This window comes from Streptomyces sp. NPDC044063, assembly GCF_056434285.1.
Genome location: NZ_JBWKFM010000016.1, coordinates 1 through 56,680 on the forward strand (window position 1 = coordinate 1; position 56,680 = coordinate 56,680).

Here is a 56,680-nt window from a genome sequence, read left to right on the forward strand (position 1 = left end):
TTCACCAACGGCCACAAACCGCCAGGAACAATCCAGCCCCACCGCCCGCTCCCCATGCCCACACCAACGGACAACAGCCATATAGGACACGGTCTTAGATTTGCGGGAGCAGGAAGCGGGCGAAGACCACGGTCAGCTCGAACGCGTCGCGCGTGGCGGGTGTGTCCGGCTGATAGATGCTGATGATCTCGGGAGCGGCCCGGGTAGTCAGTGCGGCGCCGACCCCGAGAACGCACAGCACGAGGGTGACCAAGCGCTGCTCGAACGCGGCACCGCCGTCGGGGTCCTCGGCTCGGGCCCGGACCAGCTGCGGGACCAGGACGGAGTTCAGCGCGCCGCCGATCAACAGGAAGTACAAGCTGGTCGGCACCGTGTTGGCCTGGTTGTAGGTGGTGGCCAGCAGCCCGGTGCCCAAGGCGGCGGCCTGCAGCACCTGCCGGATCAGTCCGGTGGCACGCGAGACCACCGTTCCGGCTGCCATCAGCGCGGACGACCGTAGTACCCCGCCAGCCTTGGCGTGCTTGGGAGCAGCATGCTTCCCACATCTCGTGCTTGACGGCTCTAACTTCTCGGGCGACGCTTCCTCGATCATGGGCACAATCTACGGTTCACCGCGCGGCGCTGGAACTCGCGGGCGAGGTAGCTGATCAGGGCCGGGCGGACCGACCCGCCCGGTGTCGTTCTGGCGTAGAGCCCGATCCGCTCGATGTGTTCTGACCACGTGTTATCCGGTAGCTCGGAGGGCTGCGAGGTAGCCTGCCCCGCTGTCCTGGGCCGATGCCGCCCGCTGCGTCGCGGTGTTCCGGAGGATGCCGAAGGTCGCCGAGGACGGTTGGCGGTAGCTCGCCGGCAGCGCAGCGGCGCCGCCCGTTCCGGGGCGGTTGGGGGGGCTACTCGGTGCGCTCGCGGCGGAGTTGGGCCGTGAGGTGGTGTTGGAGCGGTTGGTCGACCGCCGCGAGGTCGTGGATGAAGGCGAGGGTGTCCTCGTCGATCAGGGTGTAGCGACGGCGGGTGGCAATGACCTTCTTGGCGGTGGGGGCGAGGGCCACCTGGTCGGTGGCGAGGTCGATCACGCCTTCGGCCGCGTTGCCGACCGAGATCTCCGCGATGCCGGTGGGCTGGGTGATCAGGGCCTCGACGCGCCCGTCGGGTTGGATACGCCACCATCCGCTCTCCCGGGCCGATGGCCGCAGCGGGGTGCCGTTCGCGTCGATCAGCCAGGCGCGCGCCTCGTAGTGGAGGAAGGGCCGCCCGTCATGGCTGAAGGTGACCTCCTGCGCGTACATGAACTCCTCGCCGATCGTCGGATACCCGCCGCGGCCTCGGCCGGTCCAGGTCCCCAGCAGCCCGCTCACCGGGGCGAGCAGTGGATGTGGTGCAGGCGCTTCGTCCAGTCCCAGGGCATCGGGGAACGGGTACTTCCGGGCGGGGTCGAACATGGTGTGCCCTCCTGGGTGGGTCGAGGCCGATGCCGGTCGGCACCGGCCTACCCCATAATGCTTCGCTGGGTCTGCTGATCTTGCCTGTTCAGGGCATGGTGTCGGAATGAGGCTGGGAGGCGGAACGGTTCCGGGGCCGAATCGCTGACGTCGGGCTCGTCCGAGGCCGGGACGGATTCGGCCGTGACCAGGACCCAGCCGTTGCCGTAACGTTCATCGCAGTACGGCCTCGCTGGAGACGGCGACCTCGCCACCGCCCGAGTCCTACTGCCGCGGGAACAGCCGCGCTCTCTCTGAAAGGCTTCTCCACCACCTGTGCGTATGACCATCCCCGAACACCCGCTCCTGGCGGCCGTCCGCAACAGCGACACCAAGGCAGTGGCCGCCCTGCTCCAGGAGGAATACGGCACCACGCACGCGCGCGGCCCGCACGTGGCAGCCGCCCTGCGCCTGGCCGCGGACGCCCTCGATCACCAGGTCCTCGATGTCCTGCTGAAGCTGGCCGACCTCGACTCGCTGGACCTGGACGGCGTCGACACCGACGGCCGCACGCCCCTGCTGCGTGCCGTCGAGCGCGGGGCCCATGACATCGCCACTGCCCTGCACTTCGCCGGGGCCGACCCCCGGATCACGGACCGCGAGGGGCGCGACGCGCTCGCACTGGCCCGCCACTGGCACACCACCGGCACCGGAGCGGGAAGCCACCGGCGAACCCTGCGCGACGGCAACGGCGAAGTCTGCCGCGAGCTGGTAGTGGACGGGCAGATAGTCCGCGACGGCCACACCGCGATTCTCACCCACCTCGAATGGTGCTGCGAAATCCCCACGCCCTTCACCGAACTGCTGGACCGCGCCATGGCCGAGCCCGAGGTCGACCACCCCGTGTGGGGAGCGGCCATCGTCGCAGCCGCCGGACGCAAAGCCCCGGCACGGCCAGCCATCTGGGACGCCGCCACCGCTCTACGCCACCACCCCGATCCGCTGGCGCGCTACTTCGGCGCGGACGTGCTGCGCTGCATCAACCTCTACGACGAAAGCGGTGAGGACGAGGAATCCCCCTTCGACGGCCCGCTCGTCGACCTCTTCCTTCCCTGGGCGGAGCGGGAGGAGGACCCGCGCGTGATGCGGCCTCTCACCACCGGACTGGCCGAAGCCATGGACCCACGCGCACAGAAGCCGCTGCCCGCCCTGACCCGTCACTCCGACGCACGGGTCCGGGCCCGGGCGGTCGGCGGGCTGCACTGGCAGATGCAGCAAGCGAACGCCGACGTGCTGGCCGCCGTCCTCGCCTGCACCCGGGACACCGACGCCCAGGTCCGGGAAATCGCCTGCCGGGCCCTCCTGCGGGCCCCGGCCGACGACCCCGAGCCCTGCGACGCCCTGGCCGCCTGCCTTTCCGATTCCGAGGAGGCCGTACGGGTCACAGCCGCGGTGCAGTTGGCTCTTCGCGACGACCCCCGTGGTGACGCGTTGCTGGAAGCCCTCGACGCCACCATCGACCAGACGTCGCCGTACTACTGGCCCCTGGACGACGTGCGGCGACACCGCCGGAACCGCTGAGGAGCCGTCAACAGGCACGAACGGATCCGCCACCGTTCTCAGGGGCGCAGCAATCCGGGGCCTTGCCGGTGTTTCTCCAGGATGTACGTAAGGACTCGGGCCTGGTCAGGTGCCTTCAGTCACTGCGGCCGTCCGCTCGTCGTGGTCACGGAGCATGCGCATGCCGGCTGCGAGCCGCATCCATGCGATGTCCTGAGCGTGATCGGGTTAGGACCGCTCGAGGCCCCGACGGTCCCTGGGCGTCCGGTCCGCCGCGAACGGCCGCAGCCAAGCCGGTATCGACGCGCGACGCGAGCGGATCGGCTACCAGTCGACGACCAGCTTTGACAGACCGCGCGTCGCGAGGCCCTCCCGCCACACCAGGGATCCGTCCCCGGGGGCGAGTCGCAGGCCGGGAAAACGCTGCCATAAGCGGGTCAGCGCGATCTTCATCTGCAGAAGGACCAGCGGCGCGCCCATGCATCGGTGGGCGCCGTGTCCGAACGTGAGGTGGGTCGGTTGGCGGGCGCCGCTCTTCACGCCCGATGTGCGAAATACTTCGGCATCGTGGTTGCAGTGCAGCAACGAGACAATGACGGCTTCTCCTCGACGCACCATCGTCTCGCCCAGGACGAGATCCTCGACGGCCACTCGCGGAAAACTGATGGGTGTGGACGGCGTCTTGCGGAGCAAGTCATCGACCAGCGCCTCCACAGATCCCCGATCGGGCACGTCACCGGTGAGCAGTTCGAGTATCGCGAGGCTCAGTTGATGGGCGGTGGTCTCGTAACCGGCCATGAGAAGTGCCAGTCCGAGATTGATCAACTCGGTGCGGGAGATATCGCCCGACTGCTCGACCTGCACCAGCGCGCTCAGGAGATCCTGCCCAGGCGCATCTCGCTTTCTGTCGATCAGTGAGGACATGTACTCGATGAGCGTCACGACGTGACGGCCCCTTCTGCGGACTCCCCGAGGCGTCATGTCGAACAGGGCGGTCACGGCGACGTCGAAAACGGGCCGGTCCGCGACGGGCACGCCGAGCAGGGAGCTCAACGCGACCATCGGAAGCGGCGAGGCATAACCGCTCACCAGGTCGGCGCCCGGCCCCCTGGCCTGTAACTGATCGAGCAGTGCCTCAGCGGCCTCCTCGACGACTGCTGCCTGTGCGGCGACCCGCGTGCTGGTGAACGCCGCTCCGGCGACCCGGCGCAGCCGGGCGTGGTCCGGGCCCTCCAGACTCATGATCGAGTTGGGTGAGAGGTCGACGGAACCCCATTTCGGGGCATCGGGGTGGGTGGCCGCGGCTCTGCTGAGACGTGTGTCGGCCAGTGCGGCGCGCCCCACGGCGTAATCGGTGACCAGCCACATGTGGTCCCCTGTGGGCATCTGCACCCGCTCGACGGCCTCACGTGGTGGCGCTGCCAGAAAGGACGGCAGGGGGCCGAGCGTGTGGTGATCGAAAGCGCCGGACATGGTCAATGACTCCTGTTCGGAAGGGCAGCCGCTCCGGCGCCCTCGGTCAGTCGTTCGCCACTTCGCGCGCGCACGACGCGTTCCCACCTCCTCTCAGCGGCTCCAGCCGCGCGTGGGCACCGAACTGCGTCGGCCCGCTGACCTGGGCTCCGCGGGACAGGACAAGGTCCTGCAGGCGCTGCGGCAGGGTGTCGTCGAAGCGGAGGTGGTCCGGCACCGTGACACCGGCGGTACGCAGCGGCCACTCGATCTCGCGGCAGGTGGTGCTGAGCCAGTCGAGAACCGCGGAATCGCCGGAGCCCCCCACCGGCACCCAGGTGGCCACCTCCGGGCGCTGAAGGCCGGCGTCGAGGAACGTCCGGGTGAGGCGGGGGCCGAAGTCGGGGACGGCGCCGACGGCCAGGAAGGGCTTGGGCCACAGCGCGTAGTACTGGTCCCACTCCGGCAGCGGCGGATGGGACGGCGACGTATTGGTGAAGTCCATCTCGTGCATGACGACGATCCCGTCCGGTTTCAGCAGGGAAGCCAGGTGGCGGAGCGTCGAAGCGGGATCGGGCAGATACATCAGGATGTATCTGCCGACCACGACATCGAATTTCTCCGGCCACGTGAAGCTGTCGATGTCCGCGACCTCGAACCGCACCGAGCTCGCGAGACCCGCGTCCCGCGCCCGGATGCGCGCCTTGTGGACGCTTTCGGGGTCACGCTCGATTCCCACGACGTGCCCAGCGGGCCCGACCAGATCGGCTGCCAGCAGGGAGACGTCGCCCAGTCCGGCGCCGATGTCCAGGACGTTCATCCCCGGACGTACTCCGGCCGACCGCAGAATGCGCTCGGTGAACGGCGTGACCGCCTTGCTCTGCAGTGACAGCCTTTGGTGCTCACTGTCGGAATGACCGAGCAGATATGCGCTGTGATGCGCCATGAGAGGCCTCCAGGGCGGGGTCGTACGGGGTGTGGTTCCCCGGCAGGTGGCCAGGGGACTCCGGGACGCGCGGTGTGGTCCGTTGTTCCGGGCGCGTCATGCGCCGGAGCGGGACGTGCGCGGGTCAGAGGCTGGCGGGCGGCGGCGCAGCGCTTTGCCGCTGGAGGTACGGGCGATTCCACCCCGGCGCACGAACACGATCTCGTCGGGCGTGATGCCCAGCTCGGCCACGAGGCGCGCGCGGATGTGTTGCGTCGTTGCACGACGGTCCGCTTCGTCCTGCTGCGTCGTCTCGACGACGAGGCCGAGCCGGCCTCCCTCGTCGCTCCAGATCTGCTCGGCCAGGACGCCATGGACAGGGACGTCGGGAGTGTCCCGCACCACTGCCTCGATGTCGCTCGCCCAGTGGTTCGCACCGAAGACGATGATCACCTCTTTCGTGCGGCCCACGATGTACAGCTCGCCGTCGTGCCACAGGCCCAGGTCACCGGTCGCCACCCAGCCGCCCGGCAGGAGGATGCGACGGCTCTCCTCCGGGTGGTGGTCGTACCCGGTGCTCGAGACGGAGGCACCCCGGACCTCGATGGCACCGACCGTGCCGTTCGCGGCCGGCTCGCCGCTCGCGGTGGTCAGACGCACTTCGGTACGCCGCACCGGCGTTCCCACGCTGACCAGTTCGCGATACGGCCCGGCGCCGGGGGACACCGGTACATACCGGCCCCGGTTCAGTTCGTCCCGGTCGGCGCGCACCACCTTGGTCGGCCGGCCGAGCGGGGGGAAGGCGACCGCCAGGGTCGCCTCCGCCAGTCCGTAGGCCGGCAGGAAGACGTTCTTCGCCAGGCCGGCGGGTGCGAAGCGCTCGACGAAGGCATCCTGAAGCCGCCGGTCGACCGGCTCGGCACCGTTGACCGCGATGCGCCAGCGGGAAAGGTCCAGCCCGGTCAGCGGCCCCGCGTCGCGTCGCAGGACGTATCGGTAGCCGGAATCCGGAGCCATGGTGTAGGTGGCACCCAGCCGCCCCATGGCCTCAATCCATCCCCTGGGGTTACGCAGGTAGTCCTCGGGCGTCATCAGATGAGTGTCGACATCGTGCAGTACCGGTGTCAGGAAGGAACCGATCAGACCCATGTCGTGGAAAAGGGGCAGCCAGGTGCAGCCGACGTCGGATGCGGTGAGCCGAGTGCCGCGGGCGATGGCCTCCACCCCGGCCGCCACGTTGCCGTGGCTGAGCACGACGCCCCGTGGCTCACTGCTGGTTCCCGACGTGTACTGGACCACGGCCTGGTCCGACGCCGTCCGTGCGACGTGGGCCGTTCCCGGCTCGGCCACCTCCGACACCAGCAGGACGTCGACCGGGCGGGCGCCGGTGGACAGTCCCGGACCGAGCAGCGGGAGCATGGCGGGAGCCGTGAGCACGGTCCGTACCCGTGAGCGGTGCAGTGCGGCGGCGGTGCGCCGAAGGTAGGCGTCGGACGACCCGAAGGGAGCGGGTCCGGGCAGTGGCACCGCGACCGCGCCGGCCGCCAGCACGCCGAAGAAGGCGCGTGCGAAGTCCACCGACGTCGGCAGGACGAGGGCAATCCGTTCGCCGGGCTCCACTCCGCGGGACAGCAGCCCCACCGCCACCCGCCCGGCTTCGGTGAAGAGGTCGGTGTAGGACAGGGCGTCGCCGTCCCGGCCCCGGTGCAGTACGCGTATGCCCCGCCCGGACCTCCGCTCGGCGACGCGGCCGAGCGCTGCGAAAAGTGTCACGACACCGGCTCCGAGCCCGCCTCCGAGCCCGCCTCCGCGATCACCCCGGCGACCGCGGCCGCGAACTCCCGTACGGTACTCGTCTCGAAGACGATGTGGTCCTCCACCTCGATGTCGTAGTGCTGCTCGATCTCGAGCACGATCTGGAGCGCGTGTATCGAGTCGAAACGCGGCAGGGCGCGCAGATCGGCGTCCACGTCCACCTCCTCGGCCGTGACGCGCAGTTGCTCGGCGACGATGTGGCGGATTGTTCGCTCGATGTCAGTGACACGTATCTGTGACATGGCGTGCTGTTGTCCTGTTTCTGTGAGGCCGACGCGTCGGGGCGCGGTCGGAAGAGGGACGCTTGGAGCGCCGGTCAGCGAGCGCCGGGCCGGTGGGCCAGAGCGCGCAGCTTGGCCTTGATGTCCCGCGGGGTCTCCAGGGAGTCGTCGTCCGCCAGGAGCCGGACGATCGACATCACCTTGGCGTCCGCGGCGTCCACCGAGTCCTGCTGGAGGGCCTCGATCCGGCGGATACCGGCCGAGGACGTGGAGTGCGGATAGAACATGCCCGCCGGGTGCTTGACGCCGTTGCGCCGGTCCGCGAGCCAGATGTAGGCCATGCGCAGCGCGGCGGCACGATGGGCCGGGTCGCTGTCGCACAGTTCCCGCATGAAGACCGAGAACGCACGGCAGTGCCGGGCCTCGTCCCGAGCCAGGAGCCGCCAGATCTTGCGGATCACCGGCTCCGACACATGGGCCGCGAGCGACTTGTAGAGGGCGGACGCGCGTGACTCCGAGATCACGTTCATCATCAGGGTGGCGGAGCGCACGTCGCCCTGCGGGTACGGCTCACGTTTGTAGAGCGCGTGTTTCGAACGGAGTTTGACCCCGATGCGGTCCAGGTAGCGGGCCTGGATCAGCGAGTGACGGGATTCCTCCGCGCCCCATTGCAGGGCCCAGGAGGAGAAGCTGGCCTCGCCCTGCCACTCCCGCAGGAAGTTGTGGGCACCGGGCAGGGTGCCGAACTCGATCACGGCTGCCTCGGTGAGGAAGTCCACGGTGCGTTCGTCCAGCATGCCGTGCTCGATGTGGTCCAGGTCCACCTCGGTCCAGTCCCAGCGCGTCGTCTCGAACCAGTCGAAGATCTTGTTGAACGTCATGTCGAGGTAGTAGTCGGTGTAGAGGTCGTCCGTCATCAACGCGCGGTGTGCCCGCAGGGCCAGTTCGACCGAGGTGGTGAACCCTCCGGGCGCCACCGCGGCGGGCCGCACGATGTCCTCGACGTCCAGTGCTTCCGCCCAGGCGGGGACCGGGCCGGCCGTACCGGGCCCGACGACGTACACCCGGGTCCGATCGAACCTCGTGTGGGACCGCAGCGCCCGGACGGCGGGCAGTGGCTCGGCGTCCGCGTCGATCCACACCGCCGCGAGATCGGCTGACGGGTCGAACTCGTGCAGGTAGCGCTGCCAGTCCGCGTGTGCCGGCCGGTCCACGGCGACGTCACCGAAGGCGGGGACGGTGAGCTGTTCGGCGGGGGAGACGGCGGTGGTGGGTGCCAGCAGGGCGATTCTTGGCGTGGTCACGAGGGGCGTCCTCTCTGTTGGTCCGTGCGGGCCGCCGGCGAGCCCTCTGCCGTGCGGTGCGTGTCGCCGGGCGCCGCGACCGTGCGTGCGTTCGGCGTCAGCGTGTCCTGATTCCCGCGGCAGGGCCGAGGAGCACGGGGAGTTCCTCGATGCTGTTGCTGACGAACGAGGGCACTGGCCGCACGGTCCATGTGTCGGGCGGCGCCGGCCGCACCTCGGGGAAACGGGTGAAGAATTTGGCCAGTGCCGTCTCGAGCTGGAGACGTGCCAGGTGTATCCCGATACAGAAGTGCGGGCCGTGCCCGAAGCCGAGGTGGCCGGCCTGTCGGCGGTGGACGTCGAAGCGTTCCGCGTCCACCCCGTGGTGCTTCGGGTCCCGGCCCGCCGAGCCGAAGGACGCGAGGATGGCTTCTCCCCGGTGGATCGTCTCGTCTCCTATGACGATGTCCTCGAGCGGATAGCGCATCGGGAACTGGTTCACCGCACCGTTCCAGCGCATCGTCTCCTCCACCACGGCACTCCACGAGACCTCCCCGGCGCGGACGGACGCGAGCTGTTCGGGGTGGGTGAGCAGCGCGTGGCAGGCATTGACGAGTACGTTGATGACGCTCTGGTGGCCGGCGAAGAACATCAGCAGGATCATGCCGTGCAGTTCGCTGTCGCTGAGCCTGTCGTCTCCGGCTCGGCGTGCCATGAGCAGCGCGCTGATGAGGTCGTCCCCGGGGGCGTCGCGACGTTCCGCCACGATCTCCCGCAGTAGCGCTTCGATCCGCCCGTCGATCTCCAGGACCTGTTCGGGGGTGTTGTTCGTCCGGGTCTGCATGCCGGTGAGCACGTGCAGCAGACGTCGCTTGCGCTGCGGGACGCCCAACAGGTCCGAGATGACGGCGGTGGGGATGGGATAGGCGAATGCCTTGCGGAAGTCCACCGGTCGGTCCCTTGGCCGTGCGGCGAGCCGGTCGAGGAGCGCGTCGACGAGGTGTTCCACCCCAGGGCGCATGGCCTCCACCCGTGCCGGGGTGAGCGCCTGGTCGACCAGTCCGCGCAACCGCCGGTGATCCGCGCCGTGAGAGTTGATGACGCTGTCGGTCGCGACGAAGCCGATCAATGGCCACCCGTCCGGCACTTCGCCGCGGGCCGCTGCGCCCCAGTGGGCGATCCCCTTGGCGATCCTGGGATCCGTCAGCACCCGGCGCAGGTCTTCATGGTGCGGAATCGCCCAGGCCCGCACACCGCCAGGGAGTTGGACCGGTACGGCTCTGCCGGCCGCCCGTAGGCGGGTGTTCTCCGCGTGCTGATCGGAACCGTTGACGTCCAGCTCGAACGGGCATCGGGGCGCCTGTCCGGCGCCTTGCTCAGTCGACTCCACTTCATCTCCACCTAGGAAAGAACGGCGTGCTGGGACGACTCATCCACCAGAAAGCGCACCACGTCGGCACCGAATTCTTCGTGCGCCTGGAACAGGAATCCGTGCCCGGTGTCGGGATATATCTTGAGTACGGAATGTGGCACATGTGACGCCAAAATGATGCTCTTTTCCGCAGCGACCATGATGTCGAGTTCTCCGTGTGCGACGAGGGTCGGTTGCGTGATCGCCTCGAGCTCCCGGACGGCCAGCGGATCACGTGCTCCCCAGGCCGTCGCGGCTTCCAGCTGAGCTCGCCAGGAGGTTTCGGTGACGCCGCCGCCAGGGCCGACCCGGTATCGGGACAGGCGGCGGATGTACTCGATGCCGTGTGCCCGGCCGGCTGCGGTCGGAGGGAAGAACAGGTGGATGATGTCTTTGGGGCTGATCAGCTTTTTGCTGATGATCGACTGTACTCGGCCTCCTGCGGCGACTTCCTCACCGAATCCGCGCGGCGCGGTGCCGGCGAGTACCAGGCGGCGCACCAGGTTCGGCCGGATGCGCGCCAATTCTTGGGCCACATAACCGCCCAGTGAGAACCCGAGTGCATCGATGCCGATCAGTCCCAGTGACGCCGCGAATTCGGCGATTCCCTCCGCCATGGCCGTGACCGTGGTCGGGGTCGCTCCGTCCGACAGGCCGATACCGCGGTTGTCCACGACGATGACCGCGCGGTCCACCGCCAGCCTCTCGAGCAGGGCCGGATCCCACATGTCGATGCTGGCACGGAAATGCGACAGGAGTAGCAGGGGCGGCGTCGTTCCCTCGTCGCTGCCGAGTCGGATGTAGGCGTAACGACAGCCATCGGGGGAACAGGTGAAGAGCTTTTCCATGAAAACCTTCGTTCGAGCCCGGGCGGTGCCCAGCCGGTCGCTGCGGTTCGAGCGCAGCGACCATGGCACGGCGAGGCGCGCGATGGGTCAGAGCATCTCGCGGAACGGTGGCGGGCAGAGGGATGTCGAAAGGCTCTCGCTACTTCCTCACTGACCGGTTCGGGGATGCGGTTACCGCAAACAGCGGTCCACGCCGAGATATTCTGCTGTGCCGCGCTTGTTGCAGAAGTCGGTATTGGATATCCGTTGCCATGATGTGAGCAGTTCTTGAGTGAGCAGAACGTAGCTCTGTTCGTCCACCCATGTCAACGATCAGTCTCGGACATGGACTCGACTCCTCCGTAGGCGCTTTTCCTGCCTGGTTCGTGAGGCGGGGGACCGGATGGAAAAAGAACGGGCCGTATCCGAGCGACTACCAGTAGTTCGTGAAAACCGTCGGCAGAGGTCAATGCCGTGTCCAGTGGTGGTTCGCCACCATCGGTTGAGGGCGACGGCGGGGGTGAGTCAGGAACAGATAGCACGTAAGTCATTGGGCCGGCAAGGCTGGTGGGGTTCGGCCGGGCCGCTTCTCCAGCCCCTCGCCGGGCACAGGTCCGGCGCGGAGGCATCCAGGGAGAGATCGCAGTGGCATCCGGGAGGAGACGAGATACCTAGACGAGCGCGCGCGCTCGACAGTCACCTGACCGATGCCGCGCACGCCCCCGGTCGGGAACAGTGACATCGATGGCAGGAACACCCCACGCGACCGGGGAATCGTCGCCGGCTGCAACGCTCACGACCCACCACTGGGCCGCCCGGCCTCGCCCCCACATTCCCCGGTCGCATTGGCCGTCCACCCCCGTGACCGCTCTCCCCTGAGGACACCCATGCATTCCATCCTGGCCAAGTCGCGGCTACTCGCGGTCACGATGACGACCGCGTTCGCCGTCCTGCTGTTCTCGAACTCCCCAGCGTCCGCCCTGGAGCCCGGCGAGAGCACCAGATGGGCCAACGAGATCGAGGGCAACACTCCCGTGCAGGCGAACGGCATCATGGGCGAGGCCCGGGCCGCCAATGGAGACCTCTTCCAGGTGTGGCACGGCCACGACAACGGCAACATGTACCTGTCGCTCAACCACAGCCAGCCGCTGACCCTCCCCGGCCAGACCCAGGCGAGCCCCCAGATCGTCTTCGTGGGCGGGCAGGCCCAGTTCCTGCTTTTCCACACCGGCTCGAACGGGTTCATCTACTACACGACCCTCTCGGTCGCGGTGGGCGACAACGGTCACCGGTACGCGCGGTTCGACAACTGGAGGCAGGTCCCGAACGGCGCCCGGACGCTCGACGGCCTCTCCGTGGCCGTCACCGCCACCCCCAACAACGGCGCCTACCTGGCCTTCCGCGGTTACAACAGCGACGAGATCTGGGGCATGTACTACAACTCCCAGAACGGCCACTGGGACCTTCCGACCCGCACCTTCGGCGCGACCAGCGACTCCGCCCCGGCGCTGGCCTACAGCACCAACAACAACCACATCCTGCTGGCCTACCGGGGCACGGACAACCAGGTGAACGTCATCCGCCTGCCCTACGGGTCGGGCAACTGGTACGGCCGGACGATCCTCGGGGGCGTCCTCACCGACTCGCACCCGGCCATCGGCGTCGCGCCCAGCGGCACCGGCCAGGTCGCCATCCGGCAGCAGGGGACCGGGGTGCTGCACGTGCAGACCATCACGGACAGCGGCGCACACATCAACTGGGTGCGCGAATCCCAGAGCCAGACCTCTCCCTGGGGCCCGCGGATCGTGATGGACGCCTACCGGGCCTACCTGGTGGCGACCGCCTGGGGCGGATACGTTCTGTGGAAGCAGTCCCGGCAGTTCTGACCCCCGGCACGTCCCCATCCGGATACACCGCCGGACCGGTAACCCGTGGTACCGGCGCCTGACGCCGAACGGCCGCGCCCCCGCTCCCCTCCAGGAGATCGGGGGCGCTTCGCCGTACCCACCGACGGAGCCGCCCGAGACCGGGCTCCTCCCGGCCGTCACCGCCCGCGCGTCCGGCATACTGGACGCGGCCAGGAGCGTTCTCGGCGGTGCGGAGGGACTCTCCTCGACGAAGGACGGCTCCCGGTACGCGAGTGACAGGGGCGGTCTGGGGGAGGGGAACCCGGTGGCGGACGGTGGTGTGTCCGGCGCGCTCGGCGCCATGGACGCGCTGATCGGCCGGGACGCCGACCTGCGCCTGCTCCGCGCGCGGCTGCGCGTCGGGGCCGGCGGCGGTGCGGCGCTGGTGGCCGGAGAAGCGGGTGTGGGGAAGAGCGCCGTACTGGACGAGCTCGCCGGGTCGGCGCTCGCGGACGGCGTCCGGGTGCTCAGGGCCGCCGGCGTGGAGTTCGAGTCCGGCTGCGGTTATTCGTGCCTCAACCAGATCCTCTTCCCGTTCCTCGGCGGCCTGGAGCACCTGGAGGCCACGTTGCGCGACGCCCTGCGCACGGCGCTGGGTTTCGACGACGGACGGCCGCCGGAGCCGCTGCTTGTCTCCAACGCCGTACTGCGGCTCCTCCAGACGGTCGCCGGCGGGGAACCGCTGCTGATCGTCGTCGACGACCTCCACTGGGTCGACCCCGCCAGCGCCATGGTGCTCGGCTTCGTCGCCCGCCGGGTGACCGGACTGGGCATCAGTTTCGTGGCGGCGGCGCGCTCCGGCGAGCTGCGCCCCCACGACTGCGGCGCCGTCCCCCCGTACGAACTCCCGCCCCTCGACGACGAGTCGGCGACCCGGCTGCTCGGCAGCAGGTTCCCCGGGCTCGCGCGCGGTGCGCGCCGCCGCCTGCTGACCGAAGCGGGCGGCAACCCGTTGGCGCTCCTGGAACTGCCGACCGCCCTGCCGCCCGACGCCGCGGATTCCCCTGCCGTCCTGCCCCTGCCCCTGAGCAGCCGGCTGGAGACGCTGTTCGGTGCGCGGGTCGCCGGTCTGCCCGCCCCCTCCCGGAACCTGCTCCTGATCGCGGCGCTGGAGGGCACCGGCGACCTGCCGGTCTTGCGGGCGGCCGCACGCCATCTGGCGCGGGGGTGCGACCTGGAGGACCTCGCACCGGCCGAGCGCTCCCGGTTGGCGTACATAGAGGAGGGGACGCGCCGACTGACGTTCCGCCACCCACTCATCCGCTCCGCCGTGGTGGGACAGGCCCTCAGCGACGAACGACGCACGGTGCACGCGGCGCTGGCCCAGGTGCTGACCGACCGGCCCGAGCGCCGCGCCTGGCACCTGGGCGAGGCCACGCTGGAGCCGGACGAGGAGGTCGCCGCACTGCTGGAGCACGCCGCGGGCCTCGCCCTGCGCCGTGGCGACGCCGCCGGGGCGATGCGGACGCTGATCCGTTCGGCGTCCCTCTCCCCCGAAGGGCCGCACCGCGGCCGTCGCCTCGCGGAAGCGGCGTATCTGGGGGCCGAGTCCACCGGAGCGCTGTCCAGCGCCCGTCGGCTCCTGGACGACGCGCGCCGAGCCGCGCCGGAGGGGGCGGAATCGCTCCACTCCGCCACGGCGTCGGCGCTGCTCGCCCTCAACGGGGACGGTGGCGTGGCCACGGCCCACCGCCTGCTGCACTCCGCCGTCGAGTCCACGGCGGCTGCCCACGGGTACCGGGCGGAGGACAAGGCGCTCGTCGACGCGCTGCACGTGCTGGCCGTGATCTGCTTCTTCGGCGCCCGGCCCGACCTGTGGCGGGCCTACCACCTGGTCGTGGAGCGCCTCACCCCCGAACCCCCCGCCATCCTGGCCGTGCTGGGACGGACGTTCTCCGATCCCGCGCGCACCGGGGCGGCGGCGCACGCGCAACTCGGCGTCCTGCTGGCCTCCCTGGACGGCGAGGCCGACCCCATGCTGGTCACCCGCGTGGGCACGGGAGCCCTCTACCTCGACCGCCTCGGCGAGGTCCGCGAAGCGGCGTGGCAGGTGGTGCGGGCGGGGCGGGACGGCGGCCCCGCCCGGCGGTACCTCTCCGCGCTCATCCACCTGTGCCTGGACGACTACCTCACCGGCGGCTGGGACGAGGCGCTGGAGCTGGCCCGGGAAGGGCTCCAGGCCTGCGAGGAGCACGGGTACCGTGCTTTCGCCTGGTACTTCCTGTACATCAGGTCCATCGTCCTCGGCGCCCGCGGGCAGGCGGACGAGAGCCTCGCGACGGCCGAGACCGTCATCGGCTGGGCCGCGCGCCACGGCGCGCCCTGCGCCGCGCACTACGCGCACCACGCCGCGGCCGTGGCGGCCCTGGGCCGCGGGGACTTCGCTCTCGCCTACGAGCACGCCACCGCGGTCAGCCCGGCCGGTACGCTCGCGTCCCACGTCCCCCACGCGTTGTGGGTGGCCGCGCACCTCGTGGAAGCCGGCGTCCGCAGCGGCCGGCACGCGGAGGCCGCCGCGCACGTCCGCGCCCTGCGCGTCGCCGGCGTCGCCGCCGTGTCCTCCCGGCACGCGATGCTGGTGGAGGCGTCGGCCGCCCTGTGCGCCGAGGACGACGAGGAAGCCCGGCGGCTCTTCGCCCAGGCGCTGGCCACTCCCGGGAGCGAACGGTGGCGCTTCGACCGGGCCCGGGTCCAGCTCGCGTACGGCGAGCGCATGCGCAGGGCCCGGGCGACGGCGGAGTCCAGGGCCCCGCTGCGCGCCGCGCTGGCGACCTTCGAGGACCTGGGCGCCCGGCCGTGGGCCGAGCGGGCGCAGAAGGAGTTGCGAGCGGCGGGCTGGAGCAGGCGAAGACCCGGCTCCTCGAACGCGGCCGAACTGAGCGCCCAGGAGTGGGAGGTCGCCCGCCTGGCCGCGTCCGGACTGACCAACAAACAGATAGCCGAGCGCCTCTTCCTTTCCCACCGCACCGTCGGGGCGCACCTGTACCAGGTCTATCCGAAACTGGGCATCACCTCCCGCGCCATGCTGCGCGACGCACTCGACGCGCGGGACGACGTCCCGCCACCCCGGGGGGAGCCCGAGCAGCGGTGACCGTCGTCCGCCCGGCCGGGCGGAGCGGGCCCAGGAGTCTCGGCAGCGCCGAGTTTCGCGAAGAGACCAGTAATGATCACCGTCCGGGCGGCCGTCGATCGGTACGCGACCTGGGAGCTCGGGCTGGGCTTGAAGCTGCCGCAGCGGAAGCCTCTATCGTCCTGAGAAGAGCCGGAAAATCCGGCTCGGTGAAGCACGTGCGGGGGAGGCGGCGATGGCCTGGCCGATCGCGGAGGTCGCCCGGATGTCGGGTGTGACGGCCCGGGCACTGCGACACTACGACGACATCGGCCTGCTGCCGCCGGCCTGGATCGGGGCCAACGGCCACCGCTACTACGAGGAGCGCCATCTGCTGCGGCTGCAGCAGATCCTCGTCCTGCGGGCGCTGGGCCTGGGGCTGCCTGAAATCGGCCGGATCCTGGCCGCGCAGGTTGATGAGCTGGAAGCCCTGCGGGGCCACCACCGTCGGCTGCTGGCCGAGCGCGACCGGCTCGATGCTCTCGCCGGCATCGTGGCCCGCACGGTCACCGAACTGGAGCAGTCCAGGAAGGATGGCACAGACGTGATCAGCATCAGCCGGCCGGAGAATCTGTTCGAGGGCGTCCGGCCCGCCCACTGCATGAAGGTCCTGAGCGGCTTCCCGGAGCTGGTCGGGGCCGTCGAACGGCACACCTCGGCGTGGAGCGAGGCGGAGAGCGAGGCCGACGAGCGCGAACGCACGGCGCAGATGATCCGGCTGGCCGAGCTGCTGGCCGCCGGCCTGCCCACTGACGCCGATGCGGTGCAGGCCGAGATCGACGCCCAGTACCGGACGCTGGCCCGGATCCGGGCAGCCACCGCTGAGGAGTACCGCGCGATCGGGCGTACCTGCGTGGAGAACGAGCACTGGCACGCGGTGTACGAGTCGATCGCGCCGGGCCTGGCCGCCTACCAGCGGGCCGCCATCGAGGCATACGCCGCAACCCGGCTGTGCTGATCCGGGAGGGGGCCGCCGCCACGGGGGTGCGGCGGCCCCTGCCGGGTCGGGCCACTTGCCGGTCCCGTCGACATGAGGCCAGCAGCTGTCGAGAATCGCGTTTCCGCCCAGCGACGGTGTCGCCGGCGGCGCGGGAGGACCTCGCGCGATGACAACGGCCCGTCTGTCGTGCAACTGCACGACAGACGGGCCGTTCCGGGTCCTGGGCGGCACATGGGCGGGCGGCCGCGAGGACGGCTGCGAGGACGGCGGTGTCAGGCATTGATCAGCTCGTTGATCCCGTCGGCACCCCGGCCATCCCCGCGCGCGGAGGTGACGTTGCCGGTGGTGGGCGCGGCGCGAAGCGGACCGCGGCCCCGGACGGGCACTGGGAGCACAAAATCGTCGTGGGCAGATCAAGTATTGATCGTTTACAGTGCCATGGATCATCAACTCCCTCAGGGAACAGGGCGTTTCATGGCCATCACGCGTAGGTCCGTACTCAAGGGCTCGTCGGCCGCGGCCGCCGTCCCATTCGTCACCGGTGCCGCCGGGGAAGCCGCCGCCTCCCCTTCGCCGACGGCACCGGCGCCCGGGCCGCTGCTGCAAAGCCGGCCGCACCGGCTGGGCGCGCCCGGAGTGCTGGGCGTCCACCTGCAGTTCGGCTCGGACCCGTCCTCGGAGATGACCGTCTCCTGGATCACCCCGCAGTCGGTCCGCAGGCCGCAGGTGCGGCTCGGTTCGCCCGAGGGCGGGCACGGCGGCCGCCTCGTCGAGGCCGAGACGCGCACCTACCGGGACGGGCTGTCGAAGGAGGAGGTGTACGTCCACCACGCCCGGATCACCGGCCTGCACCCCTCGACCACATACCTGTACACGGCCGGGCACGACGGCGCGACCCCGGAAACCGGTTCGTTCACCACGGCGCCGCGCGGCCGCGCCGCCTTCACCTTCACCAGCTTCGGTGACCAGGCGACACCCAACCTGCGCCGGGTCATCCACCTTCCCGACGGTGTCCCTTCCCCCGTCAACCGCTTCCCGCTGCACACCAGCAGCCAGGTCGGCTCGCCCGCCTCGGCGGACATCGTCTCCGCCGTCGAGAGGGTCGCCCCACTGTTCAACTTCGTCAACGGCGACCTGTGCTACGCCGCGATCGCCGGCGCGTGGGGCACGAGCCGGGTGGCGACCTGGGCGGACTGGTTCATCAACAACAGCCGCTCCACCCGGCTGCGCCCATGGATGCCCTGCGTGGGGAACCACGAGAACGAGAAGGGCAACGGGCCCATCGGCGCCGCCGGCTACCAGACCTACTTCGCGCTGCCATCCTCGTCCGCCTCCTCCGACGAGGAGACCCGGGGCATGTGGTACGCGTTCACGGTCGGCTCGGTCCGCTTCATCAGCCTCGCCAACGACGACGTGGCGCTCCAGGACGGCGGGGACACCTACATCAGCGGCTACTCCGGCGGTGCCCAGCGCCGCTGGCTGGAGCGCGAGCTGAAGGCCGCGCGGGCGGACCGGGGCATCGACTGGATCGTGGTGTGCATGCACCAGCCGATGATCTCCAGCCACCGCAGCGCCGGCAGCGATCTGGGGGTGCGCCGGGCCTGGGGTCCGCTGTTCGACGCGTACGGGGTCGACCTGGTGGTCAGCGGGCACGAGCACCACTACGAGCGGTCGCACCCGATACGCGGCTCCCTGCCCAACGAGGCCCGTACCCCTCTCCCGGTCTCCACCCGCACCGACCTGATCGACACGGGCAAGGGGACCGTCCACATGGTCATCGGCGCGGGCGGCAACATCGCCACGAGCCAGGACGACCTCTTCGACACACCCCAGGCCCGGGTCCTGGTCGGCCTGAAGGACGACAAGACCTCCTCCGGCCACCGCGAGCCGGTGTGGATCCCCGAGGAGGCGCCCTGGGCCGCCGTCCAGGACCGCAAGTACAACCGCGGCTTCGCCGCCTTCGACGTCGATCCCGGAGACCGCCGCGAAGGCCTGACGCGGATGCGCGTCACCTACTACACGTTCGACGGGCCCCACGGCGACCTGACACCCGTCGACACCTTCACCCTCCAGCGCCCGCGTTCGGACGCGCGCCACTGAACCGAGACGAAAACCGGGAAGCCGCAGGTCACCGCCGCGGCCGCGGGCCCGGGCGTGCTGCTCAGGCGGCGGGCCGCACGCTGAGCACGCGCTGCCGCCCCGCGAGCGCCCTCCGGCTCACTATTGCCACGAGCAACGCGGCCGCCGCGGCCCCCGCCGGCACCGCGTAGCCCGCGGCGCCCAGGTGCTCGACGGCCCAGCCGCCGGTCGCCGAGCCCGCCGCTATGCCCGCGAGCAGGCCCGTCACGGCCAAGGTCATGCCCTCGTTCAGGCTGCCCTGCGGGGTCAGACCCTGGACCAGGTTCATGCCCGTGACCATGGTGGGCGCCGTCGCCATGCCCGCCAGGAGCAGCGCGGCCGCGAGGAGCGGCAGCCCGCCGCCCGACGTCGTCGTCAGCAGCGGCAGCAGCGCCAGGGCGGCCATCGCCGCCAGGCAGCGCGGAAAGCGGACGGCCGCGGGGGAGTCCGGGCGCCTCAGCCCGTAGAGCAGGCCCGCCGCGCACGAACCCGCCGCCTGCAGGCCCAGGACGGCGCCCGCGGCCGCCCGGTGGCCCTGCGCGTCGGCGAAGCCGATGGTCACGACCTCCAGCGAGCCGAACAGCGCGCCGGTGCAGACGAAGACGGCCAGGATCGCGGCGAGTCCGCGATTGCCTCGCAAGGGCGAACGCTGCCGCAGGGGAGTGGTCGAAATCGGGGGTTCGGTGCGCTTCTGTGCCGCGAAGAGCACCGCACCCGTGACGAACATCAGCGCGGCGGTGAGCGTGCCCGCCCCGGGGAAGAGGGACGTGCACAAGAACGTGGCGAGGACCGGGCCGAGCATGAAGCACACCTCGTCCACAGCCTGTTCGAAGGCGTTGGCGGTGTGCAGGGCGGCCGGGTCGGCGCGCAGGAGGTGCGCCCAGCGGGCACGCGACATCCCGCCCGTGTTGGGGCTGGTCGCTGTCGCCACGTACGACGCGAACAGGGTCCAGGCGGGAGCGTCGGCGTACACGCACAGCACCAGCGACAGCGAGCCCAGCGCGGCGAACACGGCGGCCGGGACGGTGACGCGCGCCTGTCCGTAGCGGTCCACGAGCCGGGCCGTCCACGGGCCCGCCAGCGCCGTCGCGGCGAGGCCCGTCGCGGTGACGGCGCCGGCCAGCGCGTACGAACCGCGCTCGGCGGAGATCATCATCACGGCGCCGACGCCGAACATGCCCATGGGCAGCCGGGCGAGCAGATTCCACGCGGTGAAGGCGCGGGCGCCGGGGAGGGCGAACAGGCGGGCGTACGGATTGGAACGGAGCGAGGGCATGGCCACAGCCTCGCCGCGCTCGGGTCGCGCGGTCCAACACCTGATCGATCGCCATTCACGCACATCTGTTGTTGATTGCTGTACGCGCCCTACGACATAGAGCCGTTGCTCCTGCGGGCCTTCGTGGCCGTGACCAGGTTGTTCACCGCCCAGCAGGCACACAGCCACGAGGTGCGGCGGCTCGAAGCACACATGAGCGGCGAACTGTTCGGCCGCACGACGCGGCCGATCACGCTCCCCGCCGAAGGGGGAGGGGCTGCTGCCGTATGCGCGGCGGGCGCTCGCCGCGAACTTTGGGATCGGGCCGCCGAGGCCGGGCCGGCCCGTCGGAGCTCAATGCCGTTTTGCATACTGTTGGGCATGACGCCCCAGCTCGCCGCCCGCATCCACCTCACGCTCACCGTCGTCCTGGTGGTGTGCGGCATGGCGGCCGGGGTCTGTTTGGGGTTCCTCCTCGGCGGTCGGACGACCGCCTTGGTCGCCGCGGGCGCGGCCGGCCTGGGTGCGGCAATCGGTTCCTCTCTCGCACGCCGCCAGCTGGTCACCTTCCTCCAGTCCTTTCGCGACGTCGCCCGAGGCGACGGCTACGCCGAAGGAATCACGGACGGAGTTCTGGCAAGCATCGCGACGTACCAGGCAGCCGTCTTCCCCCTCACCCCGGGCGGAGTGAGCGATGAAGAGCGCGACGCCCGGCGCACCCTTGCCTACCGCCTCGCCGCCCACGAGGCGCTGCCCCTGCCGGTGCAGGTGTCGGCCGCTGCCGCTCTCGAGGCGCTGGACCTGGGCCTGGACGAAGCCCGGGCCCAGGCCGCCATGAGAGGGCTGTCCTTCTCGGTCTACGCACAACGCCACGGCCGCTGATTTTTCCTTGGCCGGCCCTCCCGGGCCCTTTCTATGGTGGGCCCATGACCCGTCTGCCAGTCCCGGTCTCCGACGTGTGCGTCCGAGTGAAGGAGAACGTGGGTGCCTGTGGCCCCTATGCGCACATCGTCGCGGACTTCGAACCGCCCGGCGCTGATATCGAAGAGCTGGAGCTGCTCACTGTCGTCCCCTCCAGTCAGCTTCCCCTTGAATATCTGCCCGCGCTCCGCGAAGGCCTCCTGGAGGGCCTGAACGGGGTCGCCGCCAGCGTTCTGATCGTGGACGGTACCTGCCACCCAGTGGACTCCTCGGAGTTCGGATACCGCATAGCCGGAGAACAAGCAGGCAGAGCCGCTCTCATCAGCGCGGGCCTGCTACCCAAGGAAGCGGCAGCTGCACTGCGCTGGGCGACGTGGCCCGGCAAGCCACGCCCCAAGCGCGGGCAGCAGCGTGCACCTCGGACTCACAACCGGTAGTTCGTTGAACCCGGCGGTGACGAGGGTTGACGGTAGGTGGGGTCGGTCATAGCTGCCCGCGCCGGGGTCGTTGGAGGGTTGCGCGGTCCGGGTTCAACAACCTCTTCTTCACGTTGGCCCAGCGTCGAGGGTTTCGCGAGTACCTGAGCGGGCTGCTGGCGCCGCGGGAGCGACGCCGCCTCTCACCCTCTGCCAATCGCAGATAGCGCGCGGCAGTCGCGGCCCCGTGCGGGAAGAGTGGGAGGGCGCGGGGCGTGCGGTGGTGGAGACCCTGATCGGGACCGGGGGCTTCGCGGACTGGTGGCGTTGGCTGCTGGCCACCACGGTGAACGTACGGGCTCGCACGGCGGCTGTGAAGGAGGTCGTCGCCAGCATCGAGAGAGTGGCGCGAAGCCTTGCCGCCGCCAATTGCCGACCACCGAGCAGCGCCGGCAATAACGTGAGTGCCGTCCGGCGCATGAAGCCGTAGCCTCCTGATCATGGGACTGGACATCACGGCCCTGATAGTGGATTGGGCCCACCTGGAGAGCCTCCCCGGCGACGAGCGCGAGGAGGCCCTGACGGACGCCGCGTTTCCGGACCTCTATGACGGAACGATCGAGGAAGGCTGGGTCTGGCTGCCGACCGCCACTCCTGCGTGGTGCGTGCGGTACGAGTTCGCCCGCACGGCGGGGTCGTTCAAGCCGCATTTTTGGACGGGCAACCGATGGGAGGACATCCGCGAGCACGTCCAAGCCGACCTGCGCACGGCGCTGGACACTTTCCTCGCCGGCCTCTTCTGGAACCTGCCCGACACCGAGAGCGGCCCGCGGCATGAGGACGGCCCGGAGCACTGGTACGACGGGCTGTGGGTCTACTGCCCGCCCGGGGACGTACCGGCCCTGGTTCAGGCGTGGGCCATAGCCGGCCCACGGCTGGAAGAGCTACGGGAGCCGTTCGACACCCACGCAGCCGCCCCCGGTCGCTGGGTCGGAAGGTTCGAAGAGTTCGTGCAGTTGCTCCGCGGATGGACCGAGGTCGTCGGTGAAGCCCACCAGCGCGGATGGGGACTGGTCGGGCTGCCCTGAACCACGTCATCGCAAAAGGAGCCGGTGGGGAACCTGACGGTTCCCTGACGAAGGAGGGCAACGGGCCCGGCGCGGTCTCGATCAGGTGCACCAGCGACCACGCGACGCATAACAGTCGTCCGGGCCGAAGCAGCCGGGCCATGCGTGGCCAGCACAAGGAGGCCCTTCCACACCGCGCCTGTCAGGGGCACGGACCGGCAGGGCCTGGATCACCGAGTTACCGGCTTCTCGTGTCGACGGTCATCGGGCGCAGTGTGACGGTGGTCGACGCGGAGCGGGAGCCCCCATGAGGGGTGGGTCAGGTGAAGGACGGGTTCGTCGTGTCAACGCTCTCGGAAGCCGCCGAGGAAGCGGCGGAACACGCCGCCCTCCCGGGGCAGTGGGGCGGACGGCGGTGGAGCCGTGGGCCGCTCGCGGGCGATCGGCTGGTCGTAGTCGGCCCGGACGATCGCGTCGACGGTCTGGTCGACGTCGAAGTCCTCGGAGCCCTCGATGCACGGCACGAAGCCGACCAGGACGCCGTCCCGCATGACCTGGGCTTCCAGGCCGGCGGTGTCGTCGGTGTCCCAGACCGCCTCACGGCCGTCGCGCAGGACCACGCGCACGCCGATCTGGTAGACGCCCTCGCGGGCCAGGTAGGCATCGGTGCCCCGCTGCCGCAACACGTCCACGACTCGAAGCGCACGCCTCTCGTCCATACGGCCACGATAACGCCGAGAGCGCTCGTGCACTGAAGTTCACCCTGGCCGACCCGGCCTTGACCCCTGCCACCGGCGCCACCCCCGCAGGGTTGTCGGACATCCCCTGGATCAACGGCGCGGGGTCCGGCGCCGCTGGTCAGGACCGGTGGAGGTCGCTGCCAGCTCCCGACTGGAGGCCTCCACCATGGCGCGCACCATTTCATCCGCGGACGGTCCGGGGGGCCGGCACAGGGAGTCGAGGCTGTAGCCGTTCGGGGCGAGCCGCAGGAGGGTGTCGGCGATGTGGTGGCGCTGTTGTACGAAGGCCGCGTGGTCGCCGGTGTCGTGCTCCTGGGCGGGCCGTGGCGCCGGTCCGGTCGTGGCGGTGTCGAGGTGGCTCTCGGCACCGACAGCGGACAGGACCTCGCGGAAGGTCTCGGCTTCGGATCGTCCGAGAGCCGCCAGGGTGGTCGCCAGATCGTCGGAGGCCGGTGCTTTGCGAAGCCGGCGGGCTTCCTTGAGGTAGCGGTCGAGGATGAGGTGGAGGAACGAGCCGGCCGGGGGAGGAGCCTGGTCCATGGCGTCCAGGACGGAGCTGAGCCAGTCGGCCATGCGTCGGCCCGCGAGTCCGAGTTCGTCCCAGCACTCGGCCCGCAGACTCTCGGCCAGGTAGCGGGCCCGTTCGAAGGCCTTCCGGCTCGGGGTCATGGGACTGGGGGCGTCCAGCGGGCCGTAGACGTCCCGTAGCCGAGGAGCGTGCTGCTCCGCGAGGGAGCACAGCAGAGCCAGGTGGACGTAGACATGGAAGGCCGCCATGGCGCGGTGGGCGTTCCAGCGGTTGTTCCCGTCACGGCCCGGGACGTTCCACAGCGACACGACGCGGCGGACCTCGGTGGGCGCGTGCGGGGAGTCGTCGAGGTCGCGGACCAGCACGGAGTGGGCGTGACGGAAGTCGTACAGCTTCTGGTGGAGGGCCTCGTGGAGCAGGTGCTCGGCCACCCACCAGGGGTTCTGGAGGAGCTTGCGGTTCAGGAAGATGATGCCGACCACGGTGAACTGCGAGCTCGAGGCCTTGCCCTCCCACGTGTCGGTCCCTGAGGTGATCCCGATCAGGTGAGTGTGGCTCAGGGCGCCGCGGGAGGTGAGCGGGAGGAGCTCGCCGAGGAGCCGGTGGCCCTCGCGCAGCCGTGCGAGGTCGTTTTCGTCGGGTCGGTCCAGCCCGGCGCCGAACTGCTGCTCGACGAAGTGGTCGAATGTCTGCCCGAGAAATCCGTGGTTCTGGCCAGGGGAGTAGATCCAGGGTGTGTCGGACGGATCGCCGAGCCACTGCGTGTCGGCGGAATCGCCGTGCAGCGGTCCGTGGGCGACGCCGGTTTCCACGTGCTGCGCGACGGCCTCGATCACCTGGGCGCACAGCTGCGGGGGCAGCGAGTTACGCCGGGGTCCGATGAGCTCCTGAGCCAGCAGCTGTTGGACGGCCTGGCGCAGAAGCGGATCGCCCAGGGCGCGGTATTCGGTTTGGGGTCGTACCCGTCGCAGTGCGGACAGCAGGTGGCGGGCGGCCGGCACCGACGCGCCGAGGTCTTCGAGCCGGCGTTTGAACGCGAGGTGCATCTGATCACGCACGTAGGGGCTGTCACCGAACGGCTTGCGGGACAGTGCCGTGTCGAATGCGTTCAAGTCCATCTCTCGCCTTTCCGTCTGTGCCGTCCCGGCACACCTGCGCGCCGTTCTCGAGTCGCACGGTGGTGGTTCGCCGCGGCTGCTCGTGCCGCACCGTTCCTCGGCGCGGCACGAGCGGGTGTACTACTCGGGATCGTCGACCTCTCCGGCGTCCACGACATCGGGGTCGTCGACTTCCCCGGCGTCCACGACATCGGGAGTGTCGTCATCGTCGTGGTGGTGGTGGCCGCCCGCGGCCTCCAGGAACGCGGAGGTCGCGTTGTGTTTGGCCTGCATCTCCTCGACTTCCTTGTCGGTCACCTCGCGGTCGAATTCGAGGATCACCCGGGATTCCGGTGTGCGGTTCCCGGGATTGGTGGAAGCTCCCATGGCTCGACGCCCTTCTCCGGAGGGGCAGGAACGAACCGACTCCGGCGTTCGAATGCGGTGCGAAATTGCGGGACAACGCCCCCAATGCGAACATCATTTATGCCCGTACCACCCGCCGATACCAGTTCGTGCGCCGAAGGCCACCTGGACGGGCGTGCGCGTCCTGGGGCGCGACGCGGCGGCACGGGCACGCCGCCACGCGCGCGGCGGGCGTCCGGACGGGGTGGCGGGCATCCCGACCGAGGAGGCATGCCATGGAGCGGACGGCCACAACAGGGAAATCCGGCGCGCGGTCCTGGGTCAGCCTGACGTTCGACCGCGAGATGTCGACGGCCGAGATCGAGGACATGAAGCGAAGCCTGGGCGCGCGAACCGCCCTGCAGGTGCCGCCTGCGGTCGGCGCCGGTTATGCCCGGGCCCGGCAGGTCGGATTCCACAAATCCTGCTGCCCCGAGGTGGGCGCGCTGATGTCCGTCCTCGCGGCGGCGGTCCCCACCGGCGGGCGGATTCTCGAACTCGGCACAGGGGTCGGCGTCGGCCTCGCGTGGATCGTGCACGGGCTGCGCTCCCGTACGGACGTCGACGTCGTCAGCGTCGAGATCGACCCGCAGAAGTCCGACCTCGCCGCGGGCGCGGGCTGGCCCGACCGGGTGACGCTGGTGGTCGGCGACGCCAAGGAGGTCGTCCCGTCCCTGGGAACGTTCGACCTGATCTTCCTGGACGTCCCCGGCGGGTTGAAGGCCTCCCTGCTCGACGGCGCCATCGCCGCACTGAGGCCAGGCGGACAGCTTCTGATCGACGACATGAACCCTTACTGGGGCAAGGGCAAGACCCGCCTGCCCCTGGACGGGCGCGACCCCGAACGGCTGCTGGAGGACTCCCGGGTCGCCTGCGCCCTGCTCCAGTACGCGAGCGGAATGATCCTCGCCTCGCGCTTGCCGGACTACGTAATGCAAACCTGACCAAGCACTACTGGGCCGGCAGCCGGAGAGTCTCCATTTTCCTGCCCGAATCGGGCAGGAAAACTGATTGTTTAATCTCTGCTCGATCTTCTCGGCTTGCAGGGCCCGGGCCCCACCCCCGTCACTCACCAGGTTGCGCCGTCCCTGTCCCGTGGTTCGATGGAATCCGGGCCGTATGACGTCCGCGCTCCCCTTCCCTTCCCTTTGCCGAGGCACCCGGAGGGAGGAGGGGCGATGACGAAGGTGGTCCGGCGTCCGCCCGGCAAGGAGCGGCCGGGCAGGGTTCCCGTGGCGTGGCTGCGGCTGCGCCGGGCGGTGGCCCGCGGCCGGTGTGCGGTGCGGTCGTTCCGGCACGGCCTGACGCTTCGCCAGGAGGCGCGCCGCGACAGCACCCGCCCCGCGAAGTGGCGTCGCTGGGGTTCCTACACCAGCTTCGCGCGGGCGTTGTCCGTGGTGGCAGGCCTGCTCGTGCTCGCCTGGTGCGCCGAGGGCCTCTACGGCATCTTCCACGGCACGACCGCGTTCGAGAGGTGGGTGACGAGGACCACGGGGCTGGACGCCATCCTGCGTTTCGTGGGGCCCGTCCTCACCGCCGGTGCCGCTGCCAGCGTCTTCCTGTTCGTCTGGTACGGATACACCAAGCACCGCTACCTCGCCAAGGCGCGCAGGAGCCCCCGCACCCTGGTCCCCACGGCCGGGCCGAACACGGGCCAGGTCGTCGGCCGCCAGGAGATCGCCCAGGTCATCGCCGAGCGGCTGCGGGACCGCGCCACGCGTCGGCCGTACGTGCTGGTCGGCGGGGTGGGCACCGGGAAGACCGCGGTGATGGTTCAGCTCACGGAGCTGCTGGCCCGGCAGGGCGCCGTGCCCGTGCCCGTCCGGCTGCGGGACGCCGCCGGGCAGGCCGACCTGAACTTCGAGGAGATGGCCAGGCGGCGCTTCGCCGAGGAGGCCCCGCAGGGCATCCTCGCCCGCAGCAAGAACGACAGGGTCTGGCAGCAGCTGCTCGCGGACGACAAACCGGTCGTCATCGCCGACGGGCTGGAGGAGGCCCTGCTGGACGAGGAGCTCCAGGACGACCGGGACAACATCATCCGCCGGGCGATCGACCGGGCGTACGAGGAGAAGCTGCCCCTGGTCATCGCCTCGCGCCCGCACAGCCCCCTGGAGGGGACCCGTGCCGCGATCATCGAACTGGAACCCTTGAGCGAGGAGGCGGCGCTCCACTTCGTGGAGGCGCAGGCCCCCGAGGCCGACGAGCGCCGTCTCGACTGGATCGTCGAGACGGCGGAGGTGACCGAGTCGCCGCTCTACCTGCAGATCGCGCGGGAGCTCCACGACCACGGAGTGCTCGAACGCGACCGTCCGCAGACCGACCGGCGGCGTCTCGACACCCGCAGCTGGGACCGCTCCACCCTGCGGCTGTGGCTGCTGGAGACCTGGGAACGGGCGCTGGTGGAGGGGCGGCTGCGCCAGGAGGTGGTCCTGTCGCCGCAGGACCGCCGCGATGCGATCGAGGTCGTCTCGGCGCTGGCCTGCGTGGGGCTGCTCCAGGACAAGCTGGAGGTCGGCTTCGCGGACCTGCTGGGCGAGCAGCTCCGTCCCACCCCGGTGCACCGGGCCGGGGCCGAGGCCGAACGCCTGTGGAAGCGGGTCCGCGACTTCGACCCGACCGGCCGACGCGGGAACGCCCTGTCCGAGTGGCAGCGTGAGCAGATCTGGAGCTCGCTGTGCGGGCGGGTCAGCGGTGAGGTGAGACGGTCACTGCTCGGCGGGACCGTCAGCCAGCGCCAGGCCACGCTCGCCCGATGTGCGGCCAACGCGGACGCTCTGCGGTTGGTCGGGGGATTCGAGAAGAAGGTGCGCTTCCCGCACAGCATCCTCCAGGTGTACTTCGCCTTCCGCGCGCTCCACGACCTCGGGGAGGGCCGCGCGAACGAACTGGTCGACCAGGCCCTGCAACCGCCGGGCCCGGGCCGGGAACTGCTCATCGCCCTGGTGCTGCTCTCCCGCCGGTGCGCGGCCGAGGCGGTGGCCCCGGAGGCCGGCGTCACGGCGGCGGTGAAGAAGGACCTCCGGCAGCGGTACCGGCGCTTGGCACCGAACGGCCGGCCCCTCGCCCTGCGACTGTGCCGCGCGGCCGGCCGACGCACGGACCCCAAGGCCCTGGACATCTACGCGGCCGCCCTGGAGATCGAGAGCGTGGCGGAGCGGCCGGAGCGGCTGGACGAGATCATGGGCATGATCCTCGGATGCTGGCACGGCATCAAGGGCGACGCGCGCACGCTCGACGAGGCGAAGCTCGGCTGCGTGAAGCAGCTGGGCGCGGCCCTGCGCACGGCAGCGGACAGGACCGACACCACGCCCCTGTACACCAAGCTCTTCAAACTCGGCACCACGGAAGCCTCGTACTCCATCCGCATGGCCGTCTCCCAGGAGTTCGGGAACGGCGGGGACCCGGCATACGCGGTGATCCGCCCGTGGATCCACGACATCAACCGGGACCCGATGGAGGAATACACCGACAGGATCGACGCCGCCGACAAGGCGCAGAGGCGACGCTTCGACGCGTGGGCGGCCGATATGCAGAAGGAGGCCAAGCAGGAGGGCTCCTCCCGGGCGGCGCATGAGGAACGCGTGGCCCGCCTGTACCGTGCGCGGCACGCCATCGTCCAAGAGTACCGGCAACAGCGGGTGGACGTGTGGCGGGAGTTCGTCATGCGGGCATGGACACTACCGATGCTCCTGGGCTCCGTGAGCGACGGGCTGCGGGACGAGGCCCGCAGCCGCCTCACACTGTGGCTGCGGCATCTCGACCCGAAGTACACCGACGGCAGCCCCGACATGCCGCTGTCCCTGGAGAACGCACTGGCACAGGGCTTCAAGTACGCGGCCAACCGGCGCAAAAGGCATCCGTTCACCTACCCGGGCGGCCGGGCGGACCTCATCCGGCAGGCGGAGACCATGCTCCAGCAGACCCGGTGCTGGTACGCGCAGCTGTGCCTGCTCCACGCCCTGTGCCTGTGGGAGCTTCCGGACGTCGGCGCCCGCCACAAGGGCCTCGACGAGCAGGTTCGTCAGCGTGCCGAGGGGAACGGCCTCACCGGGATCCCCGGCGGGATGCGCCCCACGACAGCGGTGCAGAACGTGGAACGGTGGCTGTCCATGGCCGGTACGGACCACACCGCCATCGCCCACGCGGCGCTCGACGGCAGGGCGCCGCGGCAGCCCCTGCACCCGTTCGTCGCGGAGGCGGGTGATCTGGCGGCGCTGACCCTGGAGACCAGGAGACCGGAACGGTTCATGTGGATCGACGAGAAGGGCGTCGCCGACACCATCGGCTCCCGCAGCAGCGGCCGGCAGCGCTACCGGAAGCACAATCTGTGGATCCCGCCCTCGACGGGCTGGAGCGCCCTGGACCCGCGCGCCCAACGGCTGGTCGCCGAGGTGCTCGTCATGCTCAACCTCATCGAGCGCGACGGGTATCCGGACGAGGTCGAGCACCGCCTGGCCGCCTCCAGCAGGCCGGGCGCGAGCCTGCCTCCCTGCATGACGGCCGACCGCACCCCACTGCACCCGGAACTGACCGCCGGCTCCTCGCCGGCGCCGGGCACCACCTGCCTGCCCAGCTGCGCCTTCCAGCTCTGCCCGTACCCACCACGCGGCACCCGGCCCCGCTCGGAGATCCGCGAGCCCTTCTGCCGCCAGCAGCAGGCCCTGCTCCGGCGGGGGGTCCGCAGAAGGACCCCCGACTGGGCGGGCATACGCGCTCCAGAACTCCACGGCTTCTGGGAGACCATGGCCCACCGGCTGCGCGGCTGAGTCGTGTTCGAGTGGTCCGAGCAGCCGCGCAGTCGGCTGCGGCGCTTCTCCCGCTTGAACGACGGCCGCGGCCACTTCGCTCCGCGCAAGGCGGGCGGCGCGGTCCTGACCGAACCCCATGTTGAGAGCGGCCCGCCGATACGGCGAGCCGCGCTCAACATGTCCGGGCCTGAGTGGCTGAGCCACGAGACTCCCGGGCAAGGCTGATCTGGCGACGGGTGCGCCAGCCTCAATGCCCTGGCACCGGGCCGGATCATCTGCGGGGTGGGCACCGGAAACACCGCTCGGCGCACGTTGGGCATGCGGCCGACCACGGCGGCCGCGCTGGAGAACTTCACCGCGGACTCCTACGTGGTCACCGCTCTCCACCTGCCGCGAGGCAACCAGGGCGCCGACAGCGACGCGGCCCGGCTTCCGCCGAGCGCCGCATCACCGACGTCACCGCCGACTTCGCGGCGGCGTCGGCCCTGTCGTGTCAGTGGCCTGCGGCATGATGCGAGGCAGGTGACGGCCTGTCCGACAGGACTTCCGAGGCCGTCCTCAACAAGGGGGTTCTTTGTGCACGGGCCGGTCACGGACGAGGTACGGGCTGCGGAGGAACGGCGGCTGCACTACGAGAGGTGGGAGTGGGGTGGAAGGCTGCCCAGCGAGAGGCTGCGCGGTGTCCGCGGGAGCAACGTCCTGGGTCTGCTGCGCTTCGACAGCGACCTGGTGCACGCCCTCGATGCCGCGGGTCCCGAGGTCCAGCGTGCGGTGGCATTGCTGGCCACGCGGCGGGCATGCGAGACGGCGGGCCTGACCGATGTGTCGTGGGTCGCCCAGGCGCTCACCGAGTTGGCGGAGGGGCGTCCGCTTCCGCCGCCGTTCGACGACGCGGCCCGGATGTGGGAGACACTGCGCTCCACCTCCCTCGTACAGGGGCCGCCGGTGCTCGGGGCGATGCCTCCCGAGCGACCGCCATACTTTCCCCCGCCGCCGGCCGGCTGGACATGGGTCCCGGCCGCAGAGTCGGGAGACGACGGGGCGAGGCGGTACGAACTCGGCCGGCTACCGGGCAGCCTCGCACCGGCGGTGTCCGGCGACGAGAGACTGGCGCCCGCAGATATGAGGCCCACCGCCGCCTTGCTGGTACACCCCGCCGTCACGCCGCACGTCCCCGGAGAGATCTCACAGCCGCACTTCGCTCTCCCCGCTGTGCTCGCTGCCGCCGAGCCCGACCCACTCAAAGCGGCACTGGACGCGGTGTGGCATGCGCTGCACACGTATGGAGAGCACTACCCAAAGCTGCTGGAGGAGATCCGGTCGGTCTGCGTCGAGCGGGCGAGCAAGTAGGCAACCCGTTCGTTCGTCGACGCGGCTTCCCGGTGACGGGCTCTGGCTCCCCATGGCGACACGAGCGGCGCCGCCCACTGAGGCATGTACTGAAAGTGCCTGGTGAGGATGGCGGAGAGCCCCTTTGTGATCCAGAATGATCGGATGGTCACGCTGGAGACTCCCCGTTTGATCCTGCGTCGCTGGCGCGAGGAAGACGTTGTGCCCATGGCTGCCGTCAATGCCGACCCCGAGGTCATGCGGTGGATCCGTGACGGCAGCGTCCGCGACGAGCAGCAGACCCGCGACGGGGTCCAGGCATGGGAGAGCGAGTGGGAGGCACAGGGCTTCGGCCTGTTCGCCGTGGAGATCCGGTCCACTGGCGAGCTGGCCGGGTTCACCGGACTTGCAGTGCCCAACTTTCTGCCGGAGGTACTGCCGGCGGTTGAGGTGGGCTGGCGGCTGGGACGTTCCCACTGGGGGCAGGGCTTGGCCACCGAAGCCGCTGCGGCCGCCGTACGGTTCGGGTTCGAAGAGCGAGGGCTGGCGCGGATCATCAGCATCATTCAAGTGGGCAACGACGCCTCGGAACGGATCACGACCAAACTGGGAATGCATCCGGTCCGTGAGACCGTCAATCCCACCTGCGGACGGCGAGTACGGGTGTTCGAGTTGCCATCGGACCAGTACGTCACAACCATTTGTTGATGCCGGCAACGAGAACGGCAGCCTCGTAGCGGACCGCTGCCGTGCCCCCCAGGACCAAGGCGGCCGTGCCGAGGCCGACCCGCTGGAACGCGTACCGATGAGCATGTGTGCCTCCTCCTTCGTGACCGTGAGGCCCGATCGGCAGCGGTCGCTCGCCCCGCCGCCGGATCCGGCACCGACACCTGGGACGCGACGGCACCGAGCGGCTCATTCCAGGGGAGCCTGGCGGAAGCCGGAACGCGACTTCATCGTCGAAGGAAGTCTTCCGGCTGTCACCCTTCTTTTTCTGCTTGCCCACAGGAGATCCCCCCAGATTGACATTAACTATGTTCTAGGAAATCGAGTTACTGTCGGTAACTTATATTCGTCGACCGAGCATCAGGGCGACGTCCCATTGTGCCAGGTGGACTATGAGCCGGGCGGCATGGCGTAAGACCACTCTCTCGTGGCGACGGTGCGGGCCGAAGCCCCCGCCGCCTGCTCCGGCCCCGCCCCTGTGGTTCCGTCCTCCGCTCCTGAACGTCCGTCTCGCCTACGAACGTCTGTGGCCGGGCGCGCACAGCCGCGAGATTTTCAGGGTTCGCGGACAAGGTGGCGCGAGGTCTCCGCTCCAGGCCGGTCCCTGGGTGGCAGTGAGGCTGGCACCCCGCCGCTGTTGATCATCCAGCCGTAGGTCGCTGGAGCCGGGCGGCGAGGGCGTACGGGTAGGTCCTGGTGGGTGCATCGACGGCAGGGATGGCGTGATCTTGTAGGCCGGAAATCAACTGTTGCGGGTTCGGGGCCAGGCCGTAGAAACGGGATGTCATTTCGCGTTGGCTGGTTTTCCCCTCCAAGGAGCCCACTGTGCCCCGTTTGCGTACCACCATGATCGCTTTCGCCGGTGCTGCCGCGATGTTCGCCCTCACCGCCGCGCCTGCCCAGGCGGCACCCGGTGACGTGACCACCACCTGCGCGAGCACCGCCACCCCGGTCGGCTACGTCGACGTCAGCTGGGGCTACAGCAACACCTGTGGCGGTCAGAACTTCGCCCCGAACATCAAGCAGATCAAGCAGCTCACCGGCCTGCCCATAGGCACCGTCGTCCAGGCCTGTGGGTCCGCGTTCTACCCGACCGGCTGGGTCCAGACCAGCTCGTACTACAGCAGCTCGTGCGTGGCCTTCCCGAACTCCGGCTTCAACAACAACGCCTGGACCCTCAAGCGCGTCTCCTGATCCCCCCTCCGATCGCCAGCCCCGCCCCGCGACCGAAACAAGCCGGGGCGGGGCTGGCGGGTTCATCCGGCCTGTGCTCGCGTCTCAGCGGGGTGTGGGTGCCCAAGCAGGTGTGTGCTCGGCTGAACTGATGCGGCGCGGACCATCTGTCTGGCGACGTGGTCAAGCCACGGCCCCCCCGCGGGCTCGGTTTGAACGTACCCACAAGGCGTGCACCTGTCTGTGCGACCACCACCATGACAAGTGCGGAGTCGACTTCCACGCCCCGGCCACCGGCCTGACCGCTGTAGTGCTAGCAGTCGATATGGGCGTGGTGTCCGAGGTGTTTTCCCCGGCCTACGGTCATGCGGCATGGATCGAGCAGTACGGCCCGATGCGGTCCGTGCGAGCAGGGGGCGGGTAGGCGTGGTGACCACTCGTCCACGTGGAGGCGCCCCAGGCCCATGCGGGTGCGTACCCGGGCTGGGATGTAGACGAGACCTCCGTTGAGCACGCCGAACCCTGACAGCGGCACGGTTACCGTGGGGGTGGTTCGAGAGGGGCGGTCCATCCGCAGACGTACAAGGAGTCCCTCTCCGTCCGAGATGTCGACCTGCTGTCCGGACCATTCGAAGTGCGCCAGCCGCTTGGGGATCCCCCAGTTTCGGCGACCTCCCCACAGTGCCGTCGCGTCGTCGACCCAGATGTACTGGATGGACAGCCCTCCGACGCGCCCCCCGCGGCGAGCCGTCGAGCACATGACGAACTCGTTGTAGACCAGCGTGCCCGCCCTGTAACGGGCGACGAGGACGGCCAGCTTCCTCGGGTCGAGCAGTGGCTTCAGACCGGCCGGCAAGGGCAGCGGTTTCTCCACCGTGAGGAGGGTGATCCATACCGGGCCGTACATCGTCCACGGCTGAGCCGGGTACGGCACTTCGGCGGGCTCCCATCGGGTGCTCAATGTTTCTTCTCCTTCCGCTGGTGCTCCCACGTGACGTTGCCGTAGTCCCGGCGTGCGTGCCCTCCGGCCTCTACCGCTCTGCGCAGGGCCCGGGGGAACAGGAGATGCAGCAGGTACAGGGCAGGCAGGTATCGCGGGATGTCAACGACCTCTGTGTGATGGCGCAGTGCCTTGATGACGCGGTGAGCGACGTCCGGGGGAGTGAGGGGTGGCAGGAAGTCCGCTGTCCGGGGCAGCCGTTGACGCGGCACGTGACGGCGGAAGAACGCGGTGCCCGCGACCGTGCCGGGGCGGACCAGTGTCGTGTGGACGGCGGTCTTCTTCAGCTCCATCGCCAGGATCAGCGTGTACGCCTCCACGGCGGCCTTGGAGGCGGCGTAGGCGGCGGAAGGGCCTTTGACGAAGATCCGTCCGGTGGACGATCCCATGTTGACGATGTGGCCCTCACCCTGGGCCCGCATGAGGGGCAGGACCGCTTTCGTGGTGTAAACCATGGCGTGGAAGCCGGTTCGCATCGTGAGTTCCGCCTCGTCCGTGGTCATGGCGTCCACGGACTCCCAGCGGGTGAAGGCCGCGTTGTTGACGAGCACGTCCACCCGTCCCGTCTTCCGGTGGACTCCGGTGATCCACTGGTGGACCGCGTCTCGGTCGGTCACGTCGCAGTGCTCCAGAGTGATGCGGTGCTGCCATGAGAACTGGGGCAGTTCCTTCCTCGCTGCCTCGATGTGGGCCGTGGACACATCGCACACATGGACGTCACCTCCATGGGCGGCCAGGGCGACCGCGACGGCCCAGCCGATGCCCTGGGCGCCTCCGGTGACCAGGCATGTCCGCCCGTCGAGGAAGCCGCTGTCCCTTTCGCGTGTCCGTCCGGTCATGGCAGTACGCCTCCCCGTCCGCAGATGTCCCGCAGCAGGCGGTCGTCGTAGCGTGAGGTCTCGGAGATCCAATGGAGAGCCCCGTCAAGGAACCTCCGGAGCATGGCGCTGTACCCGCGGATGCCTTCCACCCCCTGTCCCACGAGCCGGGCCTCGACCTCGTCGTAGTCCCGCATCCGGGCTCGGATCATGCGTACGGCGTGCTGTGCGGCGGCGGACCGGCCGGCACCCAAGTGGCGCATGAGAACGGGGACCAGACCAACCTGGCCGCAGAGCGTGTCACCGGTGAAGGACACCAGATCGTTGATCCAGGCGTAGACATCGGCCACAGCGCAGCGCAGCGGTTCCACGGCCGCGTACACCTCCCGGGGTGGACGCAGACCGGCTGGGCGCTCCAGGATGTCGAGCATGGGCAGGACCGTGATGGTGCGGCGGCGCAGGGCCAGGTAGGCGTCGAGCTCCAGGCATCCGCCCGCAGCCCGGATGCGTACCTCCTGGCAGGTGCCTTCGGCGAATTCCCGGTAGTGGGTGCGGAAGCGGGTGCGCCACAGCGGTGTCATCGGTGCCGCTGTGCGGTCCCACAGGTCGGCGAGCGCGACGGCCGCGGGACACACCATCGCGTCGGCCGGCACGGACGGAGGGCCCAGTACCCGCAACAGCGTGTCCATCAGGTCCACCGCATGCTCCTGACGGCAGTGCTGTGGCATACGATCCAGCTCGTCGTCGATATGGCAAATCACTGTGATCCACTGCGCGACGAGCAGCACCTCGTCCGCACTCGCCGGCGCCGCTATCAGAGAGGCGCACCGTCCCGCTTGCATGGATGCCAGGCGCCGACGGGCGGCGGGGGTGGGCGTCAGGCCCGTACGGGTTGCCCAGCCGGACAGCAGCCGCCCAGTCTCTTCCTCGTCCGCTGCCGTTGTCATGACTGTGGCCCGAAGGCGGAGAGGGCATGGAGGACAAAGGCGTCCGCCAGCACAGGCAGGTCGTGGGGAAGGGGACGGGGGCCTGAGGTGTCGGGGACGGAGACGAAGCCGCCGTCGGGCTGCTGGTGACGCAGGAGGTAGGCGATTCCGCGGTCGGCGGCGGGTGATCCGTCGTTGGTCCGGGCAAGGGCGAGGAGCGCGTAAGCGGTGCTGATGGGGTCACTGGGACTACCGGGAACATGACCCCAGCCCCCGTCCAGCCCTTGCGCCGCGTGGAGATAGCGGCGGCATCCCCGTAGTGATGCGGTCACGTGGGCGTGCAGGTGCTGGGGGGCGTTGTCCGGGAGCCGCATCAGGGAGTAGGTGCTGCGGAAGACCGCGTTGGTCTCGGCCAGGCTCCAGCTCCGCTCGAAGGAGCCGTCTGGGCGCTGACAGTGCACCAGGTAGCCGATGCCCCTGCACACCGACTCGTCATGACGGCCTCCTCGCGCCAGGACGGCTGCTGCGGCGGCGGTCATGGCAGGTTCGGACGCGCCGCCCCTGCTGTACGTGGGGAAGCCCCCGTCGTCGTTCTGCACCGCCAGAAGGAACCCTTCCGCCCGCTCAATGGCCGGCTCGTACCGGCTGTCTCCGACAGTGTGGAGGGCTTCGAGGCAGTAGGTGGTGTCGTCCACGTCTGTCTGCAGGGCGCCCTCGCCGTAGGACCAGCCCCCGTCGGGCTGTTGCTGGGATGCCAGATAACGGCACATGCGCGCGGCCTGGGGCTCACCGGCCTGTGCGAGTGCCCAGGCAGCCGTCGCCGTACAAAAGATGTCGGCTCGGGTGACGAAGGGCACGCCCCCATCGGCGTTGCGGACGGCGAGCAGCCGGTCGGTGCCGCGTTCCACGAGACGGGGGCTGGAGCCGTGAGCGGCAAGGGCCAGCAGGGCCAGGACGTGCGTGAGGACCACGTTCTCCTTGACGGTGCCGGGTTCCTGGGTGGCCCGCAGGGACCGCACGTCGCAGTCGGACACCTGGTCACGGTGCCCCGTCGCGCAGGCATGCAGGACCTTCAGGGCCAGCACCACCGCGGCGGCCGAGTAGTTCAGGCCGGTCGCGTCGTACGCTTCGACCCTGATGTCGGGGTCGAAGCCATGTCCCCGTACGACGGCCAGCATCCCGCCGAAGGTGAGGTGTTTGCGGGCCTTGCTGTGATGGTCGAAGCCGTCCAGGCATGTGTGCACCCGCTGGTCGTCAGCTGACGTGAAGCGGTCCAGGGTCGCGTGCGCGACGGCGGTGCTGAACCAGTCGAGCGCGGGGTCCGCGGCCGCCCGCGACACGAACCGGTTCAGCTGTTCGCTGATGTCGTCGTGGCGGCCGAGGCGCCGCAGCAGGACCAAGGTCAGGGCGGTTTCCAGCACTCTGCTCGCGCAGCGCTCGCGCAAGGCCCCGTCCGGATCGGCACGCGCGATCAGATGCTTGGCGAGGCGTTCCCTCGTCAGCCGGACCCGCGCGGAGTCGGCTCCTGCCGGCCTAGGCACCCTTCCCACCTCCTGGGGCTGTCACGCGCCACCGCGCGGTGAGCTCGCGGGTCAGTGGAGAACTCTGGTGCCGGCGCCTCCGGAACGGAGGTACTGGCAGTCATACCGATGGTGATGACGCCCCGAAGGCACCTGCCCGGAGCGCGGATCTCGACTGGCGTGGCATGCCGCGAACGCCTGACCCGAGTGGGACGGCTCCGCTCTCTGCCAGCAGGAAGAATGAACACGACGCATTCTTGTGCCTTTGCGAACGGCCATCCGGGGCGATGAACTATGCACATCCCACACAACTCGCCCAGTGGCAGGGACGCAATCCTGGCCGGGGGGCGTATGACAGCACTCATGGCGTGTTCACCCAGGGCATGTCCGAGACGGTCTCCGGCGTGCGCAGCCTGCGCCTCCCGGCTCAGCCTGCGCGGGCGTCTCCAGAGGCGCCCGTCGCCCGAGCTCCGGCGGGGGCCGCTCTTGGGGCGTGGTGGGATAACGCCCGCAGTGGCTGCGGCGGCTATGACCGACGCCCCGCCGGTGTACGAGATCAAGAACCGGAACAGCGGCCTGATCCTGCGAGGCGACACCAACGCCCGCACAGCGACCAAGCAACACAGGGCGGAGGGCGATCACCGGGAACGACAGTGGCAGCTGCTCCCCATGGGACGCACCAGGGGGGCAGGAGCGACCTGGCCTCTGCCCTTCCCTTCGACTTACAGGCTTGGGGGAGATTGAGCTTCGGGGCGCGGTTCGGTCGGAGACGAGCGAGGTAATCGTGGGATGGATCTCGGCGTGGATATCGTGGCGTCTGCGTGACCGTCACCATGTCCGCCGACGCGCGGGCGTTGCGGTGTCGTGGTCGGCCGTGCGCTGGTGTAAAGCAGTGGACAGCTTTCAGGCTCTGGGTGAGTATCACCGCGATGAACAACGAACCTCTCTCCCCGCCCAAACGCGTCCGCTTCGTCGAGCTCAGCGCGAAGGCACTGCGGGCGCTTGCCGACGGTGACCTCGCCGGCGGCAGCGCCGAGGCCGGGGTCGCCCTTGACGAGCACTTCGTCGGTGAGCGAGCCCGCTGGATCTTCGGCTACCGCGCCGACCAGCTCGCCAAGGACCCCTTGGCCGCGCCCTGGATCACGCGGGCCGCGGTGTCCGAGCCGGACGGGGTTGTCGTGGGCGACGCCGGGTTCCATGGGCCGCCTGACGAGGCCGGCATGGTCGAGGTCGGCTATACCGTCGTGCCCGGGTACCGCCGCCAGGGCTATGCCCGCGCCATGCTGAGGGCGTTGCTCGTCAGAGCCGCTGCCGAGCCCGGTGTCAGGACCGTGCGCGCCAGGATCGCATCCGACAACACCGCCTCCCTGGCCTCCATCGAGGGCTTCGGCTTTACGCGGGTCGGTGAGCAGGGCAACGAGCGCGACGGACTCACGATCATCTTTGAGGTCCCGGCAGATGCCATTCAGACGAGGTAGCTTCACGGTCTCGGCGGACCGGTGATCGTCCCGCCGGGCCGTGACATGAGAAGCGCCTCGCGGGTTGGGTGAGTTGGGAGGCTGCCCAGGCACTGACGATGGCGACATGTATCGGCGCCCCGCGGTGTCTCGAGCTCGCCCAGGGCCTCGTCCCGCGCTTTGCCGCGCACCAGCAGGAGGAAGGAGTCTCCGAGCTCCTGGAGCTCGCGGGCGCGTGCTGATGCGGACTGCACTCGACGAGGCGTCACGCCAGTGCCATGTAGCCGGCGAGCCCCAGGTAGATCACCCCCGGCCACCGCCCGCCTGCCCGCAGTCGGCCGCCCAGCGTCGCCCCGGCCAGCGCGTAGCCGACATCAGCGGCCAGTGCCAGTGCGAAGAACACCGCGCCATGGACCAGCAGCCCGGCCCGTGTCGTCGCGAACTGCGGCAGGAACACCAGGAAGAACAATCCGACCTTCGGGTTGAGCAGGTTGACCAGTACGCCGTCCCGGAACATCCGGCCCGCCGACTCCGGGACCGCAGGCGCTGCGGCTGCCGGCCGGGGCCGCAAGGCACGCAGGCCCAGCCAGAGCAGATAGCCCACGCCGGCCCACCGGATCGCGCTCGACGCGACGGGCGCGGCGGCCAGCAGGGCGGTCACCCCGGCCACCGCGAGACCTATTTGGACCAGGGTGCCGGTCTCCACGCCGAGCGCGGACAGCAGCCCGGCCCGGCGGCCGTGTGCGGTGGCGCGGGTCACGATGTACACCATGTTGGGTCCCGGCACCGCGATCAGTGCCGTCGAGGCCAGTACGAACGCCCACATCTCAGGTGCCCAGCGCCCGGTCGAGGAGGCCCAGCGGTGGCGCGCCGAGGCCGAGCAGCGCCGCGTGGAACCGGGCGAGGCTGAACCCGGAGCCCCACTCGGCCCGGGCACGGTCCCGCAGGTCGAGGATCGCCAGCTTGCCCCACGTGTACGACATGGTCAGCGGCTCCCGGAGCACCCGGTGCACGGCGGCGTCGGCGGCCGGCCCGGCGAGCAGGGCGTCCACGGTGAACCGGTGGCGCGCCTCCGCCACCGACATCGCCCTGGTCTGGAAGCCGATGGTGCAGGCCAGCCGGGTGATCCGCAGCAGCGCGTCCCGGGCGACGCTCGCCACGAACCGCGGATCGCCGTCCCGGAAGCCCTCCTCGACGGCGAGCTGCTCGCAGTAGTGCGCCCAGCCCTCGACGAAGGCGGGGGAGTGCAGGGTGCGCCGGACGTCCCCGGCGGCGCGGCGCAACGCCCGGCCGTGCGCGTGATGGCCCGGGGCCGCCTCGTGCAGGGCGATGTTGGCCAGCCCCGACCGGTTGTACAGCGACAGCCACTGCGCGCTCCGGTCCGCCGGCCAGCTCGGGGCCGGCGGAGTGATGCGGAACCAGCTCGGCCCGTCCGGTTCGTACGGCGCGGCCATGGTCAGCGTCGCCACCTGGTGCGCGTCGGTCGGCGAGGTGACCCCGACCCGGCACTCGCCGTCCAGATACGGCACCAGCCCCCGCTCCGCCGTCCACGCCTCGACCTCGGTGACCAGCTCGGCGGCCAGCTCCAGTACCCCCGACGGCGACGGGTGATCGGCGAGGATCCCGGCCATGGTCACCTCTGCCGGGACGACTGGGTCGATCCGGCCACATGCCTCGATCAAACGGCCCCGCCACGAGTCCCGCTCGACATCGAGCCGGGCGGCCAGCGCGGTCAGGTCCACCTCGACCGCCTCGGTCGCCCTGGCCAACCGGGCCAGCGCCGATCCACCGAGCGCCGGGTCCGGATCGCCGGTACGGGCCGCGTGCCGCAGGTGCGTGATGAGCCGGTCGAGGGCGGCCCGGGCGGACGGCACGTCAGCGACCAGGTGGGCCAGGCCCCGGGCCGTGTCCAGGGCCGTCTCGGCCAGCGGCGCCGGCACCCGGTCGAGGGCGGCGATCGCCGCGTCCACGGCGTCCGGCCAGCCCGCGAGGTGCCTCCGGCGAGCGGCGGCCCGCTCGGCGGCCGGGGCGTACTCGCGCTCGTAGCAGGTGACGTCGAGGTTCTCCAGATGCGGGGTCGGGTCGAACCGGTGCAGCTCCAGCTCTCCGTAGCGGACCTGCAGCGCGTGCTCGAAGGCGGCGAGCTGCCGTTCGTCGTGCGGGTCGGCGAGCGGGGAGCCGCCGAGCGCGGCCAGGCCGCGGCGTACCCCGTCGGGGGAGAGGTCCTGGAGGATCCCGTCGTACTCGTGCCGGCCCGCGTCCGTGCGGGTGGCCGGCACCATGAGATCGGTCACCGCCCGCAGCCGGGCGTCCTGTGATGTGATCATGGAACTGAGTCTTGTCGGCGCGGTGGCCCGTCACCCGGGCCAATGGGGGGAGAAGTGGACCGGAACTGGACCGCGGCCGAACTGACCGAGATCCTGGGCGATTGGGCTACGGCGAGGGGGCCGCTGTACCGGCGGCTCGCCGCCGCCCTCACCGTCGCCGTGGAGAGCGGCGACCTCGCGACCGGTGAACGGCTGCCCGCCGAACGGGAGCTGGCCCGGGCACTCAAACTGAGCCGGGCCACCATCGTCGCGGCCTACGACCTGCTTCGGGACGCCGGCACGCTGGACAGTCGCCGAGGCAGCGGCAGCCGCGTGCGCGGCGGCAGGGGCAAGCGGGGCGGTTCAGGGGCCGAGTCCGGCACGGCGGTGGTCCGCCGGCTCGCCGCCGGGCCCGGCCCGCTGATCTCCCTGGCCCGCACCGCCGGCGAGCCACCCGCCGATCTGGCCGCCGAACTCGCCGCCCTCGCCGCCGAGGACCTCCCCGCGCTGCTCGCCGACACCGGCCACCATCCGCGCGGCCTACCGGTGCTCCGCGAGACCATCGCCGACCAGTACGCGGCCGACGGCCTGCCCACCACCGCCGACCAGATCGTCGTCACCACCGGGGCCACCCAAGCGATCAGCCTCGCGATCACCTGCTTCGTCCGCCGCCGCGCCACCGTCGTCGTCGAGTCCCCGGGTTGGCCCGGCTGCCTCGACGCCTTCCACGCGGCGGGCGCCCGGCTCGCCCCGGTCGGGCTGGACGCCGAGGGAGCCGCCCTCGCCGAACTCGCGCCGGCGTTCGCGGCCGGACCGGCGCTGGCGTACCTGATGCCGACCTTCCACAATCCGACCGGCACCCTGATGTCGGCCGCCCGCCGCCGGCGGATCGGCGAACTGGCCGCGCAGCACGGCGTACCGGTGCTGGAGGACAACGCCTACTGCACCACCCTGGGCACGCCGCCGCCCCAGCCGTTGGCCGCGTACGCGCCGCGCGGCGCGACCGTCCTCAGCGTCGGCTCGGTGACCAAGACGATCTGGTCGGGCCTTCGGGTCGGCTGGCTGCGGGCCCCCGCGCCGATCGCCGAGCAGATCGCGCGGCTGAAGACTCTCGCGGACCTGGGGAGCCCCGTGCTGGACCAGGCGCTCGCCGCCCGTCTGATGCGCCGGTCCACGCCGCCGGACACCGAGCCGCTCCGCCGACTGACCCACCTGGAGGCAGCCCTACGCGCCCGGCTACCCGACTGGCGGTGGCGCCGCCCGGACGGCGGCTCGGCACTGTGGATCGAACTGCCCGATGCGGACGCCCGGGTCTACGCCCAACTCGCGCTGCGGCATGGAGTGGAGGTCGTTCCGGACGCGACGCACATCCGGGTGCCGTTCACCTTCCCGACGGCGACGCTCACCGAGCTGGCCGAGCGGCTCGGCCAGGCCTGGGACAGCCGGTAAGTCCCAGGCCCGGCGGGCCGGTCAGCCCGCAGGGCCGGACGTCGCATGTATCGCGAGGAGAGGCTCAGGTAGTACCAGAAGATGGTCCACCGTCCCGGCAACGACGCAACGTGCGTGCACGGAAGCTACAAGCGGCCCTTCGTCAACAACAGTCAAGTTGTGAGACACCCTGCGCGGTGAGGGTCACGCCGCCCTCACCCTGATCGCGTCGAACCACGACGCCCCTCCTGAAATGACTGAAAGATTCCTCTATGTACGCTTCATGCTCGTCCGCCATCTGGGGATTGTCACGGCTCTGCTGATTGTCGTCACGTGCGAGTTGTCGCCGGGAGGGTGCGTGATGACGGGGTACTGAGCTGGTGGCGGCACCCGCGGCCCTGTCCTTGCGCTCGGTTGTGCTGGGCCGGTGATGATCCTCGCGAGGATCGGGAGCTTCTGCGGCCGACACGGAGTGCAAAGCGCACTCTCGCTGCTGGTTGGGGCTACCGCAGCGACGCTGGGGAGTGCTTCGGCCTGCCTTAATGGACTCTTGCGGCACGCTTCGGGGGTGCGGTGAGGATTCGTCGGCCCGGCACGCTTGTTAGCGATAGCTAATTGCTATTTTTTGCATCTTCACGGTCGCGGGAGGGCTGGATGCAAGTACCTGACATGTGTGTGATTCACCCTGACGAGTGATTGAAACGCTCGGGTGATGGCGCGGGGAAGGTGGGGTTCTGGGTTCCCTGAGGGGACGCCTGGAGCAAGCGATCAAAATTGCCACACACGTCGAACTGGTTCGATCGCAATCCGGTCGGTTCTGCGTGTCATTCGAAGTAAAGCGATGATTCTTTGGTGTATACATGTTCGATCGCTTGACGGGTTGTCAACTCGGGCTTTTCTGAACTTGCCTGGCTCAGAGATTTGCACGAGATGGGCCTGCTTCTTGCTCTTCCGTGGTCATCGCAAAGAACGTTGTATTGTCATAGCGCATGAGGTGACGTGACCATCTCTCTCATGCGAAAAGCGGCTCCGGGGGTGCATCCCGGAGCCGCCCACTTCCGAAGGCCACATCTCGTGACAAGGAGAGCAAGATGACCATTCGAAACGACCAAGGGCGCAGTAGTGTGCCCCCGGCATCTCACCAGTCAAGCATGCCCAGCCCCTCCGGTGTGACAACGATCCGGGTGTGGGACATCAAAATGTTCCCGGTCCTTGTCGTGGTGGTGATCATCCTCATTGCCGCAGTGGCCATCGGCGAACCGCTGCCTCAAGGGCTTCTGCTCGGGATGCTGCCTCTCACGGCGAGCGCCGCAGGCTGTGCGTCCGTGCGCCTGAGGGCATTACGTCAGGTGTGATGCCGCGGGGGCGGTGGCGCGAAGCCGTCGCCCCCGGTAACCGTTGACGATCACTCGCCAGGGCCGTGGAAAGGATGCTGCGTGGGTGGGGCGCTACCTGATGGCGTCTGCGGCGCGTGCGGGACATTACTGAGGCGCCGGCCCGGCCGGGGCCGGCCTCGGGGCTACTGCGATACGCGCTGCAGGCGGCGGGCGCAGCGCGCTCGCGACAAGGCTCGCCGCCTCAGCAGCGAGATTGCGGCATCACCCGCTCGAGCGCAAGCCGTCAACCGCCTTCAGGTGGCAGCAAGTCGGCTTGCGGCAGCCGAGACCGAAGACGTGCCCCTGGTTCTGCGATTCGGTCTGGTGGAAGAGGCCGAGGAGGCTGCGCGTCAGTACCGGCACATGGCCGCCCACGATGCCCGGCGCACCGGTGCATCGTGGGCGGAGATCGCTACTGCTGCCGGAACCAGTGAGGCGTCGGCGCGCGCCCTCTGGAGCAAGCAGAAGCTCCTCCGCGCTTCGGCTGCGGTGGATGGTCCAGCAGCATCGACCGAACTCCCGCACCAGCGTTCCGCCCCTAGTGGGGTGTCGCGGATCTCGGCCCACGAGCCCATGGCGCCTCAGGCTCTGGGGGCGGCGCTGTCCGCCCTATACCTGGAGTCGGGTATCACTGTGCAAGAAGTGGCGCTCCAAGCCGACCTCGCTACGGCAGCCCTCGGGAAGATCTTTAACGGTCAGCACATCCCTTCCTGGCCGGTGACGCACATGCTCACCACGATCCTGTGCGGCAGACCGGAGCAGGTGCGTGTCGTGTGGGAGGCATGTCAGGGGCGAGTGCGGCCGTCCGGCCGTTCCCTGGCCGATGCCCACCAGCAGTTCCGCAGTGCGCTGAGTGGCCTGCACCTGGCAGCGTCGTCCCCCGCCCCGGAACGGATCGCTGAAAAGACCGGTCTGGCAGCGTCCGTGATCGAAGCCGTGCTCAGCGGCGCGCTCCTGCCCGACTGGCCGACGACAGAAGCCCTCGCGGCCGGACTGTCGGTACACCCCTGCGTCATCCGCCCCTTCTGGGAAGCAATGGACTACGCCCGGCCCTGACGCCGCGACCTCGCAGGGAGCTGCCGGCGGCGGAGCACTGTTCCAGCACCGACGAGGCGGCAGCCACCCGACTGCACAGCATGCCACTCGGTCACCTTCGTCTTGCCACCTCTTGCCCAGGGCGCCAAAGGGTGACAGGAACCGACGGCGGAGGCAAGCCCGCGCACCCTGTTCTCGCCAATTGCGTAGAAGTGCCGGCAGGGGGCCGACTGCCGGTGCGAGCCCCAGAGACCCAGAAGGCCTGGACGCCGGTCGGCCTCCGCAGGCACGAGCGAGGTAAATACTCTCCCTGCCTTGGCGTAATTCACGCCTCTGTACGGTACCCCCGTTCGGGGGACTGGTCTGCTGTCAAGACGCTCCCTAGCATGAGCACTTCCATCGTCGGAGGGGGACGGGATGGCTCACGTGAAGGAAACCAAAACTCACGCAATTGACGTGCGCGTGCCAAGTGTGGCACGGATGTACGACTGGCTCTTAGGTGGAGTGGAGAACTATCAGTCGGATCGCGACGCCTGCAAGAAACTCCTGGACATCGCCCCCAGCTCCCGGATCCTTGCCCGGAACAACCGCGACTTCCTGCGCAGGGTGGTCCGCGCCCTGGTCGAGGAGCATGGGGTCGAGCAGTTCATCGACCACGGGTCCGGTCTTCCTACCGAGGACAACGTCCATCAGGTCGCTCAGCGGATCAACCCGCAGTGTCGCGTGGTCTACATCGACAACGACCCCATCGTCCTCGCTCACGGCCGCACCACGCTACAGGAGAACGACAACACCGCCGTCATCCACGCGGACATGCGGCAAACCGACGAGATCTTCCAGCACGAAGAGGTGCGACACCTCATCCGCCCAGGCCGCAAGACCGCGGCACTGTTCGTCTCGGTGCTGCACTGCCTGCCTGACACCGACGACCACAACGACCCGGCAGCGCTCATCCAACGCGTTGCAACGAAGATCGGCCCTGGAAACCTCGTGGTCATCTGCCAGCTCGTCAGCGACGACCGGTCCGTACGGGATGGAGTCACCCAGCTGATGCTCAACAGCACCGGCGATCGCTGGGGGCGTGTAAGGGAACCGGACGAGGTACGGGCCTACTTCAAGGGGCTGACGATCCTGGAGCCCGGACTGGTCGACGTCATTGATTGGAAGCCCGACAGCCCACCGCTGCCCGTGGAGCAACGGGCCACGGACTGGGTCGAATGGGGCGGCCTTGCCCGTGTGTGACGGGCCTGGCTCCCCGTCTCACAACGCAAGCCGGCCCCGGTAGTGGTCGACCGCCTGAGCGAGCATGTCCTTGGTCTCCTGCCGGGAGGCAGCTCTCAGGCTCAGCTCGTTCAGTACAAGCCGGTACCTGTCGATCTCTGCGGTCCGAGTCAGGTACAGGGCACTGTCCAGGAGTTCCACGTAAACGAGCTCAGGCGGTCCGCCATCCCCGAAGTGCAGATGGGTGATCGGGAAAGTCGGTGCCATCCCGGCCCCGCGCTCGAAGCTGACGATGCGAACATTGACATTCGGCACCTCGTCCATGCGCAGCAGGTGCTCGAGCTGCGCGCACATCACTGCCGGCCCTCCTACAGGGCGCCGAAGAATCCCTTCGTCCAGCAGGGCCACCACTGAAGGAGCCGAGCGGGAGACCATGGCCTGCCGGATCAGGCGCAGGTCCACCATCTTGTCGATATCTTCGTCCGAGGCGCCGGGCACCGCGGACTTGACCAGAACCCGAGCGTAGGCCTCGGTCTGGAGGATCCCCGGCACTACGTGGTTTTCGTACGTGTAGATTCGGCCCGCGGCTCCCTCGAGGCCGATGAGCTTCTTGAGGAATCCCGGTGCGACGTCGAGGTACTGCTGCCACCACTCCTTGTTGCGCGCCTGCTGCAGATGCAACCTGATCTGTTCCACCTGCGCGGGCGACGCCTGGTAGAGGCGCAGCAGATCGTGGACGTCCCGCTCCTTGGGTGGGCTCTCCCCGCGCTCCAGGCGACTGACCTTGGAGACTGAGCCCCGGATGACCCGGGCCGCATCCTTGAGCGTCATGCCCCGATCACGGCGAAGTGTCCGCAGCTGATTGCCGAGAAGCCGTCCGGCAGCCTCACGCTTGGAATCGTGCCCCATGGAAACCACCGGTTCTTCCAAGGGGCCTACGGTCTTGCGAACGGCGGACATCCAGGCTCCCGCTGGGGGCTGACACGTACAACAGCTCCCTACGGTGGCGCCTGGATGCCCGCCAGGCCAAGCTTTGGCCAGAGCCTAAGGGGTTAAAGATCCGTCAGGTGATCGAACTCGGCACCCTTGATGCTCGCCAGGAAGGTCTTCATCTCCTCGCACGTGTACACCAGTGCCGGCCCGTCCGGGAAACGAGAATTACGCATCGCCACCGCGTCCCCCGGAAGCTTTGCCAGCTCGATGCAGTTGCCCTGGCTGATACTTGCGCTGCTCTTGATCCACTCTGCTCCCATGATCTCGCTCGCCGCCACACCGTTCGCGAACCGCATGCTGCACACCATCGCTTCCTTGACCGATTGTGCCCGTGCATGATCGAACGAATCCCGAATTCGGTCAGCTGGGACCGCTATTTCTCACATGCAATCGCATGGGCCGATGATTGATGAGAATGCTAGCCTCGGGCAACTCGTGATGGAGTCACCCAAAAGTGTCCGTTTGCGATGCGCGTGAGGCTACGAAGAACAGGAAGTACCACTGGGCCTGCTGCCGCGCCGTGCAGCCTGGCAGCGGCGCCATCGCACACCAGGCTGTCCGGCCCCAGCATCAGGCACCGCGTGCCCGAGCAACTCTTCCGCGATGGCCAACTAGCCCTGGAGGAACGCCACGACAAGACAGTCCAGGCCGAGGGCATGGATGCCTTCCACATTCTGGCTCTTCAAGGGAGATGCCCGAATGACCGGACCTACGGCCGTACCCGAAACGCGGACAGGTCGCTGCCAGTGAGGAGACATCACGTACCAGGTGACCGGCCCCGCCCACGACCCTCACCTGTGCTCCTGCCAGCACTGCACACGCCTCCCGGGCGGCCCGGCGATGCTGTGGGTCGGGTCCCCCGGGGGGCCCTCACCTGGACCGGGCCCGGAGGCGAGCCGACCTGGTACTCGACCTGGCCCACCCTGCATCGCGGATTCTGCCGGCGCTGCGGAACGCATCTCGTCTCCGTCGCCGACGAGTCGGAGATGGTCATGATGGCGGCCTTCAGTCTCGACGAACAGCACGGTCTCGAGCCCCTCGCTCACAGCTTTCAAGAGGCAGCGGCGCCTTGGATGGCCATCGCCCTCGCCCCCGATCCGCTGCGCCCTAGCTGTATTGACTACGAGCGTTGTTGACATTCCCGCCAAGGGGCTCTGGCCTCCTGCGGGGCTGGGGGTCTCGGAGCGGTTTCCACGGTGACCCGTGTGTGGGGAGGGTACGCGCGAGCCTGCGGAGGTACGGCGGGCTCGCGCTGGCAGGACGTGGCAGACAGGCAGGTCCGGCTTCTATGCCGTGATGCGCGCGGTCAAGCCGTTCACAATGAGGGAAAGTCCCGCCTCGAACGCCGATTCGGGATCGATCAGTGGCGTGTCGGCCGGTAGGTCCGGGCCGTCGCCGGGGCCGGAGTCCGCCTGTTCTTCCAGGACACTGCCGACCGTGAAGCGGCTGGCCGTCAGCATCGCCATCTGTGCGTCGTGCTCGGGCACGCCGGAGTCGACGAGGAAAGTCATCTTGTGGCGGATCCGGTCGAGGTCTGCGGTGGGCGTGGAGCCGGCATGGAGACGTGCGCCATCGCGGCGCATCAGCAGGGTGCGCCTGAAGCTACGGGTGTTCTCCAGGAACCATTCGCGCCAGTCGTCCTCAGGCGTCGGCAGCGGTGCGTTCGCATGGGGTGCCATCGCGGCCTGCGCCATGGCGGCCAGGAGCTCCTTCTTGGTGCGGAAATGCCAGTACAGCGATGGCTGCTCGACGCCCAGTCGCTTCGCCAGTTGCCGTGTGCTGACGGCATCCAGGCCGACCTCGTCGAGCAGCTCGAGCGCCTCGGCGACCACGGTCTCACGGTTCATCTTCGCCACGTTGACAATCTATCGCTGATAGATGACTCTGGAAAGGAATCATTCGCTGATAGTTTTTGAAGCGGTGGACATGACACAGGGTTCGGGAACGCGATCCTTGCGAGTCCTCATCGCCGGCGGCGGAGTCGCGGGACAGGCGCTGGCCTTCTGGCTGACGCGGGGCGGCCACCGGGTGACCGTCGTCGAACGCTTCCCCGTGCTACGGGCCACCGGCGCCCAGGTCGACCTCCGGGGTCAGGGCATCGAGGCCGTCCGCCGCATGGGACTCCTCGACGACGTCCGGGGCAGGCGCGTGGACGAGAAGGGCGTCGCCTTCGTCGACGCCCGCGGCAAGGCCAATGCGACGATCATGGCCAACACCTCCGGGCAGGGCCGCCAGACACTGACCTCCGAGTACGAGATCATGCGCGGCGACCTGGTACGCATCCTCAACGATGCGACCAAGCACGGCACCGAGTACGTCTTCGGCACGAGCGTGGACGGTTTCGAGCAGGACGAGCACAAGGTCGTCGCGCACTTCTCCGACGGGTCGTCCGGCGAGTTCGACCTCCTGGTCGGCGCGGACGGACAGGGATCACGCATCCGCCGGGCGATCCTCCCGGAGGGCTTCGACCCGTATTGGCGGGTCGGTATCCACATGGCGTACTGGTTCGTCCCACGCATCGATTCCGACAGCAACATCCGGGACACCTATATGGTCCCGGGCGGCCGTCAGATCATGCGCCGCAGCCACAATCCGACCGAGACCCAGGCCTACTTCGTGATGCGAGAAGAATCCGAGGAAGCCTCGGCCATCCACCGGGAACCCGTCGAGCGTCAGCAGGAGTTCTGGGCAAGCAGGTTCCGCGACGCCGGCTGGCAGACCGAGCGATTCATCGAGGGCATGAAGACCAGCCCCTTCTTCTACTCCCAGGAGATCGCCCAGGTGCGCACCGACACCTGGTCCAAGGGCCGCGTAGTCCTGGTCGGGGACGCCGCGCACTGTGCTTCCCCCTACAGCGGCATGGGAATCTCCGGCGGCTTGGTCGGGGCCTACGTCCTGGCCGACGAGATCAATCGACACCCGGACGATCTGCCAACCGCACTGGCGAACTACGACACCGTGCTGCGGCCCTTCGTCAACCACATCCAGGCCGAGGTCAATCCGCGACTCCTGCGCCTGGGCATGCCGATGACCCAGCGCGCTATCGACGCCTTCCAGGCGGTCACCGCACTGGCTTGCTTCCTGCGTATCCCCGACCTCGTCGCGCGCTGGTCGAAGGAGGACCGCGGCGGCAACTGGCAGCTTCCCCGAGCACGGCACAGCTGAGTGCCGCCTGATCTCATTCGGCGGCTCCTGTCGCTCGTCTGCTCGGGCCTGGGTCACATCACGATCTCACCGCCGGATTCCTCTGGAGCGCTGAGAGGGCCGAGGCTGGTGAGGGCGAGTGCCGCGTCGAGAAGTGCGGAGGCCAGGGTGGGGAGCTGGCCGGGGGATTCGGACAGCAGGAACAGCCAGGCGAAGACGGGTCCGACCAGCAAGGCGTTGAGGGTGGCTGGGCGGGTTGTCTCGCAGTGCGGCTGCCTTCCCCTGCGACCTCGCCCGGACCGCGGACGACACCGCTGCCGCGCCGCCCTGGATCGGCCGAACCGCGGTCGGACGGCAACCATATGACGCCGCGCGGCTCCGCATCCCCAACAGATGGGAAGAATCAAATGGTCAAATATGCTGGCTGGCTCCTTGTGTTCTTCGGAACCGCGCACACGCTCCTCGCGCTGACGGCGGAAGGGGCGGCACGCCACGCCGGGGAGTGGTTCAGCGGGGCGCTGTGGGGCGAAGACTTCTCCGAAATGAGCCCGGCCAACAGCGCGCTCTGGCTGTCTCTGGAGAGCTTCGGCCCGCCACTCATCGTGGTCGGCCTGATCATCCTGTGGCTGGATCGCCGCGGCATCACGCCACCGCCGTTCATCGCGTGGGCGCTGGGGATCTTGAGCGTGGTGGACGCCGTCATCCTCATCACCACACCTTGGCCGCTCTTCCTGCTCGCGGACATCCTGCTGCTGGTCGGAGGCCGCCGCGCCGCCCGCCGCGGCAACCCCGCGCCTCACGACGGCGCCAACTCCCGACCCACCTGGACACCGAGTGATCGTCGCCTCGAGGCCTCGGATGCCACGGAGTCGGGGCATCCGGAGGGGCATGGAGAGCCGCGATAGATCCGGACGCCTATGACCCGTACGAGGTGCTGGGGGTGTGGGATCGGACCAGACCGAGCAGGACATGTGTTCGCCGTAGCGTCGATGATGGCCCGTTCCGGCCCCACGCCATCGGCAGTTGAGTAAGTTCGTGGCTCATGAGCGCATATCGAGCTTCTCCGGGCGAGCCGTGGCCCGGCTGGTCGACCAGCCGGGCGGCTCAGGCCGCGTACGGCAAGCATCTGCTCCGCATCGGCGAGCTCGTCCCGGCTCTGCTGTACATGTACGTCATGGACCGCCGGCACCTGGCGGCCGCGCACGCCTCCTGTCGCCCAGACCTCATGGACTCCCAGGTCAGCAGCGTGGCCATGGAGTGCCGGGACGACCTGCTGGAAACCGCGGCGGTCCTGGACGCCCTCGGCCTGTGCCACGGGCACGGCAACTACCTGCCGCGCCCCTACCAGGAGGACTCCAGTAACCCGGTGCCCAGGGACGTGGAGCTGCGCACCGATGCCTCCGACGTCGCCAGCGAACTCGTGGCCCACGACCTCCAGCACGGCACCAGTACCACCGGCGATATCCCGGCGGCCTTGGAGGACGGCTGTACCGACGCCGAGCGAGATGCGGTCCGCGCCTACGCCCGCCGCGAGTGGATCGCTTCCCGGGAGAGGTGACTCGACATCTGACCACCCGCTACGACTGGCTCGGGTGCCGAGTCCGTGGCCCGCTGCCGAACGGAAGGATCGAAGGCCCGGTGGCCAAGGAGGCGGCAGGTTTCGCGGGCGTACTTGTCCGCCGGTCGCCCGCTTCGGAAGGAGGTGGATCATGAAGCCATCGTGGGACGCGGACCTGCTGGTGATCGGCGCTGGACCGGCCGGAGTGGCCGCCGCGGTCATGGCGTCGAGCCTGCGGATGACGTGCGTGGTCATCGAGGCTGAGAGCGTCGGTGCGAAGTTGCGTGCGATCGGGGCGATCGAGAACGTGCCAGGTGGCTGGTCGACCGGAGCAGCGCTCGCTGAGGCGCTTGCGGGTGACCTGGCCCGGCACCAGGCGCTGGGGCGCGTCAACGTGCTGCCCGGCCGCGCCGTACGAGTGATCGGCCATGGCGAGTGTGCCGAGGTCGCGCTGACGGGCGGCCGTGTCCTGAGGGCGCCGGCCGCGGTGGTGGCCACCGGTGTGACAGCGCTCGGGCCCAGGGACGTGTCCTGGATCGATGCGCCGGAGAACTGGGAGCCGCCGCCGCTGTGGCGGGCGGCAGCCGATGACCTGGTAGGCCGCCGGGTCGTGGTGCTGGGCGCGGACCGGCCCCTGGGCACCTGGCTCCGCACGCATCCGCACGCCGAGGTGCGGCTCGACGTGCTCTTTCCTGAGGCCGACCACTACAAGACCGACGAGGTCGCCGGCGACCCGCGCATCCATCTGGACGTTGTCGACCGCGTCACCGTCACCCCGGTCCCCGAGGGTTTCCGGATCACAGCCTGGCCCCCGGGCGGAGGCTCGCGCACCTTCATCGTCAACGCCGTGCTGGGCAACATCGGATCGAAGCCGGCCGTCGTGCCGGGGCTCGTCGTCGGCTCGGACGGGTACTGCCCACCGGACCAGCAGCACCCGCGGATCCTCGTGGCTGGTGACCTGAAGGGAGCCCGGATGCAGCGGATTGCCGTGGCCATGGGCGACGGCTCGCGGGCAGCGCTGGAGCCGTACTACCGGGACCGAGCCGTTCCCGGCTGACCGCCATGGTCGGGGAGTGATTGCGGGGCAGTCGCGAACTCGGCCGCCCGCCGCAAGGGCGGGCTTTCAGCCGGCCGACGCCTGGCGCTGCGCGGCTCGGTGGCGGCGGTAGTAGGAGACGGTGACGGCCGCGGTGAGCGGGCCCCAGAGGACCAATGGCTGGTAGAGGATGCCGACGACAAGGTTTCCGGTCTGTGTCATGTCCTCGCGCGGATACGTCCACCACCAGGGGACGTTGGCCCAGATCAGGGTGAGGGCCGCCGCGCCGAGGGCGGCGGGGACGACGGCGGCCAGGGGCCGGACGGCACGCCCTCCGATCAGCGTCATACTCCGAGGTGATGCGCTCGGCCACACCGCCCACGCCCCGCTTCGACGACTGAGGCCGATGGCAAACGGGCTGGGTTCATTCGCACCGGGCGGCTGTCCTGCGCATCGCCTACCACGTCTTCCCGGCCGGGCGTGGAGTAGCCTTGCCGCGTGATGTCACGGCCTCGCTTCCCTCCGCGCTCTCTGCGTGAGGTGCGAGTGCTGCACCGGAGGGTGAACTGCGCTCCTCACTTCGCGGACATCACCGTTGACTTCGAGCCCGCAGCGGAGGGTTTCGCCTTCGAGGTCGCCGAGGGCCTGGCGGTCGCGTACGAGCCCGCCGACAAGCTGCCGGGTTTCTTCAGGGCGGCTGCCGCGGGCATCGAGGAGCAGTTGAGCCGGCCTGAACACGGCGTCGTGGTCGCTGTGCGAGTGGTACTGCGGCAGGCACGGGCCGATACGTTCGGTTCCCATGAGCTGGCGTTCAAGGTCGCGGGGTACCTTGCCGCCCACAAGGCGTTGGAGCGCAGCGGTCAGCTTCCCCCGCGGAGCACTGCGGACGACTGACGTCCTGGGGGCAGCAGGGCGGTCGGTCGGCCCAGCCCTGCTCCCCGGTGGGCGGCGCATGCGGCAGCGCGGCGGCGCGAGTCCGTTCGGTATCCGACTGCCGTACGAGACGCGTCGACAGTGCCGTACGGGGGTGTGTCCGCTCTACCGCTCGACTCGCGAGCGCTGGGGCGGATGGATGCGTATATTCCAATCGGCCTTGGCAGTCACGGCCTTGTGGGGTGCCCCCGGGCCCTGGGTCCCGCCCCCGGTGCGAGCGACCACCTCGTTCTCCCTGGGACCCGCGGTCACCGCCCCGCGCGAGGAAGCGCCCGGGACGCGGGACGAACGGGTGGAGCGGGAGCCGAGCAGAACTCGCAAGCCGGCGCCCCGCGGTCCGAGCCGGCAGAACAAGGCGGCGCGCATCATTCACCTGCCGTGCCCCCCGACCGATTCCCCCAAGCCGGCGTCCGAGCGCTCTGCCCCGGACGGGAATCCGCGAAGGTCACGGCAAGCACCCCCGCACAACCGCAGGAGCGGTCGGGCATGGGCACAAGCCCCGGCAAGAGCGAGCAACAGCACACGGCACAGTCACAGTTCCAGTCGTCCGAGAGCCTCACCCGGCAGGCCCCCGGCACCACGACACCACAGCCATCCGCGGGGATTCAGCACACCTCCTCGCCCAGCGGCCCCCACTCGGACATCGCCCAACGGGACCCGAGCGTGCTCGCACCTAGGCACGGCACCCCCGTCAAGAGCCGGGCCACCCTTGGCGGTGATATTTGACAGGTACAGTTCGGCCATGGATCTTTCCGGAACAACTGCCGCAGATCAGAATGCCCACCTGTCGGCAGCCATCAGGACCACCGCGCGCCGACTCCTGCTCAAGCTTGGCGCCGGCGGGCTGTCCCTGGATGCCGTTGCGTCCGGCAGCGGTCTTGCCATTACCGAGGTCGAAGCTGTCTTCCCGCACCGGGACGACCTGCTGACCGCGCTGGTCATCGACGCCTACAACGAATCCGGCGCCGCGATGGAGCAGGCCGACCAGGCCGCCAGAGACAGCGACGCACCGGCGGGCGCGCGACTCCTCGCGGTCACTCGTGCGCTGCGGCAGTGGTCCTTCGACAACCCCGGCGAATTCACGCTGATTTACGGTTCGCCCGTTCCGGACTACCACGCCCCGCAGGACACCGTCCCGCCCGCCTCGCGCACCCCCGCCGTCCTCGCCGGCATCGTGCGCTCGGCGCTTGAGGCAGGTGAACTGACCCCGCCCCGGCAGGCGAAGACCGGACCGTCCTTGCTGCTGCCGGAAGCCGTCGCGCTCTTCGGCGGCATACCCGAAGCCCCCTTCTCGGACATCATCGAGCGCGGCATCGTGCTGTGGAGCAACCTGATCGGACTCCTGGTCTTCCAGGTCTTCAGCCGTACCCACGACAGCGTCCGGGACGAGTCCGCGTTCTTCGACTTCGCCGTCGCCGTGGCGGCCGAAGGGATCGGACTCACGGTTCCCTTGGACGAGACCGCCGGCTGACCGTCCACGGCATGGCGGTACGGGCCGGGGTGGCTGACCACGAACGTCTGTGCCGTCTGTCACGGCGAGTTCCGCGTAGCGCATCCCACCTGCTCCGAGCAGCCCTGAACGCATCTGCCCGGGCCCGGGCCCGGATCCGGCATCCGGTGCCCGGTCAGGACGGCGGGGTCACGACAGGACGATCAGCCCGTTGCGCTCTGGAGCGCCCGAGTGCCACGGGTCGGCGCCGGCCGCGTTGGCGTTCACGCTGACCAGGCGGCTCCAGGGCGCGTCGTCGGCACTCGCGGGCACGGTGAGGATGCCGAGGATCGCGGCGGCTCCGAGGAGGAGGGTTATCGCAGCCGCACCGGTAGGGACAGCAGGCCGCGGTGACGGGGGTTGGGCTGCCACCGAGCCTCGTGTGCTTCGTGCAGCCGTAGGCCGGGGAAGCGCTGGAGGATGCCGATGAACGCCTCCTCGGCCTGCAGGCGGGCGAGAGGGGCGCCGAGGCAGTGGTGGATGCCGTTCCCGAACGCGAGGTGCCTGTTCGCGTCGGGGCGGTGGATGTCGAACCGGTCCGGATCGTCGAAAGTCTTCGGGTCGCGATCGGCACCGAGCAAGGAGATCTGCACGAAATCGCCTTCGCCGATCGTCACTCCTCCCACATCGACCGGCTCAGTGGCGTATCGGAGGGAGGCGAGCCCGGAGGGTGACTCGTAGCGCAGGACCTCCTCGACCGCTGCCGGTACGAGCGACGGATCGGTGCGGAGGGCGGCGAGTTGTTCGGGATGGTGGAGGAGGGTTCTGATGCCGTTGGCGATGAGGTTGACCGTGGTCTGGTGGCCGGCGATCACCAGGAGGAACGCCATGGAGGTGAGTTCGTCCTCCGTAAGCCGCCCTCCCTCCTCGTCCCGCGCGGTGAGCAGCGCGGACAGCAGGCCGTCGTCGGGCTGCTCGCGTTTGAGCACGATGGAGGCTTTGAGATAGGCCAGCATGCTCTCGGCGGTGAACACCGACACCTCGCCGTCGCCGTGGCCGCCGTGGAGCGTGTTGCCGCGCACCGCGAGCGTCTCGTGGTCCTCTTCGG

50 protein-coding genes and 2 pseudogenes (1 of these 52 cut by a window edge) are annotated in these 56,680 nt (G+C 69.6%); 26 read left to right on the forward strand and 26 right to left on the reverse strand.

Annotated features, from left to right (window positions below; all coding sequences use genetic code 11):
• Window positions 1-97 precede the first annotated feature (97 nt).
• Both AC07BS_RS20395 and AC07BS_RS20400 read right to left on the reverse strand, forming a co-directional pair.
• Window positions 98-481, reverse strand: a pseudogene (locus AC07BS_RS20395) (lipid II flippase MurJ); the annotation flags it as partial.
• 409 nt (window positions 482-890) lie between these two features.
• The gene (locus tag AC07BS_RS20400; RefSeq protein WP_478933574.1) at window positions 891-1,439 is read right to left on the reverse strand and encodes a nitrobindin family protein; all 549 of its coding nucleotides are present in this window, start codon (window positions 1,437-1,439) and stop codon (window positions 891-893) included.
• Window positions 1,440-1,760: 321 nt separating this feature from the next.
• Here AC07BS_RS20400 and AC07BS_RS20405 point away from each other — a divergent pair, with 321 nt between their 5' ends.
• Window positions 1,761-2,999 carry a HEAT repeat domain-containing protein gene (locus tag AC07BS_RS20405; protein ID WP_478933576.1) on the forward strand — a complete coding sequence of 413 codons (1,239 nt, stop codon included), beginning with the start codon at window positions 1,761-1,763 and terminating at the stop codon, window positions 2,997-2,999.
• A gap of 303 nt (window positions 3,000-3,302) precedes the next feature.
• On the opposite strand, the gene AC07BS_RS20410 is transcribed toward AC07BS_RS20405, so the two are convergent.
• The 7 genes from AC07BS_RS20410 to AC07BS_RS20440 all read right to left on the reverse strand — a co-directional run bounded on the left by AC07BS_RS20410 (window position 3,303) and on the right by AC07BS_RS20440 (window position 10,933).
• Window positions 3,303-4,451: a cytochrome P450 gene (locus AC07BS_RS20410; protein ID WP_478933578.1), complete on the reverse strand. Its 1,149-nt coding sequence runs from the start codon at window positions 4,449-4,451 to the stop codon at window positions 3,303-3,305.
• A gap of 46 nt (window positions 4,452-4,497) precedes the next feature.
• Entirely contained in the window at window positions 4,498-5,376 is an 879-nt protein-coding gene (locus AC07BS_RS20415; RefSeq protein ID WP_478933580.1) for a class I SAM-dependent methyltransferase, read from the reverse strand.
• A 96-nt stretch (window positions 5,377-5,472) separates the two neighbouring features.
• Window positions 5,473-7,128 carry an AMP-binding protein gene (locus tag AC07BS_RS20420; protein ID WP_478933582.1) on the reverse strand — a complete coding sequence of 552 codons (1,656 nt, stop codon included), beginning with the start codon at window positions 7,126-7,128 and terminating at the stop codon, window positions 5,473-5,475.
• Window positions 7,125-7,412 carry an acyl carrier protein gene (locus AC07BS_RS20425; protein WP_478933584.1) on the reverse strand — a complete coding sequence of 96 codons (288 nt, stop codon included), beginning with the start codon at window positions 7,410-7,412 and terminating at the stop codon, window positions 7,125-7,127. Before AC07BS_RS20425 ends, AC07BS_RS20420 begins: the two co-directional genes overlap by 4 nt.
• 74 nt (window positions 7,413-7,486) lie before the next feature.
• Window positions 7,487-8,695: a ferritin family protein gene (locus tag AC07BS_RS20430; RefSeq protein WP_478933586.1), complete on the reverse strand. Its 1,209-nt coding sequence runs from the start codon at window positions 8,693-8,695 to the stop codon at window positions 7,487-7,489.
• A gap of 97 nt (window positions 8,696-8,792) precedes the next feature.
• Window positions 8,793-10,064: a cytochrome P450 family protein gene (locus AC07BS_RS20435; protein WP_478933588.1), complete on the reverse strand. Its 1,272-nt coding sequence runs from the start codon at window positions 10,062-10,064 to the stop codon at window positions 8,793-8,795.
• Between the two features lie 11 nt (window positions 10,065-10,075).
• The gene (locus AC07BS_RS20440) at window positions 10,076-10,933 is read right to left on the reverse strand and encodes an alpha/beta fold hydrolase (protein ID WP_478933590.1); all 858 of its coding nucleotides are present in this window, start codon (window positions 10,931-10,933) and stop codon (window positions 10,076-10,078) included.
• A gap of 866 nt (window positions 10,934-11,799) precedes the next feature.
• Here AC07BS_RS20440 and AC07BS_RS20445 point away from each other — a divergent pair.
• The 4 genes from AC07BS_RS20445 (at window position 11,800) to AC07BS_RS20460 (ending at window position 18,968) form a co-directional block, all read left to right on the forward strand.
• On the forward strand, window positions 11,800-12,798 hold the full coding sequence (locus AC07BS_RS20445; protein WP_478637862.1) for a hypothetical protein: 999 nt from the start codon (window positions 11,800-11,802) through the stop codon (window positions 12,796-12,798).
• 286 nt (window positions 12,799-13,084) lie between these two features.
• Window positions 13,085-15,910 (forward strand): ATP-binding protein, encoded by a 2,826-nt coding sequence (locus tag AC07BS_RS20450; protein ID WP_478933592.1) that lies wholly within the window; start codon window positions 13,085-13,087, stop codon window positions 15,908-15,910.
• A gap of 214 nt (window positions 15,911-16,124) precedes the next feature.
• The gene (locus AC07BS_RS20455) at window positions 16,125-16,886 is read left to right on the forward strand and encodes a MerR family transcriptional regulator (RefSeq protein ID WP_478637860.1); all 762 of its coding nucleotides are present in this window, start codon (window positions 16,125-16,127) and stop codon (window positions 16,884-16,886) included.
• 456 nt (window positions 16,887-17,342) lie between these two features.
• Window positions 17,343-18,968 carry a purple acid phosphatase family protein gene (locus AC07BS_RS20460; RefSeq protein WP_478637859.1) on the forward strand — a complete coding sequence of 542 codons (1,626 nt, stop codon included), beginning with the start codon at window positions 17,343-17,345 and terminating at the stop codon, window positions 18,966-18,968.
• A 61-nt stretch (window positions 18,969-19,029) separates the two neighbouring features.
• Here the strand turns inward: AC07BS_RS20460 and AC07BS_RS20465 are convergent, their stop codons facing one another.
• Window positions 19,030-20,262, reverse strand: a complete 1,233-nt coding sequence (locus AC07BS_RS20465; protein ID WP_478933594.1) for an MFS transporter — start codon at window positions 20,260-20,262, stop codon at window positions 19,030-19,032.
• 360 nt (window positions 20,263-20,622) lie between these two features.
• On the opposite strand from AC07BS_RS20465, the gene AC07BS_RS20470 reads away from it, so the two are divergent.
• The 3 genes from AC07BS_RS20470 (at window position 20,623) to AC07BS_RS20480 (ending at window position 22,666) form a co-directional block, all read left to right on the forward strand.
• Window positions 20,623-21,123, forward strand: a complete 501-nt coding sequence (locus tag AC07BS_RS20470) for a hypothetical protein (RefSeq protein WP_478933596.1) — start codon at window positions 20,623-20,625, stop codon at window positions 21,121-21,123.
• Window positions 21,124-21,167: 44 nt separating this feature from the next.
• A complete protein-coding gene (locus tag AC07BS_RS20475; protein ID WP_478933598.1) occupies window positions 21,168-21,599 on the forward strand; it encodes a hypothetical protein in 432 nt (143 codons plus the stop codon).
• Between the two features lie 479 nt (window positions 21,600-22,078).
• A complete protein-coding gene (locus AC07BS_RS20480; RefSeq protein WP_478637852.1) occupies window positions 22,079-22,666 on the forward strand; it encodes a hypothetical protein in 588 nt (195 codons plus the stop codon).
• A 323-nt stretch (window positions 22,667-22,989) separates the two neighbouring features.
• Here AC07BS_RS20480 and AC07BS_RS20485 read toward each other — a convergent pair whose 3' ends face one another.
• The 3 genes from AC07BS_RS20485 to AC07BS_RS20495 all read right to left on the reverse strand — a co-directional run bounded on the left by AC07BS_RS20485 (window position 22,990) and on the right by AC07BS_RS20495 (window position 25,398).
• Entirely contained in the window at window positions 22,990-23,364 is a 375-nt protein-coding gene (locus tag AC07BS_RS20485) for a hypothetical protein (protein ID WP_478637849.1), read from the reverse strand.
• Between the two features lie 111 nt (window positions 23,365-23,475).
• Window positions 23,476-25,032: a hypothetical protein gene (locus AC07BS_RS20490; protein WP_478933600.1), complete on the reverse strand. Its 1,557-nt coding sequence runs from the start codon at window positions 25,030-25,032 to the stop codon at window positions 23,476-23,478.
• 120 nt (window positions 25,033-25,152) lie between these two features.
• Window positions 25,153-25,398 carry a hypothetical protein gene (locus AC07BS_RS20495; RefSeq protein WP_478933602.1) on the reverse strand — a complete coding sequence of 82 codons (246 nt, stop codon included), beginning with the start codon at window positions 25,396-25,398 and terminating at the stop codon, window positions 25,153-25,155.
• Between the two features lie 254 nt (window positions 25,399-25,652).
• Here AC07BS_RS20495 and AC07BS_RS20500 point away from each other — a divergent pair, with 254 nt between their 5' ends.
• The 6 genes and pseudogenes from AC07BS_RS20500 to AC07BS_RS20525 all read left to right on the forward strand — a co-directional run bounded on the left by AC07BS_RS20500 (window position 25,653) and on the right by AC07BS_RS20525 (window position 33,413).
• Entirely contained in the window at window positions 25,653-26,360 is a 708-nt protein-coding gene (locus tag AC07BS_RS20500; RefSeq protein WP_478637844.1) for an O-methyltransferase, read from the forward strand.
• 234 nt (window positions 26,361-26,594) lie between these two features.
• A complete protein-coding gene (locus AC07BS_RS20505; protein ID WP_478933604.1) occupies window positions 26,595-30,182 on the forward strand; it encodes an NACHT domain-containing protein in 3,588 nt (1,195 codons plus the stop codon).
• Between the two features lie 222 nt (window positions 30,183-30,404).
• A pseudogene (locus AC07BS_RS20510) lies at window positions 30,405-30,524 on the forward strand (LLM class flavin-dependent oxidoreductase); the annotation flags it as partial.
• Window positions 30,525-30,740: 216 nt separating this feature from the next.
• Entirely contained in the window at window positions 30,741-31,514 is a 774-nt protein-coding gene (locus AC07BS_RS20515) for a hypothetical protein (RefSeq protein ID WP_478933605.1), read from the forward strand.
• Window positions 31,515-31,658: 144 nt separating this feature from the next.
• A complete protein-coding gene (locus AC07BS_RS20520; protein ID WP_478933607.1) occupies window positions 31,659-32,201 on the forward strand; it encodes a GNAT family N-acetyltransferase in 543 nt (180 codons plus the stop codon).
• Between the two features lie 843 nt (window positions 32,202-33,044).
• Entirely contained in the window at window positions 33,045-33,413 is a 369-nt protein-coding gene (locus tag AC07BS_RS20525; protein WP_478933609.1) for a hypothetical protein, read from the forward strand.
• A gap of 292 nt (window positions 33,414-33,705) precedes the next feature.
• Here the strand turns inward: AC07BS_RS20525 and AC07BS_RS20530 are convergent, their stop codons facing one another.
• Genes AC07BS_RS20530 through AC07BS_RS20545 form a run of 4 tightly spaced genes read right to left on the reverse strand, consistent with a single transcriptional unit; the run spans window position 33,706 to window position 37,677 of the window.
• Window positions 33,706-34,353 carry an acetoacetate decarboxylase family protein gene (locus tag AC07BS_RS20530; protein ID WP_478933611.1) on the reverse strand — a complete coding sequence of 216 codons (648 nt, stop codon included), beginning with the start codon at window positions 34,351-34,353 and terminating at the stop codon, window positions 33,706-33,708.
• Window positions 34,350-35,231 carry an SDR family NAD(P)-dependent oxidoreductase gene (locus AC07BS_RS20535; RefSeq protein WP_478933613.1) on the reverse strand — a complete coding sequence of 294 codons (882 nt, stop codon included), beginning with the start codon at window positions 35,229-35,231 and terminating at the stop codon, window positions 34,350-34,352. Before AC07BS_RS20535 ends, AC07BS_RS20530 begins: the two co-directional genes overlap by 4 nt.
• Window positions 35,228-36,157 (reverse strand): terpene synthase family protein, encoded by a 930-nt coding sequence (locus tag AC07BS_RS20540; protein ID WP_478933614.1) that lies wholly within the window; start codon window positions 36,155-36,157, stop codon window positions 35,228-35,230. The genes AC07BS_RS20535 and AC07BS_RS20540 overlap by 4 nt, the downstream gene beginning before the upstream one ends.
• Window positions 36,154-37,677 (reverse strand): prenyltransferase/squalene oxidase repeat-containing protein, encoded by a 1,524-nt coding sequence (locus AC07BS_RS20545; protein WP_478933616.1) that lies wholly within the window; start codon window positions 37,675-37,677, stop codon window positions 36,154-36,156. The genes AC07BS_RS20540 and AC07BS_RS20545 overlap by 4 nt, the downstream gene beginning before the upstream one ends.
• A 908-nt stretch (window positions 37,678-38,585) precedes the next feature.
• On the opposite strand from AC07BS_RS20545, the gene AC07BS_RS20550 reads away from it, so the two are divergent.
• Window positions 38,586-39,134, forward strand: a complete 549-nt coding sequence (locus AC07BS_RS20550; protein WP_478637827.1) for a GNAT family N-acetyltransferase — start codon at window positions 38,586-38,588, stop codon at window positions 39,132-39,134.
• A gap of 98 nt (window positions 39,135-39,232) precedes the next feature.
• Entirely contained in the window at window positions 39,233-39,355 is a 123-nt protein-coding gene (locus tag AC07BS_RS20555) for a hypothetical protein (protein WP_478933619.1), read from the forward strand.
• A 23-nt stretch (window positions 39,356-39,378) separates the two neighbouring features.
• Here the strand turns inward: AC07BS_RS20555 and AC07BS_RS20560 are convergent, their stop codons facing one another.
• Window positions 39,379-39,939, reverse strand: a complete 561-nt coding sequence (locus tag AC07BS_RS20560) for a LysE family translocator (RefSeq protein ID WP_478933621.1) — start codon at window positions 39,937-39,939, stop codon at window positions 39,379-39,381.
• Window position 39,940: 1 nt separating this feature from the next.
• Complete coding sequence (locus tag AC07BS_RS20565; protein WP_478933623.1) at window positions 39,941-41,440, reverse strand: DUF885 family protein; 1,500 nt, start codon at window positions 41,438-41,440, stop codon at window positions 39,941-39,943.
• Between the two features lie 54 nt (window positions 41,441-41,494).
• On the opposite strand from AC07BS_RS20565, the gene AC07BS_RS20570 reads away from it, so the two are divergent.
• The 4 genes from AC07BS_RS20570 (at window position 41,495) to AC07BS_RS20585 (ending at window position 46,500) form a co-directional block, all read left to right on the forward strand.
• Window positions 41,495-42,868 (forward strand): aminotransferase-like domain-containing protein, encoded by a 1,374-nt coding sequence (locus AC07BS_RS20570; RefSeq protein WP_478933625.1) that lies wholly within the window; start codon window positions 41,495-41,497, stop codon window positions 42,866-42,868.
• A 1,070-nt stretch (window positions 42,869-43,938) separates the two neighbouring features.
• Window positions 43,939-44,202 carry a hypothetical protein gene (locus AC07BS_RS20575; RefSeq protein ID WP_478933627.1) on the forward strand — a complete coding sequence of 88 codons (264 nt, stop codon included), beginning with the start codon at window positions 43,939-43,941 and terminating at the stop codon, window positions 44,200-44,202.
• Window positions 44,203-44,520: 318 nt separating this feature from the next.
• Complete coding sequence (locus tag AC07BS_RS20580; RefSeq protein WP_478933629.1) at window positions 44,521-45,279, forward strand: hypothetical protein; 759 nt, start codon at window positions 44,521-44,523, stop codon at window positions 45,277-45,279.
• A 396-nt stretch (window positions 45,280-45,675) separates the two neighbouring features.
• Window positions 45,676-46,500 carry an SAM-dependent methyltransferase gene (locus AC07BS_RS20585; RefSeq protein ID WP_478933631.1) on the forward strand — a complete coding sequence of 275 codons (825 nt, stop codon included), beginning with the start codon at window positions 45,676-45,678 and terminating at the stop codon, window positions 46,498-46,500.
• A gap of 18 nt (window positions 46,501-46,518) precedes the next feature.
• Here AC07BS_RS20585 and AC07BS_RS20590 read toward each other — a convergent pair whose 3' ends face one another.
• The 3 genes from AC07BS_RS20590 to AC07BS_RS20600 all read right to left on the reverse strand — a co-directional run bounded on the left by AC07BS_RS20590 (window position 46,519) and on the right by AC07BS_RS20600 (window position 49,319).
• Entirely contained in the window at window positions 46,519-47,439 is a 921-nt protein-coding gene (locus AC07BS_RS20590; RefSeq protein WP_478933633.1) for a helix-turn-helix domain-containing protein, read from the reverse strand.
• Window positions 47,440-47,531: 92 nt separating this feature from the next.
• A complete protein-coding gene (locus tag AC07BS_RS20595) occupies window positions 47,532-47,768 on the reverse strand; it encodes a DUF397 domain-containing protein (RefSeq protein WP_478933635.1) in 237 nt (78 codons plus the stop codon).
• 990 nt (window positions 47,769-48,758) lie between these two features.
• Window positions 48,759-49,319 carry a TetR/AcrR family transcriptional regulator C-terminal domain-containing protein gene (locus AC07BS_RS20600; protein WP_478933790.1) on the reverse strand — a complete coding sequence of 187 codons (561 nt, stop codon included), beginning with the start codon at window positions 49,317-49,319 and terminating at the stop codon, window positions 48,759-48,761.
• A gap of 106 nt (window positions 49,320-49,425) precedes the next feature.
• Between AC07BS_RS20600 and AC07BS_RS20605 the strand changes: the two genes are divergently transcribed.
• Window positions 49,426-50,637, forward strand: coding sequence for an FAD-dependent monooxygenase (locus AC07BS_RS20605; RefSeq protein WP_478933637.1), 1,212 nt, complete (start codon window positions 49,426-49,428; stop codon window positions 50,635-50,637).
• 53 nt (window positions 50,638-50,690) lie between these two features.
• On the opposite strand, the gene AC07BS_RS20610 is transcribed toward AC07BS_RS20605, so the two are convergent.
• Window positions 50,691-50,849, reverse strand: a complete 159-nt coding sequence (locus AC07BS_RS20610) for a hypothetical protein (RefSeq protein WP_478637804.1) — start codon at window positions 50,847-50,849, stop codon at window positions 50,691-50,693.
• Window positions 50,850-51,023: 174 nt separating this feature from the next.
• Here AC07BS_RS20610 and AC07BS_RS20615 point away from each other — a divergent pair, with 174 nt between their 5' ends.
• From AC07BS_RS20615 to AC07BS_RS20625, 3 genes are all read left to right on the forward strand, one after another.
• Complete coding sequence (locus AC07BS_RS20615; RefSeq protein WP_478933639.1) at window positions 51,024-51,521, forward strand: DUF6463 family protein; 498 nt, start codon at window positions 51,024-51,026, stop codon at window positions 51,519-51,521.
• A 137-nt stretch (window positions 51,522-51,658) separates the two neighbouring features.
• The gene (locus AC07BS_RS20620) at window positions 51,659-52,174 is read left to right on the forward strand and encodes a hypothetical protein (RefSeq protein WP_478933641.1); all 516 of its coding nucleotides are present in this window, start codon (window positions 51,659-51,661) and stop codon (window positions 52,172-52,174) included.
• Between the two features lie 151 nt (window positions 52,175-52,325).
• Window positions 52,326-53,231, forward strand: coding sequence for an NAD(P)/FAD-dependent oxidoreductase (locus AC07BS_RS20625; RefSeq protein WP_478933643.1), 906 nt, complete (start codon window positions 52,326-52,328; stop codon window positions 53,229-53,231).
• 66 nt (window positions 53,232-53,297) lie between these two features.
• Here the strand turns inward: AC07BS_RS20625 and AC07BS_RS20630 are convergent, their stop codons facing one another.
• Window positions 53,298-53,558 (reverse strand): hypothetical protein, encoded by a 261-nt coding sequence (locus AC07BS_RS20630; RefSeq protein WP_478637798.1) that lies wholly within the window; start codon window positions 53,556-53,558, stop codon window positions 53,298-53,300.
• A 192-nt stretch (window positions 53,559-53,750) separates the two neighbouring features.
• On the opposite strand from AC07BS_RS20630, the gene AC07BS_RS20635 reads away from it, so the two are divergent.
• Together AC07BS_RS20635 and AC07BS_RS20640 are read left to right on the forward strand one after the other, a co-directional pair.
• A complete protein-coding gene (locus AC07BS_RS20635) occupies window positions 53,751-54,104 on the forward strand; it encodes a hypothetical protein (RefSeq protein WP_478933645.1) in 354 nt (117 codons plus the stop codon).
• A 781-nt stretch (window positions 54,105-54,885) separates the two neighbouring features.
• Window positions 54,886-55,614 carry a TetR-like C-terminal domain-containing protein gene (locus AC07BS_RS20640; protein ID WP_478933647.1) on the forward strand — a complete coding sequence of 243 codons (729 nt, stop codon included), beginning with the start codon at window positions 54,886-54,888 and terminating at the stop codon, window positions 55,612-55,614.
• Between the two features lie 168 nt (window positions 55,615-55,782).
• Here AC07BS_RS20640 and AC07BS_RS20645 read toward each other — a convergent pair whose 3' ends face one another.
• Together AC07BS_RS20645 and AC07BS_RS20650 are read right to left on the reverse strand one after the other, a co-directional pair.
• Window positions 55,783-55,905 carry a hypothetical protein gene (locus AC07BS_RS20645; protein ID WP_478933649.1) on the reverse strand — a complete coding sequence of 41 codons (123 nt, stop codon included), beginning with the start codon at window positions 55,903-55,905 and terminating at the stop codon, window positions 55,783-55,785.
• Between the two features lie 41 nt (window positions 55,906-55,946).
• On the reverse strand, window positions 55,947-56,680 hold the 3' portion of the coding sequence (locus AC07BS_RS20650; RefSeq protein WP_478933651.1) for a cytochrome P450 family protein. Its footprint extends 475 nt past the window's final position; 734 of the gene's 1,209 nt are visible here — the last part of the coding sequence; the start codon falls outside the window, past its right edge — the gene reads right to left on this strand; the stop codon is at window positions 55,947-55,949.

Coding starts and splice junctions, on each gene's coding strand:
- AC07BS_RS20400 (WP_478933574.1), bottom strand. CDS start 1,439: ATGTTCGACCCCGCCCGGAAGTACCCGTTCCCCGATGCCCTGGGACTG.
- AC07BS_RS20405 (WP_478933576.1), top strand. CDS start 1,761: ATGACCATCCCCGAACACCCGCTCCTGGCGGCCGTCCGCAACAGCGAC.
- AC07BS_RS20410 (WP_478933578.1), bottom strand. CDS start 4,451: ATGTCCGGCGCTTTCGATCACCACACGCTCGGCCCCCTGCCGTCCTTT.
- AC07BS_RS20415 (WP_478933580.1), bottom strand. CDS start 5,376: ATGGCGCATCACAGCGCATATCTGCTCGGTCATTCCGACAGTGAGCAC.
- AC07BS_RS20425 (WP_478933584.1), bottom strand. CDS start 7,412: ATGTCACAGATACGTGTCACTGACATCGAGCGAACAATCCGCCACATC.
- AC07BS_RS20440 (WP_478933590.1), bottom strand. CDS start 10,933: ATGGAAAAGCTCTTCACCTGTTCCCCCGATGGCTGTCGTTACGCCTAC.
- AC07BS_RS20445 (WP_478637862.1), top strand. CDS start 11,800: ATGCATTCCATCCTGGCCAAGTCGCGGCTACTCGCGGTCACGATGACG.
- AC07BS_RS20455 (WP_478637860.1), top strand. CDS start 16,125: ATGGCCTGGCCGATCGCGGAGGTCGCCCGGATGTCGGGTGTGACGGCC.
- AC07BS_RS20460 (WP_478637859.1), top strand. CDS start 17,343: ATGGCCATCACGCGTAGGTCCGTACTCAAGGGCTCGTCGGCCGCGGCC.
- AC07BS_RS20465 (WP_478933594.1), bottom strand. CDS start 20,262: ATGCCCTCGCTCCGTTCCAATCCGTACGCCCGCCTGTTCGCCCTCCCC.
- AC07BS_RS20470 (WP_478933596.1), top strand. CDS start 20,623: ATGACGCCCCAGCTCGCCGCCCGCATCCACCTCACGCTCACCGTCGTC.
- AC07BS_RS20475 (WP_478933598.1), top strand. CDS start 21,168: ATGACCCGTCTGCCAGTCCCGGTCTCCGACGTGTGCGTCCGAGTGAAG.
- AC07BS_RS20480 (WP_478637852.1), top strand. CDS start 22,079: ATGGGACTGGACATCACGGCCCTGATAGTGGATTGGGCCCACCTGGAG.
- AC07BS_RS20485 (WP_478637849.1), bottom strand. CDS start 23,364: ATGGACGAGAGGCGTGCGCTTCGAGTCGTGGACGTGTTGCGGCAGCGG.
- AC07BS_RS20490 (WP_478933600.1), bottom strand. CDS start 25,032: ATGGACTTGAACGCATTCGACACGGCACTGTCCCGCAAGCCGTTCGGT.
- AC07BS_RS20495 (WP_478933602.1), bottom strand. CDS start 25,398: ATGGGAGCTTCCACCAATCCCGGGAACCGCACACCGGAATCCCGGGTG.
- AC07BS_RS20500 (WP_478637844.1), top strand. CDS start 25,653: ATGGAGCGGACGGCCACAACAGGGAAATCCGGCGCGCGGTCCTGGGTC.
- AC07BS_RS20505 (WP_478933604.1), top strand. CDS start 26,595: ATGACGAAGGTGGTCCGGCGTCCGCCCGGCAAGGAGCGGCCGGGCAGG.
- AC07BS_RS20520 (WP_478933607.1), top strand. CDS start 31,659: ATGGTCACGCTGGAGACTCCCCGTTTGATCCTGCGTCGCTGGCGCGAG.
- AC07BS_RS20535 (WP_478933613.1), bottom strand. CDS start 35,231: ATGACCGGACGGACACGCGAAAGGGACAGCGGCTTCCTCGACGGGCGG.
- AC07BS_RS20540 (WP_478933614.1), bottom strand. CDS start 36,157: ATGACAACGGCAGCGGACGAGGAAGAGACTGGGCGGCTGCTGTCCGGC.
- AC07BS_RS20550 (WP_478637827.1), top strand. CDS start 38,586: ATGAACAACGAACCTCTCTCCCCGCCCAAACGCGTCCGCTTCGTCGAG.
- AC07BS_RS20555 (WP_478933619.1), top strand. CDS start 39,233: ATGGCGACATGTATCGGCGCCCCGCGGTGTCTCGAGCTCGCCCAGGGC.
- AC07BS_RS20560 (WP_478933621.1), bottom strand. CDS start 39,939: ATGTGGGCGTTCGTACTGGCCTCGACGGCACTGATCGCGGTGCCGGGA.
- AC07BS_RS20565 (WP_478933623.1), bottom strand. CDS start 41,440: ATGATCACATCACAGGACGCCCGGCTGCGGGCGGTGACCGATCTCATG.
- AC07BS_RS20575 (WP_478933627.1), top strand. CDS start 43,939: ATGACCATTCGAAACGACCAAGGGCGCAGTAGTGTGCCCCCGGCATCT.
- AC07BS_RS20585 (WP_478933631.1), top strand. CDS start 45,676: ATGGCTCACGTGAAGGAAACCAAAACTCACGCAATTGACGTGCGCGTG.
- AC07BS_RS20590 (WP_478933633.1), bottom strand. CDS start 47,439: ATGTCCGCCGTTCGCAAGACCGTAGGCCCCTTGGAAGAACCGGTGGTT.
- AC07BS_RS20595 (WP_478933635.1), bottom strand. CDS start 47,768: ATGCGGTTCGCGAACGGTGTGGCGGCGAGCGAGATCATGGGAGCAGAG.
- AC07BS_RS20600 (WP_478933790.1), bottom strand. CDS start 49,319: ATGAACCGTGAGACCGTGGTCGCCGAGGCGCTCGAGCTGCTCGACGAG.
- AC07BS_RS20615 (WP_478933639.1), top strand. CDS start 51,024: ATGGTCAAATATGCTGGCTGGCTCCTTGTGTTCTTCGGAACCGCGCAC.
- AC07BS_RS20620 (WP_478933641.1), top strand. CDS start 51,659: ATGAGCGCATATCGAGCTTCTCCGGGCGAGCCGTGGCCCGGCTGGTCG.
- AC07BS_RS20625 (WP_478933643.1), top strand. CDS start 52,326: ATGAAGCCATCGTGGGACGCGGACCTGCTGGTGATCGGCGCTGGACCG.
- AC07BS_RS20630 (WP_478637798.1), bottom strand. CDS start 53,558: ATGACGCTGATCGGAGGGCGTGCCGTCCGGCCCCTGGCCGCCGTCGTC.
- AC07BS_RS20640 (WP_478933647.1), top strand. CDS start 54,886: ATGGATCTTTCCGGAACAACTGCCGCAGATCAGAATGCCCACCTGTCG.